We start from the raw sequence: 40470 nt of genomic DNA on the forward strand, positions 1-40470 counted from the left end.
TCGCCTGAACAGTTATCCTACTCTTTATTGTTTTCGATGTTTCTACAATTAAGAATAGTCCTCGTTGTCGCCTATGCTCCCGCATTACTTACTCGAGAACGTCTCGCACCGTATACGATTTCTCTCCAAAATACAGGTACCATTCCTGCTAATCATATACTTGTAACTGATACAATTCCTATCGGTACTTCGTTCATCCAAAATAGTGTAACAATTAACAACGTGCCGCAACCAACTGCAAATCCATCAGCAGGCATCCCAATTTCAACACTTGCTCCTTCTGAATCCGCAACGATTTCTTTCCGTGTCCTAGTTACTTCAATTCCACCAAGCGGAGAAATTCAAAACCAAGGTAACGTTTCCTTCCAGTACCAACCCGATCCTACTAAACCACCTGTATCCGTTACTACGCCTACACCTACTACAATTACTCCTGTAAACGTTGGGACTATTAACCCGATAAAAACCGCTGATAAATCCATCGTTTCAGTAGGTGATACGATTACATTTACTATCACATTCCAAAATGAAGGTACGATTCCTGTCACTGACATTTCTGTTACAGACTCACTTCCTGTCGGCACATCATTCGTTCCAAATAGTGTCACAATTAATAACATTCCCGTTCCAAACGCAAATCCATCCACAGGCATTCCAGTCGGAACTCTTAATCCAACAGAATCCGTAACTATTTCATTCAAAGTACAGGTTATTACACTTCCAGCTAATAGAATGATTACAAATATCGCATCCATTACGTATACTTCTCAACCCGACCCTACTAGACCACCTATCACAACAACGACTACAACACCACCAATTACGATAGAAGTAAACCCTAATGAGCCAAACACATTTATTAAGACCGCAAATGTAAATAGCGCCCATCTCGGTGATTTCATCACATATACACTTACCTTTACTAACAATGGCACCATCCCAGTAAATAACGTACTCATTACCGACCCACTTCCTCCTGAAGTTACTTTCTATCCAAATTCAGTAACAGTAAATGGAGTAGCACGTCCCGGAACTAGCCCAACTATCGGTATTCTTATCAATACTGTTAATCCAAGTGAATCCGTTGTTGTTCGTTTTATCGTTCAAGTAACAGCAGAGCCACGAAATGGTCTCATTCAAAATACCGCCCGCATTCGCTATACACTCAGACCAGATCCTACTAAACCACCGACTTTCGTTGATGAAACTTCAGAGCCAAACATTATTCCGTTTATCGGTCCGTTCGTCTCACCAAATTTAAATTGTTTCTTTAATGGGGAACGTTTTATCCGGCGCGGTTGGAATAGAAGATGTTAGCAATATAAAATAAAAAGACAGCGTCAAAAAACGCTGTCTTTTTATTTTATACATATACAGTTTTTAAGTTAATTTCATATCTTTTTCATTATAAAAACCATCTTCTTTTTCCATTTCCTTCTGTAATTTTGTAAAGGAACGGTACATGGCAATTCTCCATGACACAATCATCGCAAATGCCAGCAAGAAGAACATCCCACTAAGTTGTCCTAAATCAAGCGATTGGCTTAAATATGTTTTAAATACAATACGCACGACAAGTAATCCGATTAAAATAAAGACAAATGCTTTCGAACGCTTCAAATAAATCTCTTGTCCTCTAATTTCAAATTTAGATGTTTTAATAAGAAAAATAGAGAAAAACAAACCGACGCCAATTGCTTCTAACATTTCTGCTGGAGTTAATCGAAATTCAGGAAAAACATACATCAACGCTCCCGTACTCATAAAAAATGGTGGAAGTATAATTTTTTTCAATGTTGCAGGTTTCTTAGCTGCTTTTAAACGAATAAACATCGCACCAACAGCCATACAAACAGCAACGATACTGGATAAAACAACTATGTTCATATTTTCTCATCCTTTTTTGTGGCTATATGCAAAATATACTTTCATTATATGCTTTTCCGTTAGTATTTCCAACATTTTCACAGAATAATACTAAAAACCCGTAAAACCACCAAATAAACTTGAGAAATATACGATAATTTTTGTCATCCAGTTAAAGTATAAGAAGATACCCATGATAATCATAATGTATCCCCCGATTTTCATGAACTTCATACTATTTCTTTTAATCCAAGACATTTTCGTAATAAAGAATGATAGCACGAAGAACGGAATAGCGAATCCAAGTATGTATGCAATCATATAAATCATTGCTGATTCTGGATTTGTTGCTGCTAATCCGATTACAGACACTAAAATAGGTCCTGTACAAGGCGTCCACCCTGCAGCAAATGCCAACCCAATTAAAACAGATCCAAAATAACCACTCGGACGATTTTTAAACGTGAATTTACGATCTTGCATTAAAAACTTCGGCTTAAACACACCGACAATAATAAGACCGAACACGATGATAAATATACCACCTAACTGTCTAATTAAATCTTTATAATTTGTAAAGATGCCTCCAATAAAACTTGTACCAAATCCAATTGCAATAAATATAATTGAAAATCCAAGTAAGAAAAACGCTGTATGTATCATACTTCTTTTGCGAAGCATTGCATTTTCTTCTTTCAACTCAGAAACCGACATACCTGTTATGTACGATAAAAATGCCGGATAAAGCGGTAAGCAACATGGGGAAATAAATGATAAAAACCCAGCACCAAACGCTAAAAAAATACTAATATCTTGCATTATTCCACTCCTCTCCTTACATATTGTAGCAAAAACATATAAAAATACTATGAACAATTCGTGAAATCACTTTTCCAACGTGATAATAAGAAAAACTACCCTTTCACACTTTTTCTGAAAAAACGTTTTCATTTCCTTCTATTTATATAGAAAAATCTCAATTACACTACAAAACCTCTCTAATGTTATTAACATAACAAAGGTAATATAGTTTCTCAAATGATTAGCATGTTATTCGTACGTTTATATACATATTGATTAAAAAATATTTTTTTCAAATGCTGTCTTTATACAATACAAACTTGATTTTACAATACTTCTATTATTACTAATTTCAAGATTATGCATAAATATCATACTTTTATTATTATTCTATAAAATGTCACACTTTTCTTTTATTTGACCCTTCATTTTTAATTTTGTATACTTCCCTCTAGTTATATATGTCCGTTACGGAACAATTTCATATAGATGGGAGGAATATTTCATGCTTCGTTATTCTCTTTTAGTTTTATTAGGAGCGTGTAGTTATGGAATTTTAGCTATTTTCGTTAAACTTGCATATGCAGAAGGATTTTCACTTGGAGAGGTAATTGGCAGCCAATATTTGTTCGGTTGGATTATTTTGCTTGCTATTACACTTCTATTTTCTAGACATCGTGTTCCATTAAAACAAGCTTTAATTTTATTCGTTGCAGGTACATCTGCAAGTTTCACTGGAATTTTTTATTATGCTTCATTAAAAACTGTACCAGCATCTATCGCCATTATACTTTTATTCCAATTCGTTTGGGTCGGAATTATTATTGAAGCAGTCGCAACAAAAACTTTACCTTCAAGAGAAAAAGTTATTTCTGTTATTTTCTTACTTGCAGGTACATTTTTATCAAGTGGTTTACTAGAAAAATCAGCAGGTGATTTCGATACGACTGGAATTATATTAGGCCTATTATCTGCTGTTACATTTGCAACATACATTTTCGTGAGCGGAAAAGTTGCTGTTGAAGTACCTTCATTACCACGCGGTGTTCTTTTAATGGCTGGTGCTTTAACTTTAGTAATGATCGTATTCCCTCCAACATTTATTTTTAACGGTGCAATTTCTGAAGGACTTTGGAAATACGGTTTAGGTTTAGGAACATTCAGTATCGTCATTCCTTCTATCGCCTTTACAATTGGTATTCCAAAGATTGGTTCTGGCTTAGCGACTATTCTTGGCGCTGCGGAACTACCAGTTACAACAATTATGTCTGTATTCGTTTTAAAAGAAGCTGTACTATCTTCACAATGGTTCGGTGTATCACTTATTTTAATCGGGATTGCAATCCCGCAAATTGCTTATGCAATGCGTGGACGTTATCGTAAACATCATACACACAAAAAATTGGCAGCATAAACGAGAGGGGATTTTCATTTGAGAATCCTCTCTTTTAATATTGTATACTTAATGTAAATACTTTATTTAAGAAAGAAGGCATTATAAGTGGCAGCAAATCTAGAGCAATTAACTGAGACGCTAATTTCTATTCGTCGAAATTTACATGAGCATCCAGAACTATCATACGAAGAATTTGAAACGACGAAAGCTATAAAGAATTGGTTGGAAGAGAAAAACATTACGATTATAAATTCTAATTTAGAAACGGGCGTTATTGCTGAAATTTCGGGGAATCGTAACGGACCGCTTATAGCAATCCGTGCTGATATTGATGCCCTTCCTATTCAGGAAGAAACAAATTTATCCTACGCTTCAAAAATCCATGGAAAAATGCACGCTTGTGGGCATGATTTTCATACAGCTGCTATTATAGGGGCTGCTTATTTGCTAAAAGAAAAAGAATCTTCTCTTAGCGGAACTGTACGCTTTATATTCCAGCCAGCTGAAGAAAGTAGTAATGGTGCTTGCAACGTCATCGAAGCCGGGCATTTACGTGGTGTACAAGCTATTTTCGGTATGCATAATAAACCTGATTTACCAGTAGGTACAATCGGTATTAAAGATGGTCCACTGATGGCCGGAGTTGATCGATTTGAAATTGAAATTCACGGAGTTGGTACACATGCAGCTGTACCAGATGCTGGGGTAGACCCTATTGTCGCATCTTCTCAAATTGTGATGGCACTACAAACTATTGTAAGCCGAAATATAAGTTCTTCACATAATGCCGTCGTTAGTGTCACAAACATCCACTCAGGAAATACGTGGAACGTTATTCCTGAAAAAGCAATATTAGAAGGTACTGTTCGTACTTTCCAAGCTGAAACACGCGAAAAAATTCCAGCCTTAATGGAACGTATCATTAAGGGCGTTTCTGATGCACTAGGTGTAAAAACAGAATTCCATTTTCATTCAGGTCCTCCTGCTGTCCATAATGATGAAAGTCTTACTCATTTATGTACACAAACTGCACAGGAAATGTCACTAGACGTGATTACCCCTACTCCTTCCATGGCTGGCGAAGATTTCTCTTTTTATCAACAACACATACCAGGATCATTCGTCTTTATGGGAACGAGTGGTACACATGAATGGCATCATCCAAGCTTTACAGTAGATGAGCGAGCGTTACCTATAAGTGCAGAATACTTCGCTTTGTTAGCTGAAAGGGCACTTAAACATTTTTCCTAAAAAAGGAGCCGTTAAGAAATGCTTAACGGCTCCTTTTTTTAAGTTAAATCACGTTTTAAAAATACTGTATAGGAAATGATTAAAAATACAAATAAATACAGTAATAACATACATGATGCAAACGGGAACGTTACTCCATCAATAAAGCTTCCATTCTTTGCAATACTATATAAATCTGTGTTTGCTGGCAATAAATATTTCGCCCAATCATATCTAGTTGCTGCTAGTAATGCGATGTTTCCTGATAAAGCGAGAAATAGTGAAATACCAATCGCGCCTCCGCTAGATCTTGTTAGCACAGAAATCATAAATGCAAACGCTGCGTACACAATCGTCGGCAACCACGATAAAATATAATACTTACTAGCTTCTACAAAAATATTTTGTTTTATAATATTTCCATCTTGGAAAATAAACTCGCTCCATGCAGGCTGCTGGAATTTATAAATAACAAGCCCACATAAAATGGAAAAAATCATATTAAATATAAACAATAACGCTGCAAATATGACAATTGCTAAAAACTTAGCTGTCAAAATTTTAAAGCGACTCGCTGGTCGTATTGTTAAAAATTTATATGTTCCCCAGCTATATTCATTCGCAAAAATTGTACTTGCATACACGAGGATAAACGGAAGTAATATTGGAAATACGATAAAGCCTGTATCTCTCATGAAAGAAATTGGAGAACTACTTGCCGGTGCTGTATCTGTATCTAAATGCTTCATCTTAAGCTGATATTCCTTTACAAGCTCATCCCCAGATCGTTCCGCTAAAATTGCTCCTTTTTCCATGCCTAGCTTTTTCTCAATTTCTACAGTTCGTTCTGTATAATCAGCTTTCCATCCTTTTGTTTCCGGCTCCAAATACTTTACAGTAACCCATCCTAATCCGATTATTAATACTGCAATAACTGCAAATGGAATAATCGTTCGCTTTCGCTTAAATATTTTATACAATTCGTTATACACTAAATTAAACAATATCTTTTCCCCCTGTTAATTCTAAAAATTGCTCTTCTAACGTTTTTCTCTCTTCATATACACGATACACTTGAATGTTTTTCTCAAGCAATGTACGAATAACATTTGGGATTTCTTCATCTTTTACATGAATAAGTAAATCATTACCTTTTATTAAAACATCTTGGTCTAACATTTCTGCCGCTTTATTCGCATCATCTACGCGTATACGGATTGTCTCCATCTCTTCACTTTGATTATGCTGAATATTTTGCGTCGCGACATATTCTCCGTGCTGAATAATGATAACTCTATCACACATTAATTCAACTTCCGAAAGTAAGTGACTAGATACCAGTACCGCTTTTCCTTGTTCATGTGCAATTTTCTTTATGTACATTCTCATTTCATGTATTCCACTAGGGTCTAATCCATTCGTTGGTTCGTCTAATATTAATACATCTGGATCATGAATAAGCGCTTGGGCAATTCCTAAACGTTGTCTCATGCCGAGTGAATATGCTTTTACTTTGCGATCAATGACTTGTCCCATACCTAGCAGTTTCACTACTTCATCGATACGTTCTTCTGTAACGTTACCATTCATGCGTCCGAAATATGTTAAATTCTCATAGCCACTCAAAAACGGATAAAATTCCGGTGTCTCAATTACCGCTCCAATTTTCGAGGCAGTACTTTCAAATTGCTGTTTTACAGATTGACCATCAATCCAAACTTCGCCCTCTGTCATACGAATCATGCCGACCATCATTCTCATTAAAGTCGTTTTTCCAGCACCATTTGGTCCAAGCAAACCAACTACTTCACCTTTTTTAACTTCGAAACTAATATTTTCTACAAGTGTCTTTGAACCGATTCGCTTCGTTAACCGCTCAACCTTTACAATCGATTGTTCATTTGTCATGCTATACAACCTTTCCTTCCCATTCTTTGTCAGGTCTTTACACTGTAACATGATTATTTTTATGTGTAAAATGGAAAAAGGCATGATTTCTCATACCTTTTCTTTAAACTGAAATGAATTTTCATCTTGTAAACTTTGAACAAATCGAATACATTGCACCATCGATAATAGAAGAATAACAATCATAATTATACTCACTACTACTATTGCATATATTGTAATCGGTGCACTATTTATCCCTTGTATTCCTGTTATTTTCATAAAGATAATCGTAAATAATTTTAAAAATAACATCCCATTAACTAATCCAAAAACAAACGCTGCTCCATAAATAAATAATTGCTCCTGACATAATAAACATAGTACATCATTTCTCTTCCTATTCTCTGCTACATAAGATTTAATTTCTTCTTTCCTCGCTTGCAGAAGAGAATAAGTCATTTTATATGTAATAAACGTACATATGAAAATGACTACGATAAACAACGTGTAAAAACACATTTGAAATAAAAATGTAGTCCCTAATTCCCCAGCAACTACTTCATTAAATTGTAGCGATATCATAAAAAACAAAATCATAATACTCATAGCAATCCACATAAATTGCTTCATCCTTTTGGTAGCAAATGTTCTTATATTTTTTCTCGCTAACCGACATAAAGACATAAAATTCTTCCCCTACCTTATTACATACGCATTCTATACTACTAGTGTATAAAAATATGACATTTTAAACATCGCACTACAATCGGAATTTTCTCTAAGTCTTTAGTCCTAGAAAACAAAAATGAACATGTTTATCTCTTTCGTATAGAACTAAAAAAACACTAAAGCGGAAATGCAATTACATTTCCGCTTTAGTGTTTAACGAGGTGTATTTTTCAACAACTTAATTAATCTCATCCTCAACTTCTATTCTTTTCTTCTCTCTTGCAATTTTTAAAAACTCTAAAAGCTCTGGATTGCTATTCATTTTTTTGTAAGCGACTGACATTTCTGCAACAAAATTAGAATCATATAGCTCTTTATATACAACTTCCGTTTTATATAATTTATTTGCCGATACCGGTATTACTGTAATTCCAATCCCTGCTGCTACAAGTCCCATAACTGTTTGATATTCCGTCGCTTCTTGTACGATACGCGGACTAAACCCGACGTCGCGGCAAAGTGATAAAATTGTATCGTATAACGCTGGCCATACTGGTCTCGTAATAAATACAAACGGTTCATCCCGTAAATCTTCTATATGTATTTCATCTTTCTCTGCAAGTGGATGAGCCTTCGGTAAACATAAAGTACAAGATAGTTTTTGTATTGGCTCTAACTCTAATAATTGTGTTGGGATTGGTGGACGCAAAAATCCAATATCAATTCGATTATCATGAAGTGCATGCACTTGATCTGGAGTAGATAATTCATGTAATGCAACAGATACCCTCGGAAATTTCTTTCTATACTCCCTTACGATAGATGGTAAAATATCATATATCGCCGCACCTACAAAACCAATTGAAAGTGAGCCCACTTCTCCCCTTTGGGCACTTTGTGCAATTTCTACAGCTTTTTCAATTTGTTCAAACGCTTTTTTTACTTCTTTCAAAAACATTTCTCCAGCTTCTGTTAATTCAACCTTTCTCTTCGTTCTTGAAAATAACATAACTCCCATTTCTTTTTCTAATTGCTGAATTTGTTGACTAAGCGGTGGTTGTGTCATTTGTAAACGAGCAGCCGCTCGTCCAAAGTGTAACTCCTCTGCCACTACAACAAAATATTGCAAATGCCGTAATTCCATTTTGGACACCCTTTTCCATTTCAATTAATACGTCTAATATATTAATAACATATAATTTATATATTAGACAAATTTTTCGAATGAACGTATAGTAGAAATTGTTAATTCTTTTTTACAATTTTTATGTAAAAAAAGAAAGAGGTGGTTACTGTATGAAATGGTGGAAATTAAGCGGACAAATTTTACTATTATTTTGTTTCGCTTGGACAGGTGAATGGATTGCAAAACAGGCACACCTCCCAGTTCCAGGAAGTATTATCGGTATTTTTTTATTATTAATCTCATTAAAATTTAACCTAGTGAAAAAAGAGTGGATACAAGACGGTGCAGACTTTTTATTAAAAGAACTTATTTTATTTTTCATTCCTTCTGCAGTCGCTGTCATACGCTACAAAGATACACTATCACAATATGGAATCGATCTCATCTTAATTATTATGATTAGTACGCTTTGTGTCACTCTCGTTACAGGACTCTTAACAGAATTGCTACTAAAGCGGAAAGGATCCGTGCAATGATCGGCTTTCTTTGTTTACTATTAACACTATTCACATATTGGATATCGAAGAAAATGTATCAACGCTGGAATTGGAGCTTACTTTCTCCTCTTCTCGTATGTCCTATTATTTTAATCGCGTTATTACTCGGACTAGACACATCTTATGAAACGTATGAAACTGGAGGCCACTGGTTAACAGAATTATTAAAACCTGCAACAGTTGCTTTTGCATGGCCAATCTATAAATACTTTGATTTACTTAAGAAACATGGAATGGCTATTTTACTTAATGTCATTGTCGGTTCGTTTCTATCAGTTATTACTTCAGCACTACTAGCAAATTATTTTCAAATTGATTCATCGTTAGAACATAGTTTAGCACCTCATATTGTAACGACGCCAATTGCAATGGCCATTTCAGAAATGATTGGTGGTATGTCACAATTAACAGCAGTATTTGTTGTTTTAACTGCGTTAACAGGAGCATTGCTCGGACCTTCTCTCATTCGTATATGCCGTATTAAAACAGCAATTGCAAAAGGTATTATGTTAGGAACGAGCGCAAATGGAACTGGTACATCAAAAGCATTCGAAATCGGCCCTGTAGAAGGAACGATTGCAAGTTTATCTATGCTTTTAACTGCAGGAGCTAGTTTAGTTATCGTTCCGCTTTTCTTATCGTGGATACATTGAAAAAGCAAGTGTTTACACACTTGCTTTTTTATTTATGTATTTGTTTAAAATCTCATAATCCTCCGGGAAAGATAACGTTAATTCCTTCATTTCATCTATCCTCTTCCAAGCAATTTCATGTATTAACTCATCAGGATCTTGGATTTTCATACTACCGCCTATTCTTTTTACGACATAATAATGAACGTATACAGGAACCCCATATGTAATCGCTTCTTTTTCGTATATTTTACTTACAACTTCCACATTGTAGCCTGTTTCTTCCCAAACCTCTCGGATACAACATTCCTCTAATGTTTCTCCTTTTTCAAGTCCTCCACTTGGGACGGACCACCTTTTTTCTTCATCCTTTTGTCCTTGTAATACCATTAAAACTTCATTTCTTTCATTTACACATACTGCTGCGCAACCTATCCATCTTTCCATATACACCCCTCCCGTACTACTATTCGTCTCCTTTTGTATTTTCTCCTTGAAAAAAGAGGAAAAAAGGAAAACAATGACGAAATTTTACATCAACTTCATAGGCAGTTCCTTCTTAGAAATTAAAAACGGAAGGATGAAAGCATGATTTTTAAATATGTTGTGGAATGTGTCTTTTGTGAAGAAAATCGAAAACCTCGCCAAGCTATCGTCACAGTTCCTGCTACTACTCAGCTACTAGCCATTGAAAAAGTGCGTGCAGAATGTAAACGTCGTTTCGGAAAAGCTTTATTATTACAAACTGAAATTAAAGAAGAAATAGTTTTTGAACAAAAAGAAAGCTGACCATAAATTGGTCAGCTTTCATATCCGATCATATTTTCACATGAAGATTAGGGGCATCCTCTTTAAGGATCGGGATTTTCCCATTATGTACGTTCCATTATGTACGTTCCATAATGGTCATCGAACAATATATTTCTATACAATTAAATATTGAATAGAATAGGGCAAAACTTGTTCGCATTTTTAGAAAAGGGATAGGGATATAATTCAAGTAGTACTTCGAATACTCGAACTTTACACTCATTATATTAAAGCAAATCCTTTTATATGGGAAATATGAATTACTTACATAATTCATTCGTAAAACATATTAGTTTGCTATATTATTTTTATCCCATTAATAACATACATCCAGCGAAAACTGGTGTCATAATCATTGAAAACTTCAAAAGCATACGTGGTGCATAATTTGTAAACTTCGCACCGATATAAGCTCCTAGCATCGTCCCAATTAATACTTGCAATAATAATATATAATCTAGATACCCTTCTGAACTATACCCTAACCCACCCCCAATCGCAATGGGCAATATAACAAGCATTGTTGTTCCTACAGATTGCTGAATCGTCAATCCTAATAGAACCATTAATCCAAGTTGAATAAATGGTGCAGAACCAATCCCAAATGAACCAGCCATCATTCCAGTGACTAATCCAAGACATATACATTTCATTATGTTCTCTTTCGAAAAATCTTTAATCTCTGCTAAAAGTAACTCTTCCCTATTTTGAAACTTAATTAATTTAATAAACATAAAAATTGCAGATAAAAATAGCATCCCAGCTGTAAACCAATGAAGAAGATGTCCCGGTATAAGTGAACCAATTTTTGAACCGATATAAGAACCAAGCGCTCCACATCCCCCAACAATCCCGCCTATAGTAAGTACTACATTTCCTTCACGATAATGACTTATAACCCCAGATAATGTCGTAAATGCCATAGCAGTTAAAGACGTTGCAAGTGCAACGTGAATAGGAATATGGAATACTAAAGTGAGTATCGCGATAATAAACCCGGCTCCCCCAGCTCCAACAAACCCTAATAAAATCCCCATTACTAACATCGTTATAATAATTGCCACATACTCTCCCTCCAGTAAGGCAATTATCCACCATATTCTTTCTTCTACACAAATAAAAAGCATCCATCTAGGATACTTTTTATTTCAATACTATGTACTTAATCTTGATTAATCAAAATAACCGCGGGACCAGCGACTACTACTCCAGCTACTTCGATTTTTTCAAATTCCTTTACTGTAATAGATATAACGCCTTCTCTTTCCATCAATTCTTTACTCAGGACATCAGTCGGTATAGCTTTCACCGTCTTACCTCCTTTTCATTTATACAATATGCAAAAAACAACTTAACGCATCTATATATATGCATCACCTCCGCTTTCATTCCTTATTCCCTTCAAAACCCTTCTCTCCCTTCCATAACGTATTGAAAAATAAAAAAAGCACTCGCAATCGCGAATGCTTTTTCATTATTTACTTTCTATTACTTTTAACATTCTATTAATAAATGCTGCCGATTCTCCACGCGTTGCAGAACCTTTCGGCATAAATTCATTATTTTCATTTCCTTTTACAATACCTAATCCATAAACACGTTGTACAGCTTGTTTATCATATGCTAAATCTTGATCTGAAAATGGTAACGAGACTAAGTTACCTTTAATTTTTTTATATTGCAGTGCACGGTCAATCATGATAACAGCTTCATCTCGTTTAATCGTATCGTTTGGAGCAAATATACCATTTCCTCTACCACTTATTATCCCAGCACTTGCTGCACGATTAATACCATCTATTAGCGATGGATGTGCTGTATTTAAGTCATTAAAATTCGATGATCCTTCAGGTAGCTGCAATGATCTTGATATTAAATTTGCAAATTCACCACGTGTCACAAGGCGCTCTGGCCAATAAGAACCTTTTCCATCTCCAACCATAATACCGCGCTTATCTAATTCACGAATGTCTGCTTCATACCAACCACCCGATATATCATCTTTATGGTTCGCATCATAATAAACTTTCGTTCCTTGCAAGAATGGTTCCCACCCATTATTTTTAATCATAATGGCTGGACAAATCTTCCCACTCCAAAATTGATGTTTTTTCACATTTTCTAAAGGAATATTTAATTCTCCCATTAAATAAGCTGCTAGTTTACGAGCATTTTCAACAGCTTTATTATAATCACCATCTTCGTTTACAGCAATTTCAATCGCAATTGATTCTCGATTCCCAGTTCCTTCAGCTCCATCTCCAGCATGCCAAGCATTTTCATTTAGTGGGAGATGCTGATAAATCTCTTTATCATCTACCGTAAAGTGCCACGACGCTGAACGATCTTCCGTTCCCGTTGCTTGGTTATATAAATATATCGCATGGTTTCTAGCATTTGCCCCAACATTATAATTATCGGTCTCATGAATCGTAATATACTTCGGGTTCATCGCATAACCTGGACGAATATTTTCATTTCCTTTTGGTACAATCATTTCTTTTAAAGGTACACCATAAATATCCGTTGTTTTCTCTTCTATTGGCGCAGCATACATAGCTGCTGCACGTTTTGTACGTGTTGGTGCTGCATCTTGTATAAGTGAAGCTTTTGTTCCTTCAAATTTTGCTGAAGGTGAATGAATCCATTTCATCTCATTATTTATTTTTACTTGAAACCATTCTCCCGCCTGTCCAATTGCTTGAATAGTTTGCGGCTCCAGTACATTTTCTTCTTTGTATGAAGTAAATGGTTGAGAGTAAGTAGAGCTTTCTTCATTAATAACTAACTTTTCACTTAATAACGGGTGAATTTCTTTAACCTCTACATTTCCATCACTATTTTGTATCCATCCCGTTCCCGATGAAGTTTGAACATAGTAAGCGTTTCCTTTTCTCTTCTCAGCTTTTACGACTTGATTCGAAATACGAATCCCTGTCTCTTTTTGAAAATTACTAGAATCGTATAAAGGTACTTCTTTCACTATATGTACAAGAAACTCACCTTGCACTTCACTTCTTACTCCTTTATCTTCCCCCCGACCATCTTCATCTTTCATATGGTTTTCAATACTTTTTAAAGCTTGTTCTTCAGATGAAACTGTAACAGTTTTTCCAAGTTCATTAGCATAGGAATAATTTGGAATCGTTACCATACTAAATACAATTGATGCAGCTAAAACATTATGAAATCCTTTTTTCATCATACTACTTAACACGCATATCATTAAATTCGTGTTAAAATTCCCCTCCTCAACCAAAATATAGATTATCTACTAAACTATTAAGCAACATAACCATTTACAATATAACAGACTCATTCCAATTCGTATAGATAGGAATGACTACTATTTGCCTACATTTACTATATTGGAATATAAAAAAGAAGCTATAATATATAGCTTCTCTCTACGGTTCTTTAATCGGTATGCACCTTATATTCCAAAACTTTACCATCTCTATCAAATTGTAAAACAAGATGTTCACTATCTATGGGAATAAAGCCACGTTCAGTTCCAAGATAGTACGAAGTGATAACCCCGTTTTCTTCATTTCTCGTTTCAGTAGGCATTCCTAATAATTGTGTAATTTCTTCATTTGATTTTCCTGTTAATTTATATTTTTGCAATAGATCATCTACCATATGTACCCGTTTATCTTCAGCGTGTAACCACCGATCTTGGTTAAACTTGGAAGTGTACGTATTCATACTTAATTGTGCAGTACATACTACTAACGGAATAAGTGCTACTATTAATACTCCCGACATTTGCTTCTTTTCTTCATTACGATTTTTAGCAACATATAAGATCGACTTTTGAATCATAACTAATAAAACAAATGGCATGACTATTATAAAAATGCTCGTTACACTTAATGACGTATGAGCCATACCAATAATAAACATAAGAGCAAGATACATGAGTATATACAAACAAATATAAACATACAAAATACCCCTTAATATAGCACTCAGAAAGCCCACCTCTTTTTAATTCATTATATAATTCATTCGATTAATGGTTTCTCGAAGTTTTTCTAACTCTTGACCTGTATATATTACTTTCCCCGTTAAGAATTCATTTCTGAAAAACGATACAAGTTGCTCTCTATCTTTTAATCTCGCCGTTTTTTCTTCAGAAAGATCTAACACTTCTTTCCCATTCTCATTATAAAAATATACAATCGGATTTATGTTTTCCTTTACAATATCAACTTGCATTTCTTTCAAACAATTGTATAGAATATGAGATAGTTTCTTCGCTCTATATACTGGGTTCCCTTCATTTTTCACTTGTATCGTTAATGAATCTTCACCTGTAATATATTCAAACGTCTCTTCTTTCTCTATCTCTTGTTGATACTTGCCAATTTCATCAATCATAAATGAATATGTACTAGCATTTTCTTTCGTTAAGCCATGAATTAATTTCCCTGTCCATTCTTTCGTTTCAAGTACATACATACCCGTTTTACTTAAAACAAGATGATGAATTCGAAAATCATTTCTTCCATGCTGATTTCTCATAAAAACATTCGGCATAATATGAAATTCATTATCTAGTATTATGCCTTGCTCTACGAAGCCACGCTTCATATACTGTAATGTTTCGTGTGTACTCACTTCGGCTCCATTTTTCGTATACTCTCGCAAATCTGCAATTAACTTTTGAAACATATGTATTTCGTTACTATGTTTTTCTTGCATTTCACTGCGTTCTTTACTATGTTGCACAGCTAATTGATTTTTCATCATGCGCATATTTTCAAGTTCTCTCGCTGCACTTATTTGTAAATCATTATATTTTTTCTGTTCTATATTTTTTAATGTATTTTGCTGCTCTTTATGTTCTGTAACCGTAGCTGCAATTTCATTTTCGTACGTTTCAATTGCTTGTTTTTTTTCAAATTCCGCTTGCTGACTCTCTGATTCTAACTGTTTATTTTTATAAAACAGCACGAATACTGCAGCTAATAATAATAAAATTACACCTATTAACACGTAATCCATAATTCTTCTCCTTTATTTCATTTCCTGCTTTTTTCCATTCACATTTCTACTACATTATACTATGTAATTCCTATATTTTTTGTAAAAATTTCACACGCAGTCAAAAGACCTTGTAATTCTACAAGGCCTTTTGTAAACTTCCTTTATTTTGTAGTAAGTACATATTATAATACAATCCTTGTTCACTCAGTAATTCTTGATGTGTCCCTCTCTCTACTATCTCTCCATCGTGCATAACAAAAATTTGATCTGCATCTTGTATGGTAGATAATCTGTGTGCAATCGCTATCGTAGTCCGTCCTTTTCGCATTTGCTGTAACGCTGTTTGGATTGCATCTTCAGTTTCTGTATCAATATTTGCTGTTGCTTCATCTAATACTAACACTTTCGGATTCGTTGCTATCGTTCTAGCGAAAGCAATTAATTGTCGTTGACCACTAGAAAATGCAGCTCCTCTTTCTACTACTTCCGTTTCATACTGCTCTGGTAATTTTTCAATAAACGTATTCGCTTGCACAAATTGTGCCGCTTCTTTTACTTCTTCATCCGTAATTTCTTCATTATACATACGAATATTTTGCTTTACATTTCCCGCAAATAAAAATGCATCTTGCAATACAAGTCCTATTTTCTTTCTAATTTCTTGTTCTTCAAATTTCTCTAAATCTACACCGTCTATTACAATATTTCCGGAATTAATATTATAGAATCTCAGTAATAAATTCATAATGGTACTTTTCCCGCTACCAGTGTGCCCAACGAAAGCAACCGTTTGCCCTTGTTTCACGTGAAAAGATATATTTTTTAAAACATCACGTTTTCCATCGTACGAAAAAGTAACATTTTTAAATTCAATATCTCCATTAATAACTTGAGGATTTCCATCCCCTTTTTGAACTGGCGCTAAATCTTTCTCATCCATTAAATGAAATACACGTGATGATGAAACCAGTGCCTGTTGGAAAAACGATAATTTCATCATCATCTCATTTACAGGCTGGAAGAAACGATGGATATAGTTAACAAACGCATATAAAACGCCTACTTCAACAGGACTCTTCAAAGCATCAATTCCAAATAAACCAAGTACTAACGCAATAGCTACAATATGAACTAAATCAGTTGCTGGACGTAAAAGCAATGCATCTAACTTTAATGTACGTCGCCCTGCACTATAATGTTTATTATTCACTTCTTCAAATTCTTTTCTCATGCGCTTTTCTTGTCTGAACACTTGAACAATATTCATCCCTTGAATGGACTCGTTTAACTTTGCATTTAACACACTTAATTGATTACGGACTTCTAAATAAAAAGCTGCACTTTTCCGGCGATATAATACCATAATCGCAAACATGATCGGAATTAATACGAGAGAAAATAGCGCTAATTTTACATTTAATAAAAACATCGCTACTAAAATCCCTACTAAAAATACGATATTTTTAACAAATGTTGATAATACACTGACATAAAAGTCTTTAATTGCTTCTGTATCATTCGTTATGCGCGATACGAGCGTACCAATCGGCGTACGATCAAAGAAACTTAATGACAACTTTTGAACATGCTCATATACTTCAACACGCATATCTTGAACAATTTTAAAAGCGATATTTTGAAAATATAACAAGTCTAAATAAGTAAATAATACTTTTAATAAGTGAGCAACAATATACACTACAAATAGAGTAACAAGTGCTGATTGATCAAAGTTACGTGGTACTAAGTGTTCATCAAGGAATTGTTTAATTAAAAAAGGACCCATCATTTCTGTTACAGTTGCACCAACTAGAAATAAAAATGCTAATGCTAACAGTCCTTTATATGGCCTCATATAAGACAGTAATCTTCTTAAATCACTCTGTTTTTTCTCAGCCATCATACGCCTCCTTTCTCGACTAATGCTTCTAACTGCTGGCTCTCATACATTTCTTTATACCAACCATGTTCTTTCATTAGTTGTTCATGTGTACCTCGTTGTACAATTTTACCTTCATCCACAACAAGAATAAGATTGGCATGCTGAATTGCACTTAAACGATGGGCAGTAATAATTGTCGTTTTCCCTGCTCTCTCCCTCTTTAAAGCATTTAAAATCGTTTCTTCTGTTTTTGCATCTACCGCTGATAAACAATCATCTAAAATTAATATTTCAGCATCCGTTAATAAAGCACGCGCAATAGAAATTCTCTGTTTTTGACCTCCAGATAAAGAAACGCCTCTTTCCCCAACTACTGTTTCATACCCCTCTGAAAATTGAAGGATGTCATTGTGAATACAAGCAATCTCTGCAGCACGGGTAATTTCATTATATGTAGCATCCGCCTTTCCAAAGGCAATATTCTCCCCAATACTCGCTGAAAATAAAAAATGATCTTGCGGCACATATGAAATAGCAGAACGGACACCGTAAAGTGTTACATCGCGAATATCCCGCTCTCCAACTTTTAATTCACCATTAAAATGATCATACTCACGGATTAAACATTTTAATAAAGTCGTTTTCCCTGCACCTGTACGTCCTACAATCCCTAACGTTTCCCCTTTCTTCAAATCAAAATGAATATCTGTTAAATGTAACAGTTCATTTTTCTTATACGAAAACGAATCAACCGCAAATGAAACATCACCGCTCGCTATTGTATGCACAGCATTTTCTCTATTTACTACATCTGATTTTTGTGAGAGAATTTTTTCTACACGGTCATACGAAGCACGCCCACGCTCCATAATATTAAACAGCCATCCAAACGCTAACATCGGCCAAACGAGGGTACCTAAATACGTCGTAAATGTAACGAGATCACCTACTGTTAATTCATCTCTCACAACTAATACTGACCCGTAACATACTGCGATTAAAAATGAAAATCCTACGATAAGAGCGATTGTTGGATCAAATAACGAATCAATACGTGCAACTAACATATTTTTATGTACGACATCTTCTGATTTTTTTCGGAACGCTTGCAAATCTTCTTTTTCTTGTCCAAGCGATCGAATTACCTTCATCCCACTCATACTCTCTTGCACTTTATCATTGATTTCCGAAAATGATTGCTGTGCTTTATGAAACCTTTTATGTAATAAAGTGCCGTAATAATTTGTCGATATTGCTACAATCGGCATTGGAATTAAGCTTAACAATGTTAACTTCCAACTAATTGTAAAACCCATTGCTACGAGTACACATCCTCCAACAGCCAATGAATCAACAAGTGTTAAAACACCCGCCCCAGCAGTTTGCTGAATTGCTTGAATATCGTTGGTCGCGTGCGCCATTAAATCACCTGTGCGATTTGACTGATAGAAAGATGGACTCATCTTTGTAAAATGTTCATACAAATTTTTCCGTAATTGGCGAGCTAATTTTAATGAAGATCCGAAAATCATAATACGCCACACGTAACGTAATATGTACATCGTAATACCTACGAGTACTAAGAGTACAACCCATTTTAGTAACTTATCAGTCGTTAATGTTCCCTCATTAATTTCATCTACAACAATCCCAATCACTTTTGGTGCTACAAGTTCTAAAAGTGCAACGCCAAATAATAAAATAATTCCGGTTATGTACGCTCGTTTTTCTTGTTTAAAAAACCACGCTAAATTCATAAACACTTTCATATTTTTCCCCCTCTCTTAAAATGAGCGATGTTTTCAGTTTACCAAAAATACAGAATTTTTAAAAGTTTTAAACTCTGTCCATATCAAAAAGAAAAGACACTCTTAGCGAGTGTCTTTTAGCGCTTATTTCATTTGTTGCTTATTCATCGCGCTCATCATTTGATTGATTTTCTTTTGGGAAGGTTTTTGTCCCATTTGCATCATCATCATTTTTAACATTTGTTCGTTAATTGGTGGATTTTTTTGTAAGTAATTCATCATGTATTTGCGGGCAATGAAAAATCCTAACGCCACGCCTGCTACTAGTGCTACTACGCCCACTAGAATACCTAACCAAATTGGCATATATTTTCCTCCTTCATGTTGTCTACCTTACAGTGTACTAAAACCTTTTCAATAAGACAAGATACAATTCGACATTTTTACACATATGTTCGTACTTGTTTTAGAGGATTCAGCCATCCGTACTTTGTATTTTCATAATCCATAGCTAAAAATGTTAATTCACACTTCCGAAGCACCTCAAAGAAAGTCGTTTCCATAGAAACATTTCCAGAGGTATTCATGCGAATATAGTGTGGTTTCACCATTATTTCGCCATATTCCGCCCCTGTATAAAGTGTATGTGTATGATGTGTTCGATCATATTTACCAAGAACGCGCAAAGCTTGTTCTAATTTATGATGAATTTTCATTACTTGTAATGGCATCGTTATATACATCATTTGTTTATATAACACTTTTTTCTCCGAAAGGGACCCAGATTCTGAAAATCGAGCAAATAAATCAAAAAACAAATATTCACGACCAAAGTAAGCTTTCGCAATATCCTCTTGAATTAAATACAATTCATACGTTTTCATCTTTCGCCTCCCAATCTGGACAACCTTTTCTCTTCATTATATAGAAGAAATTTTGCAATGATTGTCTGACTGCGGAGAGAGAAAAAACTTTTTCTGTCGAAAAAACTCATTTACATAGAAAAACCTCTCCATGCCGGAGAGATTTTTCTAAAATCATTAAAGCATTTCTTTTACTTTACGAACAACGTTCTCTACAGTAAATCCATACTCTTCCATAATCTTCTCACCAGGAGCAGAAGCACCGAATGTATCGATACCTAACACATCTCCTTCAAGACCTACGTAACGGTGCCATCCGAATGTAGCACCCATTTCGATTGCGAAACGTTTTGTTACTGCTTTTGGTAATACAGATTCTTTGTACTCAGCAGTTTGAGCTTCAAAGCGATCCATAGATGGCATGCTGACAACAGATGCGTCAACACCGTCTACTGCTAATGCTTTTTGAGCTTCAACAGCTAGACTTACTTCTGATCCAGTTGCAAGTAAGATTACATCAGCTGTTTCTTTCTTGCTTGCAGAAACTACATATGCACCTTTTGCTACTTTTTCATACGTATCGTCTTTTGCACCTTCTAATGTTGGAAGATCTTGACGAGTTAATACTAAAGCAGTTGGTTTGTTTGTAGATTCAAGAGCTAGTCTCCAAGCTGCAACAGATTCGTTACCATCAGCTGGACGGATAACAGATACATTTGGCATCGCACGTAGCGCTGCTAATTGCTCGATTGGTTCATGTGTTGGACCATCTTCACCAACAGCGATACTGTCGTGTGTGAATACATATGTTACCGGCAATTGCATTAATGCTGCAAGACGGATTGCTGGACGTAAGTAGTCAGAGAATACGAAGAACGTACCACCGTAAGTTTTTAAACCACCATGTAGTGCAATACCGTTCATTGCTGCACCCATTGCGAACTCACGTACACCGTACCAGATGTTTTTACCGCTGTAATCATCTCTTGTAAAGTCTTTTTCGTTATTCATGTATGTTTTGTTAGAACCAGCAAGGTCAGCAGACCCACCGAAGAATGATGGCACAGACTCTGCAATTGCATTAATTACAGCACCTGAAGAATTACGAGTTGCTGCTTTTGATCCTAATTCATAAGTTGGTAAGTTTTGCTCCCAACCTTCTGGAAGAAGACCATTCATTGCCGCTTGCAGTTCGTTTGCTAATTCTGGGTATGCTTGTGCATATTCACCTAGCATCGTGTTCCACTCAGCTTGCGCAGTTTCACCAACATCTTGTACTGTTTTACGGAAGTTGTCATATACTTCTTCTGCTACATGGAAGTCTTGCTCAGCAGTCCAAGCGTATGCTTCTTTCGTTAACTTTGTTTCTTCTACACCAAGTGGAGAACCATGTGAAGCTGATTTTCCTGATTTGTTTGGAGAACCGAAACCAATTGTCGTTCTTACTTCAATTAGCGTTGGGCGTTTTTCGTCGGCTTTCGCTTCTTCGATTGCTTTCGCGATAGCTTCAATATCATTTCCATCCTCAACACGGATTACTTGCCATCCATATGCTTTGTAACGATCTTCTACACTTTCAGAGAATGAACGATTTAAATCGCCATCTAATGAAATATCGTTTGAATCGTAAAGCACAACAAGACGACCTAATTGTAAATGAGCAGCTAATGAAGATGCTTCAGCAGAAACGCCTTCCATTAAATCTCCATCACCACAAATAGCGTATGTATAATGATCTACTACATTATACGCATCACGGTTATATTTAGCAGCTAAATGTCTTTCTGCCATTGCCATACCTACAGCAGTTGCAATACCTTGTCCAAGTGGACCAGTCGTTGCATCTACACCAGCTGTATGACCGTACTCAGGATGTCCTGGAGTTTTGCTTCCCCATTGACGGAAGTTCTTTAAGTCATCCATTGTTACATCATAACCAGATAGGTGAAGTAGGCTGTATAATAACATTGAACCATGACCTGCAGATAATACGAAACGATCACGGTTAAACCACGTTGGGTTATTTGGATTGTGTTTCATAAATTGAGTCCATAATGTATAAGCCATTGGTGCTGCACCCATTGGCATTCCTGGGTGACCAGAGTTTGCTTTTTCAATCGCATCGATGGATAATGTGCGAATCGTGTTGATAGAAAGTTGTTCGATTGAATGTGACATGCTATTCTTCCCTTCGCTTATATTAGTAAACGTTTTATACATTTATATGATAGCTTCCCACGCAAGATTATACAACATGTATCGACAAATATGTTGATGTTTTTTTGATTTTTTATAAAAAAATCAATGTTTTCGGGAATGTATGGGTATTCAATATGACATACTTTTTCATTATTTTTATTTTGAAAAGAAAGGGAATTATCTGTATATTTATACAGATATACAAAATTCTTCAATACTAACTTTTTTTAACCCACTTGTGAACTACCCCCACTTAACATGATTATTATCTACTTTCATTGTTATACCAAACTTTACCTCTTATAAGACTGATTATATCAGGGGTCAAATAAATAGGAAAACCAAATGTTTGGCTACGCCAAACCGAAATTCGTCTTTCACACGCCCCAGGAAGGAGATTTCTTTCGGATAATGCGTTAAAAATACAAAAAAGCATCTAAATTCGATGCTTTTCAAATCAGTTAAACAATCCGTTTCCGAATCGAACTTGAAATAAAATCAATGATAATGACCATTAAAATGATGCCCAATAAAATAATTCCCACACGAGACCAATTACGTGAACTCAGTGCAAAAATTAGGGGCGTACCAATACCACCTGCTCCAATAACACCTAAAATGGCAGCGGATCGTACATTAATTTCGAACCTGTATAATGTATACGATAGAAAATCTGGTAATACTTGTGGCAATACTGCATACCAAAGTATTTGGAACCGGTTTGCGCCTGTAGCTATTAACGCCTCTGTCGGCCCCTTATCTATATTTTCAATTCCTTCTGAATATAATTTCCCTAACATTCCAATAGAGTGTAATCCTAAAGCTAGGACGCCGGCAAAAGAGCCTGGTCCAACAGCCTTTATAAATAAAAGGGCCATAACTAATTCAGGAAATGTACGAACAAAACTAAGTACAAATTTCCCAGTTCCTGAAGTTAGTTTTCCACTGCTCATATTCGTCGCTGCCCAAAAAGCAAATGGAACAGATAAAAAGGCAGAAATAAATGTACCTAATATTGCTATTGCCAACGTATCAATTAAACCATGTAATAAATCTTCACCATCTGGCAAAGATACATACGCCCAATCTGGATTCAATACACCTGTCATAATTGCTTTTGTAATTTCTCCTGCCGTATCCTTAATTCCTTCTAGCGGTACTCCTGAAAAAGCCCATACGTAAACAAATATAAGTGCTATAAAAATAAACAAGCGATACACACTCGGTTTCTTCGGTTTTGGTACGATTATCGTCGTTTTACTCATTATAATTTCTCCCGCAACAATGTACTTACATGATCAATTAACAATACAACAACAAGGGTATAGATAATAATAGATGCAGTTTGCTGATATTGTAAAAATCCAAGTGTACGATCATAGTATAATCCAATACCACCTGCTCCTACTAAACCTAAAACAGCTGCTGCACGTACGTTCACCTCAAATGTATACAGAACATAAGAGACAAAATGCGCTTTCACTTGCGGAATTACTCCATAAACAATCCATTGCACTTTATTTGCTCCTACTGCTGTCATCGCCTCTAAAGGACCTGGATCAATTGATTCAATTGACTCATACAACAATTTCGCCACGAGCCCAATCGAGAAAAAAGTAAGAGCCAGAATACCTGGAAGTGGCCCGATTCCAAAAATCGCTACGAAAATTGCCGCTAATAATAAATCTGGTATCGTTCGGATAAAATTTAAAATCAATCGAGCTGGACTGTACAAAAATGCACTAGTAAACACATTGCTTGCCGCAAATAGTGCCAGCGGAATAGCTAAAATCGCACCTAAAGTCGTCCCAATAATCGCCATACGTATTGTATCTAACATCGCTGTTGTAATAACTTGAAAATAACTCCAATCTGGCGGCACCATCTCTTTTAACAAATCCATCATATTAGGAAAACCAACTACTAGTTTTGACAATGATGCATCGACCTGTACACTACTTCCCCACAACAGTAAAATGACTAGAACAGCCGTTAACATATGTTTCAACTTACTCGGTGGCTTCGGTATCGATTTCGAATATATCGTCACGTCATTCATTTAACTGCCACCTCTAACAATTCACTTTTCTGTACTACGTCACCATAAATTTCAGCAAACTTTTCATCCGTTGCCTCTTCTACTAAGCCATCAAAAACAATTTCTCCTGCATGTAATCCAATAATGCGCGTCGCATATTGCCTAGCTAAATCAATAGAATGTAAGTTTACAATTGTTGTAATTCCAAAATCTTCATTAATTTTCTTCAAATCATCTAATACTTGCTTTGTTGTTAGCGGATCTAACGATGCAACAGGTTCATCTGCCAATATGATTTTTGCTTCTTGCGCCAACGCTCTAGCAATCGATACACGTTGCTGTTGTCCTCCTGATAATTCATCAGCACGCGCATATGCTTTTTCTAAAATATTTACTCTTTTTAACGATTGAAAAGCAAGCTCCAAATCTTCTTTCGGAAATAGACCTAACGTTGTACGCAACGTCGAATGATACCCAACACGGCCAGCTAATACGTTCTTTAATACTGTTGATCGCTTTACAAGGTTAAAACTTTGAAAAATCATACCAATATCCCGGCGCATGCGGCGTAATCCTTTTCCTTTCGCAGCCGTAATAGACTCACCTTCAATCATGATTTCTCCTTCTGTAATCTCATGAAGACGATTTACCGATCTTAGAAGTGTAGACTTTCCAGCTCCGGAAAGCCCTACCATTACAACAAACTCACCTTTTTGAATTTTCAAGTTTATATTATTCAATCCTTTTGTACCATTTGGATACACTTTGGAAACATTTCGAAACTCTATCACACATCTTACCTACCTTCTATGTATTCAAAACGGCAAACTAACTGAAAACATACCTTTCCAGCTAGTTGCCATTTCCATATGTATTATTGCGTTTTTACTTTCTTTCCATATTCACGAACGATATCAAATTTACTATCATCAGATTTAACATATCCTTCATGTGAATATACTTCTTTAATGATTTTGTGACCTTCCTCATTCTTTCCAATTTCAATGAAAGCATCCTGTAATTTCTTGCTCCACTCTTCATCTAAATCAGAACGTACCGAAATCGTATCGTTTGGAATTTTCTCCGTAAATTTCACTATTTTCGTTTGATCGAATATATTCGGATAATCTTTTTTTACAATATTACGAGCATCTTGGAATACAACAGCTGCATCTACGTCACCATTTAAAAGAGCAATAAGCGACTGATCGTGACCTTTTAATGTAACAGGTTTCACATCTTTTAACGGATCAACGCCCTCTTTTAATAGTACAGCCGCAGGCCACACATATCCCGCTGATGACGTTACATCTTGATAGCCAATTTTTTTACCTTTTAAATCTTTTACACTATTAATATTTGAATCTTTCTTAACAACAAACTCAGATTTATAAAAGTCTACTAAGTCCTTTGTAGGAGCTCCCGTTTCATCATCTACGCCAAAACGTTGCGCTTGTAAAATTACGTTTGCTGCCTTTTTCTCATGTGCTAACACATACGCTGTTGGGGGTAAAAATCCCACATCTACTTGCTTAGATGCCATCGCTTCTACAATTGTATTATAATTCGTTGAAATACTAACTTTTACTGGAATATTTAACTTATCACTTAATAGCTTCTCAAGTGGTTTTGCCTTCGCCTCTAACGTATCTGCATTTTGAGAAGGAACAAATTGAACATTTAAAGTCTTCGGTACATACCCTTTTTTCGTATCTTCATTTTTACTTGCGCTTGATTCCTTCGTTCCACAGCCACTTAACAAACCCGCTGCTAATACAACTGTTGTGCTCATTGCAAAAACTTTTTTCAACATGTTAATGCCTCCATTTTTCATTGTTATAAAATAACCTTTCATAAACATGAAGAAATATATCACACATTTTTACAAATAATTGATTATTTACAGAATCTTTACACATTCTATACACTCACATTAAAATTCTCTCCATATATTTGATATGCTTAATCAGTAGATAATAATAGAAAAGGTGAATGATATTGAATCAAAATCAAATTGTAACTTTAAACATCCTATTAACAAGTGATATACATGGTACTGTTTATCCAATTCACTACCAAGATAACTCTCCAGCAGAAATTGGTTTAGCTAAGATTTCTACTCTTATAAAAAAAGAACGGTCCCAAAATAAAAACGTTCTTTTAATTGATAACGGTGACTTCATACAAGGAACACCATTTACTTACCATTACGCTACATATGAAAAAGATAAGAAAAACCCAATGTCATTAATAGCAAACTATTTACGTTATGACGCTGCAGTGATTGGGAATCATGAATTTAATTATGGAATGGATGTATTAAACAATGCTATTTCTACTGCAAACTCCCCATATTTATCAGCAAATATTTTAGACAAAAGCAGTAAAAAACCTTATTTCGGGAAACCATATATAATAAAACATATTGAAGCAAATATAAAAATTGCTATTTTAGGGGTGACAACGCATTATATTCCAAATTGGGAACAACCCCATCACATTAAAGACTTGCAATTTGAAGATGCGTTAGAAACAACAAAAAATTGGGTTTCTTACATTCACGAACATGAGAAACCAGATTTACTAGTCGTAGCGTATCATGGGGGATTTGAACGCGATTTACAAACTGGAGAACCGACTGAAGTTTTAACAGGCGAAAACCAAGGGTATGCTATGTGTCATGAAATTGAGGGCATAGATATTTTATTAACAGGCCATCAGCACCGAGAAATGGCTCAAACAGTGGGTAATGATGTAACAATTTTACAGACTGGATGTAACGGACATTCAGTTGGAAAAGTAACTGTAACATTTGAAAAAATGAAACAAGAGTGGGTAAAAAAAGAGAGTTATTCCGAACTATTGACTGTGCAAGAAATCGAGGCAGATCCAGATGTTCTTTACTTGGTAACTGATTATGAAGAGAAAACACAAAAATGGCTTGATCAACCTATTGGAACCATCCACGGTGACATGCAAATTTCAGATGCTATGCAAACTCGTTTGCAAGACCATCCTTTTATTGAATTCATAAATAAAATACAGATGGATATGGCTAATGTTTCTATTTCTTGTACAAGCTTATTCCATAATACATCTCCAGGTTTCCCGACATATGTAACAATGCGTGACATCGTTTCTAATTATATTTATCCAAATACATTAAAAGTAATTAGAATAACTGGAGCTGATATAAAAGATGCTCTCGAACTCTCTGCTTCTTATTTCACATTAAAAGAAGATGGAACCATCATCGTAAACCCTAGCTACATAGAACCAAAACCGCAACACTATAATTACGATATGTGGGAAGGAATTTCGTACGCATTAAACATTTCCAAACCAATTGGCGACAGAGTAGAATCTTTACAGCATAAAGGCACTCCTCTTAATATGAGTGAAGAATATGATGTCGTTATGAATAATTATCGCGCGAGCGGCGGAGGGAACTTCTTTATGTTTCAAAATAAGCCCGTAATAAAAGATATACCAACAGATATGTCTGAACTTATCGCTAACTATATATTGAAGCATAAAAAGATAGAAGCAACAGTTAATAACAACTGGAAAGTTATTAAATAAATAAAAAAAGATGGGCTTCGCCCATCTTTTAGTTTAATTTTGCATTATCTTGCTTTTTTAAAGCTTTTAATTTCGCCGGTGTAACATCAGTACCTTGTTCGTTAACGACTTTAATTCCTTTTAGTTCGTTTAACATATTTTGACGAAATCCTTTTAAATATTGTTCACGTAGCGATTGACGCTCACGTTGTTCTTCTTCAGTTAAACCTTCAGCTTTTGCTTTTTTCGCTAAGAAGTTAATGCGTTCAACGAGTTCGTGACTAAGCATCTCGAATCCCCCTTCTACTCAAAACTGATTATTATCATACAATAGTTACTCTTCTTTATCAAGCAATTGCTTTGTATACTCTACATATCTACGATGTACCGTCGCTTTTGAAACATTATGACCAAAGCCACGTAGTGTTGCTGCAATTTCTTCGAAAGTAAGTTCACTCTTACGTAAACGTACAATTTCCTCAATTGGCACTTCTTTCTTCTCTCGTCCTACACTTAAATGACGATTCTTTAAATTATTTTCTGGACGATAGCCTTTTTCTACTGCTCGTTGCATACCACGTTTAATTTTTAAATTATGAATCTTTCTTTGATACTCTTCAACAATACCAATAATATCTAATACCATTGAATCAGAATCCGACAATTGCAATTCACCATTATGTGTATGCGTATATACTTTTATTCCTTCTTTATGTAAACAGTGCATTAACGCAATCTTTGCATTCCCCCTACCAAGGCGCGTTTCATCTTGTATAAGTAGCACATCAATTTGTTCATCTCGAATTGTATCTAGCACTTCTAATATGCCATCACGTTCAATTGTATAGCCACTAGCCTGCTCTTCAATCACCTTAGTAACATTCATTTGATAGCGCTCCGCTAAATGCAATAATTCATCTTTTTGACGTAATAATGATGTTTCTTGCGCTTCTTTTGTTGTACTCACACGCGCATAAATAATTGCATTCATTATGAACCCCTCTTTCTCACTATAATTTCCCTTTAGTGTAACATAAATTCGCCTTTTGTTCGAACTTATGTTTGTAGAATGTTTTTTCACATGTTATACTTATTAATAAGAAAAATGAAAGAAAACGAGGTGTTAGAAAACATGGAAAAGTTAACGAAACGCCAGCAAGACATTCTCGACTTTATTAAGCTAAAAGTACAAGAAAAAGGATATCCACCTTCCGTACGTGAAATTGGCCAAGCAGTCGGCCTCGCTTCTAGTTCTACAGTGCACGGACATTTATCAAGATTAGAAGAAAAAGGATACATTCGACGCGATCCAACAAAACCACGCGCAATTGAAATTTTAGGTGAAGACCGAATGGATACAGAAACACAATCTGTTATTCAAGTTCCAATTGTCGGGAAAGTTACTGCTGGATTACCAATTACAGCAGTCGAAAGCGTTGAGGAACACTTCCCTCTTCCAGCTAGCATTGTCGCAGGAGCAGATCAAGTGTTTATGTTACGTATTTCTGGAGATAGTATGATTGAAGCTGGTATTTTCGATGGAGATTTAGTTGTTGTTCGCCAACAACAGTCTGCATATAATGGTGAAATTGTAGTCGCTTTAACAGAAGATAATGAAGCAACTGTTAAACGTTTCTATAAAGAAAAAGACCATTTCCGTCTACAACCGGAAAACTCTTCATTAGAACCTATTATTTTAAAGCAAGTGTCAGTTATCGGTAAAGTAATTGGCGTATATCGTGATTTACATTAAGAATAAAAAAGAAGATAATTACCTTATTTATATAAGGTAATTATCTTCTTTTTTGTATTTTGATAGATTTTCACACATTCTATTTCTTACGAACGCGTTTCAATCGTCACATCGCCCGCAGCTGTTTTACCGCTAATCTTTTTACTCCCATTACCAATCGTTACGTCTTTATTTTCTTCATTAAAAATTGTTACATCCCCGGCAGCACTTTGCCCAGTAATTACCGCATCTTTTGGTTTTTCCGATAAAGTAATATTTACATCTCCCGCAGTTGAACTTGCTTCTAGATTGTACTTAGAATCATGATCTAGAATATTTATTTCCCCACTGGTCGTTTTTGCAGTCACTTTCCCTATTACTTTTTTAAAGTTTACTTCACCAGCTTTTGTAGATCCCTCCACATTCTTAGCCGTTACATGTTTCAAATCCACTTCTCCAGTAAGTGTTCTAGCACTTACACGGTCACTTTTCACATCACTTATTTCAATTTGTCCAGCAGATGAATTTACTTTTACATCTTGGTAAGAGCGTTCAGGCACAAGGAGAGTCAATGTAGACGTTTGAAACCTAAAATCGTAAAAAGAAAAATCAAATGAAGCACCTTTTTCTCTTTCCCCAATGATTTTTAATGTGTCACCATCTTCAGTAATATGAATCTCTTGTTTACGCGCATCTCCTAATTGCTTTACATAAAAAGAAGCGTCAGGAGATTTTTGGACAACAATATCCCCGACATCTAACTTAACTTCTATATTTTTTAGTGTTTCGTTTTTAATTATATCTTCTTTGTTTCCTTTTTCTGCAGTTTGCACTGCTTTTTCATATGTTTGTGAAATTCCTATTACTCCAATAATGATACAAGCGATCGCTACTAACAATATTTTTTTCATCATCTACTCCCCTTTTATCATTTTGAAGTTCCATATGACATAACGTACACATAACCTTTTAAACCACTTCGTACTATAATAAGCGATAATACATAACAACAAACCTATCCCAACAAATGTTATACTTACGAATACATCTAACCATATAAATGTACCCATAAATACTTTTCCAATAACGAAAAATGGTGTAACTACACTAACAATCCCACCGACCCAAAAAGAGAATATAAAAGCGATAATTGCAACTAACGGGCCTAATACAATAATGAAATTAAACAAACTAAGTCCAATCGCTGCCATGACAGCTCTTGTCACATTTGAAGTTGACGGATCTTTTTTCATTTCATCAAATCGATACATCGCAAGTAATTCTTTTGCAATTACTTTCGGAGAGCCAAGACCCTTTATTATTTCCGATTCAGTTTTCCCCTCTTCTATCCCAAACTGAAAATGCTCTTCATAATCAAATAAAATATCTTTCCTCTCTTCGTCCGGTAACTTTCTAAGATGACTTGATAATTCATTAAGAAACTGTTCTTTACTCATCCCATTCCACCCCTTCAATAATTTCTTGTACACCTTTCGCAAAATCACGCCACTCTGTTACTAACAAATTCAGTTGCGTTTCCCCTTGCTCAGTTAGTTGATAATATTTGCGAGGTGGTCCTTCCGTAGATTCTTTTAAATACGTTTGAAAATATCCTTCCTTCGTTAAACGGCGTAATAAAGGATATACTGACCCTTCCGATATTAAAAATTTATTTGAGATTTGCTGAACAAGTTCATAGCCGTAACAATCCTTACGTTTCACAAGTGCCAGTACACATAGTTCTAACACACCTTTTTTAAACTGAACGTTCAAGGACAATCCCCCTTTCTCATTTCAGTACTGTTCAATACACAGTACCTTCCTTATCCATAATATACCACTTAGTATTGTTTATTGCAAGGTACTATATTTTTAAACACTCGAACTTTAGTATGAAACATATCCAATACCGAACACAACATATCATTCAATTTTTTATATCCATAGATATTACGCATGTTACTTTTACTTATCCACCCTTTTGGAACACAAAACAATTCGAATTTCACCACGTTACATTAAAGATATGGAATAGAAATTTAAATACCGTCATAATTTTTTCAGACATCTATTCAATTCATTTCAACTAACACCTATATTGCCAACAAATAAAAAAGCCCTGATACCGTAGTATCAGGGCTCCTCACCTCTTAGTAAAGAGACATATATTGATCGCGTTCCCATTGGTGAACTTGCGTACGGAAGATATCCCACTCAATTTCTTTCGCTTCGATGAAGTGCTCAAGTAAGTGATCTCCTAATGCGTTACTAATTACTTCGTTAGATTGTAATGTAACTAAAGCTTGCGCTAATGTTGCTGGTAAGTCAACGATACCTGCTTCTTCGCGCTCTTCTTTTGTCATTACGTAGATGTTACGATCTACTGCAGCTGGTGGAGTTAATTTGTTTTTAATTCCATCAAGACCTGCTGCTAATAATGTAGCCATTACTAAATATGGGTTTGCAGCTGGGTCAACACTACGTACTTCTACGCGTGTACTAATACCACGAGATGCAGGGATACGTACTAATGGACTACGGTTTTGTGCAGACCATGCTACGTAACAAGGAGCTTCGTATCCAGGTACTAAACGCTTGTAAGAGTTTACAGTTGGGTTTGCCACCGCTGTAAATGCTGGTGCGTGTTTTAAAATACCTGCGATGAAGTGACGAGCATCATCACTTAATTGTAAGTCACCGTTTTGATCATAGAATACGTTCTCACCATTTTTGAATAGTGATAAGTTACAGTGCATACCTGAACCGTTCACACCGTATAATGGTTTTGGCATAAATGTTGCGTGTAAACCGTGTTTACGAGCAATTGTTTTTACAACAAGTTTGAATGTTTGAATGTCATCACATGAACGAATTGCATTTGCATATTTGAAGTCAATTTCGTGCTGCCCTGGAGCAACCTCATGGTGAGACGCTTCAATTTCAAAGCCCATTTCTTCAAGTTCAAGAACGATATCACGACGACAGTTTTCCCCTAGATCCATCGGCGCAAGGTCGAAGTATCCACCGTTATCGTTTAATTCTAATGTTGGATTTCCTTTTTCATCTACTTTGAATAGGAAGAATTCTGGCTCTGGTCCAAGATTGAAATCTGAGAATCCTAAAGCTTCCATTTCTTTTAATACACGTTTTAAATTGTTACGTGGATCCCCTTCAAATGGAGTGCCATCTGCATTGTAAATATCACAGATCAATCGAGCTACTTTACCTTTTTCAGCTGTCCAAGGGAAAATCACCCAAGTATCTAAGTCTGGATATAAGTACATATCAGATTCTTCAATACGTACGAAACCTTCAATAGAAGATCCATCAAACATCATTTTGTTATCAAGAGCTTTTGTTAATTGGCTCACTGGAATTTCTACGTTTTTAATTACTCCTAAAAGGTCCGTAAATTGTAAACGTATATACTTTACATTCTCTTCTTTCGCCAAACGGAAAATATCTTCTTTTGTGTACCTAGCCATTATAAATTCCTCCTTAGTCCCTCTAAACACCTTCAGAATCAGTTCTCTTTAGTGAAAAAACCTTGAAATATCACCTTGTCGCAATGAAGTTCGATTAAATCTACCTGTATGTTGTAGTTCGTCTCGAAGTATTTTGCGAAGCTCAGTTTTTGAAATTTCTTTCGTTTCTTCTTTTACTTTCACTGCTTCTGTTTGATTTTCTTTCATTAGTAACACTTGTTTAATACCAGCCATATTCAAGCCTTGATCTAATAAATCTTTAATCTCTAACAACTTATCTACATCGTTAAATGAAAATAATCTACGATTCCCCTTTGTACGGGTTGGAGAAACAAGATTATGCTCTTCATAGTAGCGAATTTGACGTGCAGATAATTGTGTTAAATCCATAACAATACCAATAGGAAACAGCGGGGCAGAACGTCTATCTTCTTTCATCGTTTCAGTTCCTCCTTCGCCTTAACTGCTTCTCATTTTATACCATGTTATGTTTGATGTCAATAGATGTTAGCTTTTCTTACATGATTTTTTTTAAAAGTTTTTTCATTCTTTTTTCTAATGAAATAAATCATTACTTTCACGCGAAAAAAGCTGTCGAAATCGACAGCTTCCCTTTAAGAAATTGTTAATAATTCTTTTTCAATTAATGCATCAATTGCAGAACAAATCGCAATCTTCACATGCGAATAAGTTAGCCCACCTTGTACGTAAGCAACATAAGGCGGACGAATTGGACCATCAGCCGACAATTCAATACTTGCACCTTGAATAAACGTTCCCGCAGCCATAATTACATCATCTTCATACCCCGGCATATAGTTGGCATATGGAGTGAAGTGAGAGTTAATCGGGGATGCATATTGAATTGCTTGGCAGAATGCAATCATGCGATCTTTGTCATCAAATTGAACAGATTGAATTAAATCTGTTCTTGGTGCATTCCACGCTGGTGATGTATTCATTCCTAACTTTTCTAAAAATGCAGCTGTAAAAATCGCACCTTTTAGCGCTTGCCCTGCTACATGCGGCGCTAAGAAGAAACCTTGATACATTTCTTGCAGACTGTATAAAGATGCCCCTGCTTCCGCACCGATTCCTGGAGATGTTAAACGATATGCACACGCTTCAACATACTGTTCTTTACCAACAATGTAACCACCAGTTTTAACAATTCCCCCACCCGGGTTTTTAATAAGCGAACCTGCCATTAAATCTGCACCAACATGACATGGCTCTTGCTCTTCAATAAACTCACCATAACAGTTATCTACAAACACGACAACATCCGGTTTAATTTCTTTAACAAACGCTATCATTTCTTTAATTTGAGAAATAGTAAACGACGGACGAGTAGCATAACCTTTTGAGCGCTGAATACCGATCATTTTCGTATTACTATGAATGGCAGCCGCAACAGCTCCAAAATCAACAAGCCCCTCTTCAGTAAGCGGAACTGCATTATAACCAATATTATATTCTTTGAATGACCCTACACCTTTTCCGCGTACACCAACAATTTCCTCTAACGTATCATACGGCTTACCAGTGATGTACAATAACTCATCTCCCGGACGTAAAATACCGAATAGCGCTGTTGAAATTGCGTGAGTACCTGAAATAATTTGCGGACGAACAAGACCAGCTTCCGCTCCAAATACATCTGCATACACTTTTTCTAACGTATCACGACCAATATCGTCATAACCGTAACCTGTCGTTGGAATAAAATGTGAATCGCTAATTTTATGTTTACGAAAACTTTCTAACACACGAAACTGATTACTTTCAATTACTTCATCCGCACGTTTATGTACTTCTGTAATTTGGCTCTCTACTTCTTTTACGATTGGAGCAATTTTTTCTCCATTTTTCAAACGATCAAACATTTTTATTTTCTCCTTCTTCCACTAAAAATCTCTTTAATTGTACATTAAGCGATGAATGAGCAAAAATATACCCCGCGCAATCATATACAAATTTATCTTCCAAAAACTCCATTTTTGTTAATAGCGTCTCCGTCTTTAATAGAGTTAATAACTTACCTTCACTCGGAGGAATCTCCACTTGATAACGATTCATTTCTTCCTTCATTTTCGTTTCTATCGCTTCTTTTATATGTAATAGATCCTTTTCTTCAAAAGCACTAGTCATTAAGAAGTCATTTTTCGGAAACGGAATAAAGTTTTGATGTAATTCATCTTTTTTATTATATAACGTAATAATAGGAATATGATTTATTTCGAGTTCTGATAATAATTGTTTTACTGTTTTCTCATGCCCTACATAATTAGGATCTGCAGAATCCACAACATGCAAAATAACATCCGCTTCACCAGCTTCTTCTAACGTCGAACGGAATGCAGCAATTAATGACGTAGGTAAATCTTGTATAAAACCAACTGTATCAGTTAGTAATACTGTATAACCAGAAGGTAGCGGCATCTTCCTTGTTGTCGGGTCTAGTGTTGCAAACAACAAGTTTTCTTCAAACGTATCAGCTTCCGTTAATCTATTAAACAGTGTAGATTTTCCCGCATTCGTATATCCTATTAACGAAACTTGAAATACTTTATTATCTTTTCTTCTCTCACGATATCTTTTTCGATGTTCCACAACAACTGCAAGTTGCTTCTTTATTTCATCAACGCGCGCTCGAATATGACGACGATCAGTCTCAAGTTTCGTTTCACCTGGCCCTCTCGTTCCAATACCACCACCAAGACGTGATAAAGACAATCCTTGCCCCATAAGACGCGGCATTGTATATTGCAACTGAGCTAATTCTACTTGAAGCTTCCCTTCTCTCGACTTCGCACGTTGCGCAAAAATATCTAATATGAGTTGCGTTCGATCAATTACCCTCGCATCTAATACTGCGGATAAATTCCGAATTTGACTCGGTGTTAATTCGTTATTAAATACGATAACATCCGGTTCTAGTTCTTCAGTTAACATTGTAAGCTCTTCTAATTTACCTTTACCTATATAAGTCGCCGGATGAAACTTCGGTCGTTTTTGCGTTGTAGACACTAACAATTCTGCTCGTGCAGTTTTCGCTAATGATGCAAGTTCTTTCATGGAATGCATAAATTTTTCATCATCATCTTGCGGCAATTGACAGCCCACTAATATGACTTTCTCTTTTTCTTCCATCAAATATGTTCACTCATCCTTTTCGAAATTTAAACCTTCTAATATAATAGCAGAGGAAGCACATTTCATCTAGTTAGCGGGGGAGAAAATTCATGGCATGGGAGATTTTTAGCATCATAGGCACAATTGCTTTCGCATTAAGCGGGGCTATTGTTGCAATGGAAGAGGATTATGATATTTTCGGGGTGTATATTTTAGGAATGGCAACCGCATTTGGGGGAGGTGCCCTTCGTAATTTATTAATTGGTTATCCGATTGTCGCATTTTGGCAACAAGACATGTTATTCCAAATCGCACTTTTATCAATGACGATTATTTTTCTTTTTCCAAATAAATTAATTAGACACTGGAAAAAGTGGGAAAACATCACTGATGCTATCGGCTTATCAGCATTTGCCGTACAAGGGGCATTATACGCTCAAAAATTAAATTTACCAATTAGCGCTACAATCGTAGCAGCCGTTTTAACTGGCATTGGAGGCGGTATTATCCGCGATCTTTTAGCCCGTAGAAAACCTCTCGTTCTTCGAGCTGATGTATATGCTTTTTGGACGATTCTGGCAGGTTTCTTAATCGGCGCTCAAATTATTGTTAGCGATTGGGCTCTATACACCTTATTCATTTTAATTGTTTGCTTCCGCATGGTTTCTATTCATTACAAATGGCATTTACCGCATAGACGCATCGACACAAACGAACGTTCAATGCATAAATAGCAATCCAACCTCTTTACAGATCGTAAAGAGGTTTTTCTTTTCTAACGAGTTTTTCCTTACATAATGTTTATACTAATTCTCAAAGCGAGGTGAACACAAATGACAAACCATGTGAATAAAGGGGCTCAAAAAAGCTCAGTAGGTCAAATTGGACATGATCCTAATTCTGCACACGAAAAAAGCGCTAAAATGGAACGTTTCCATAAATCTTATCAAGAAAAAGCAAAAAAATAGTAGAGCACTTATATAAAAAAACAGACGCACAGTTTACGTACTGTGCGTCTCCTCTTCAAGCATCAAATCACTACTTGATATTCCAATCAAATCATATTTATCATACGCATCCTCTTGTAACAACCGCATAGCTTGTGTACGAATTGATTTTTCAACAATATTCCGAACATATCGTCCATTACTAAAGGATGTAATTTGCGATGAGTACTTTACAGCATGTAAATGATCTCTAAATTTCCATTCAGCCTCTTTCGATAACTGATATTCACGTTCTTCATACATCCTCTTCCCTATTTCTAACAGCTGATTTACTGAGTAATCCGCAAACTCAATTATAAACGGAAAACGAGATTGCAGTCCTGGATTCAATGAAAGAAAGTGATTCATCTCTCTGGAATATCCAGCTAAAATCAATACAAAACCGTGTTGTTTATCTTCCATATGTTTTACGAGCGTATCAATTGCTTCTTTTCCAAAATCTTTTTCTCCCCCTCGTGCTAATGAATAAGCCTCATCAATAAACAAAATTCCCCCCATTGCTTTTTTTATTAAATCTCTTGTTTTTTGAGCCGTATGACCGATGTACTCTCCTACAAGATCTGCACGTTCAGCTTCAACTAAGTGCCCTTTTGATAGAATATTCATCTCAAATAACAATTTTCCTATCATTCTAGCAACAGTTGTCTTGCCTGTACCCGGATTGCCTTTAAACAACATATGGAGTACTTGCTTCTCAGACTTCAATCCTATTTCTTGTCTTTTTTTATTCACATAAATCCAAGCATATATTTCTTTTATTATCTTTTTTATATCATCCATCCCAACGAGTTTTCCCATCTCTTCTTCAATTCTTTGCAGCATCTCATGTTTCGTAGTAGTTTCATTTGAAATTACTGTTTTATTTTCTGCAGCCGGTAAAGAAATTTTCTTTCGATGATTTAACACAATGTTAATTTGATTATTATTTTTCTTTCGCATCGATTGTTCCATACAATCACCTCATTTTATCCACTCACCAAATATTATTATTCTTGTCTCCTTTGCAAATGACTATTTTCAGAAAAGTTTGCTATAATAAAAGAAATAATGAAGGTGGTGGGACTATGGAGACAACGGAATTCCATGATACAATACAAGCCTTTTCTATTTTTTTATTGAATAAAGGCCGAAAACCTTCAACCATTAAACGTTATGTTTATGACATTGAAGATTTCGGACATTGGTTAGAAAAAAACAAAAAGCTCCCTTCCAGTAATATATGGGCTACACTTTGTACAAAAGACTACGAAGATTACTTTTCCGACTTAAAAAAGAATCGACATTACTCAGAGAAAACGATGCACCGTGTATTCATTGTATTAAATCGAATGCATCACTTTCTAAATATTCCCAACCCATTAAAGAACATGGAAATTTCTATTCAACCAGACCGCACACTCCGCAATGAAGATTTCATTTCATCTGATGAAGAAAAAAGATTAAAACATATAGTCACTTCATTAGAAGGACTTTCAGAAAAACAACGTCCTGTACGCCCTTTATTGATGGATCGTAATATCGCTATTTTAAATTTATTAATTGACTATGGATTATCCTTACAGGAACTTACAGCATTAACTATGCATCACGTCCACTTTGAAACTAACACATTATCTATACCTGCAACCGCAGGAGTAGAAAGAACAATTACTTTAACTAGCGAAGACAAAAAACAACTATATACTTATTACAAAAGCATCCCCGAACCCGTTCGTCCAAAATATCATAGTAATGACCCATTATTTGTCGCATTCGATTTTAATCGCGGAACATATAGATGGGTATACGAAAATGATGCACCGAAGGGATTAACAGAAATCGCTATCCAAAAAATGATTCGCCTTGAAGTATCCAGAGCTAATTTACGCAAAGGAATCTCAGGACAACACTTTCGTAACACCTATATTTTAAACTTAATAAAAAAAGAAACTCCGGAGTCAGAAATTATAAAGCTAGCTGGCTTCAAATCAAAGATTTCACTAAAACGATATTATCAATACGCAGAAAATAGAAAAAACGCCTTATTATAAGGCGTTTTTTCTATTTTTTCTTCAAACAAACGATTTTACTATGACCATTTAACTAATTTTTGCATCTACTATGATGAGTTTCGTTCATATCCTCATTAGAAAGGAGAGATTTAATGTCTCATTATAACGACAGTCAGAACAAATTCTCCAAACCATGCTTTCCAAGTAGCGCTGGACGAATTCCAAATACTCCATCAATCCCAGTTACTAAGGCACAACTTAGAACATTCCGCGCAATCATTATCGATTTAACAAAAATAATCCCAAAACTTTTCGCAAATCCATCTCCCCAAAATATTGAAGATCTAATTGATACATTGAACCTACTAAGTAAATTTATTTGTTCACTAGATGCTACTTCCTCCCTGAAAGCACAAGGGTTAGCTATTATTAAAAACTTAATAACTATATTAAAAAATCCAACTTTCGTAGCAAGCGCTGTATTTATCGAGCTTCAAAATCTAATTAATTATTTACTATCCATTACAAAACTATTCCGAATTGACCCTTGCACACTTCAAGAGCTTCTTAAATTAATCGCAGCATTACAAACCGCTCTAGTTAATTCTGCTTCATTCATTCAAGGACCTACTGGACCTACTGGGCCAGCAGGGGCTACCGGTGCTACTGGCGCTACCGGACCTCGGGGTAATACGGGGGCTACTGGTGCTACTGGACCTCAAGGTAATACGGGGGCTACTGGTGCTACTGGACCTCGAGGTAACACGGGCGCTACTGGCGCCACTGGACCTCAAGGTAACACGGGCGCTACTGGCGCCACTGGACCTCAAGGTAACACAGGCGCTACTGGTGCTACCGGA

The 40470-nt window shown here is 35.6% G+C and carries 43 protein-coding genes and 1 pseudogene; 12 read left to right on the plus strand and 32 right to left on the minus strand.

The window, feature by feature from the left end:
- A partial coding sequence (locus PDQ40_RS27075) for a hypothetical protein (protein WP_270691752.1) occupies window positions 1-1317 on the plus strand: 1317 nt, incomplete at its 5' end.
- A 63-nt stretch (window positions 1318-1380) separates the two neighbouring features.
- Here PDQ40_RS27075 and PDQ40_RS27080 read toward each other — a convergent pair.
- The 3 genes and pseudogenes from PDQ40_RS27080 to PDQ40_RS28160 all read right to left on the minus strand — a co-directional run bounded on the left by PDQ40_RS27080 (window position 1381) and on the right by PDQ40_RS28160 (window position 2846).
- Complete coding sequence (locus tag PDQ40_RS27080; RefSeq protein ID WP_001028639.1) at window positions 1381-1887, minus strand: CcdC family protein; 507 nt, start codon at window positions 1885-1887, stop codon at window positions 1381-1383.
- Window positions 1888-1977: 90 nt separating this feature from the next.
- Window positions 1978-2685 (minus strand): cytochrome c-type biogenesis protein CcdA, encoded by a 708-nt coding sequence (ccdA, locus tag PDQ40_RS27085; protein WP_001152681.1) that lies wholly within the window; start codon window positions 2683-2685, stop codon window positions 1978-1980.
- Between the two features lie 16 nt (window positions 2686-2701).
- Window positions 2702-2846 (minus strand): annotated as a pseudogene (locus tag PDQ40_RS28160) (peptidase T).
- A 326-nt stretch (window positions 2847-3172) separates the two neighbouring features.
- On the opposite strand from PDQ40_RS28160, the gene PDQ40_RS27090 reads away from it, so the two are divergent.
- Window positions 3173-4081, plus strand: a complete 909-nt coding sequence (locus PDQ40_RS27090) for an EamA family transporter (protein ID WP_000947030.1) — start codon at window positions 3173-3175, stop codon at window positions 4079-4081.
- Between the two features lie 87 nt (window positions 4082-4168).
- Window positions 4169-5314, plus strand: coding sequence for a M20 peptidase aminoacylase family protein (locus PDQ40_RS27095; protein ID WP_000729800.1), 1146 nt, complete (start codon window positions 4169-4171; stop codon window positions 5312-5314).
- Between the two features lie 38 nt (window positions 5315-5352).
- On the opposite strand, the gene PDQ40_RS27100 is transcribed toward PDQ40_RS27095, so the two are convergent.
- The 4 genes from PDQ40_RS27100 to alsR form a co-directional block, all read right to left on the minus strand.
- On the minus strand, window positions 5353-6297 hold the full coding sequence (locus PDQ40_RS27100; protein WP_000482767.1) for an ABC transporter permease: 945 nt from the start codon (window positions 6295-6297) through the stop codon (window positions 5353-5355).
- A complete protein-coding gene (locus tag PDQ40_RS27105; RefSeq protein WP_000180642.1) occupies window positions 6290-7201 on the minus strand; it encodes an ABC transporter ATP-binding protein in 912 nt (303 codons plus the stop codon). Before PDQ40_RS27105 ends, PDQ40_RS27100 begins: the two co-directional genes overlap by 8 nt.
- Window positions 7202-7291: 90 nt before the next feature.
- A complete protein-coding gene (locus PDQ40_RS27110) occupies window positions 7292-7867 on the minus strand; it encodes an FtsX-like permease family protein (protein ID WP_270691754.1) in 576 nt (191 codons plus the stop codon).
- A gap of 223 nt (window positions 7868-8090) precedes the next feature.
- Entirely contained in the window at window positions 8091-8996 is a 906-nt protein-coding gene (gene alsR / locus PDQ40_RS27115; RefSeq protein ID WP_000423223.1) for an acetoin biosynthesis transcriptional regulator AlsR, read from the minus strand.
- A 152-nt stretch (window positions 8997-9148) separates the two neighbouring features.
- Here alsR and PDQ40_RS27120 point away from each other — a divergent pair, with 152 nt between their 5' ends.
- Together PDQ40_RS27120 and PDQ40_RS27125 are read left to right on the plus strand one after the other, a co-directional pair.
- Complete coding sequence (locus PDQ40_RS27120; RefSeq protein WP_000872364.1) at window positions 9149-9514, plus strand: CidA/LrgA family holin-like protein; 366 nt, start codon at window positions 9149-9151, stop codon at window positions 9512-9514.
- Window positions 9511-10188: an LrgB family protein gene (locus PDQ40_RS27125; protein ID WP_000578958.1), complete on the plus strand. Its 678-nt coding sequence runs from the start codon at window positions 9511-9513 to the stop codon at window positions 10186-10188. Before PDQ40_RS27120 ends, PDQ40_RS27125 begins: the two co-directional genes overlap by 4 nt.
- A gap of 12 nt (window positions 10189-10200) precedes the next feature.
- Here PDQ40_RS27125 and PDQ40_RS27130 read toward each other — a convergent pair whose 3' ends face one another.
- Window positions 10201-10614, minus strand: a complete 414-nt coding sequence (locus PDQ40_RS27130; RefSeq protein WP_000442963.1) for an NUDIX hydrolase — start codon at window positions 10612-10614, stop codon at window positions 10201-10203.
- Between the two features lie 141 nt (window positions 10615-10755).
- On the opposite strand from PDQ40_RS27130, the gene PDQ40_RS27135 reads away from it, so the two are divergent.
- Entirely contained in the window at window positions 10756-10956 is a 201-nt protein-coding gene (locus PDQ40_RS27135) for a DUF3903 domain-containing protein (RefSeq protein ID WP_000576449.1), read from the plus strand.
- Window positions 10957-11285: 329 nt separating this feature from the next.
- On the opposite strand, the gene PDQ40_RS27140 is transcribed toward PDQ40_RS27135, so the two are convergent.
- The 14 genes from PDQ40_RS27140 to PDQ40_RS27205 form a co-directional block, all read right to left on the minus strand.
- Window positions 11286-12041: a sulfite exporter TauE/SafE family protein gene (locus PDQ40_RS27140; RefSeq protein ID WP_000974648.1), complete on the minus strand. Its 756-nt coding sequence runs from the start codon at window positions 12039-12041 to the stop codon at window positions 11286-11288.
- Between the two features lie 98 nt (window positions 12042-12139).
- Complete coding sequence (locus tag PDQ40_RS27145) at window positions 12140-12286, minus strand: BC1881 family protein (protein ID WP_000644411.1); 147 nt, start codon at window positions 12284-12286, stop codon at window positions 12140-12142.
- 165 nt (window positions 12287-12451) lie between these two features.
- Complete coding sequence (locus PDQ40_RS27150) at window positions 12452-14179, minus strand: S-layer homology domain-containing protein (protein WP_002170177.1); 1728 nt, start codon at window positions 14177-14179, stop codon at window positions 12452-12454.
- A 215-nt stretch (window positions 14180-14394) separates the two neighbouring features.
- Complete coding sequence (locus PDQ40_RS27155) at window positions 14395-14961, minus strand: hypothetical protein (protein ID WP_014297940.1); 567 nt, start codon at window positions 14959-14961, stop codon at window positions 14395-14397.
- Between the two features lie 6 nt (window positions 14962-14967).
- A complete protein-coding gene (locus tag PDQ40_RS27160) occupies window positions 14968-15987 on the minus strand; it encodes a nuclease-related domain-containing protein (protein ID WP_000386799.1) in 1020 nt (339 codons plus the stop codon).
- Window positions 15988-16105: 118 nt separating this feature from the next.
- Window positions 16106-17869, minus strand: coding sequence for an ABC transporter ATP-binding protein (locus PDQ40_RS27165; protein WP_000818388.1), 1764 nt, complete (start codon window positions 17867-17869; stop codon window positions 16106-16108).
- Entirely contained in the window at window positions 17869-19620 is a 1752-nt protein-coding gene (locus PDQ40_RS27170) for an ABC transporter transmembrane domain-containing protein (RefSeq protein ID WP_000862468.1), read from the minus strand. The genes PDQ40_RS27165 and PDQ40_RS27170 overlap by 1 nt, the downstream gene beginning before the upstream one ends.
- A gap of 123 nt (window positions 19621-19743) precedes the next feature.
- On the minus strand, window positions 19744-19965 hold the full coding sequence (locus PDQ40_RS27175) for a YneF family protein (protein ID WP_001123317.1): 222 nt from the start codon (window positions 19963-19965) through the stop codon (window positions 19744-19746).
- Window positions 19966-20042: 77 nt separating this feature from the next.
- Entirely contained in the window at window positions 20043-20483 is a 441-nt protein-coding gene (gene sirA / locus PDQ40_RS27180; RefSeq protein ID WP_000860645.1) for a sporulation inhibitor of replication protein SirA, read from the minus strand.
- Between the two features lie 156 nt (window positions 20484-20639).
- Complete coding sequence (gene tkt / locus PDQ40_RS27185) at window positions 20640-22640, minus strand: transketolase (RefSeq protein ID WP_000019770.1); 2001 nt, start codon at window positions 22638-22640, stop codon at window positions 20640-20642.
- Window positions 22641-23122: 482 nt separating this feature from the next.
- A complete protein-coding gene (phnE, locus tag PDQ40_RS27190; protein ID WP_000047888.1) occupies window positions 23123-23926 on the minus strand; it encodes a phosphonate ABC transporter, permease protein PhnE in 804 nt (267 codons plus the stop codon).
- Window positions 23926-24720: a phosphonate ABC transporter, permease protein PhnE gene (gene phnE / locus PDQ40_RS27195; protein WP_001000755.1), complete on the minus strand. Its 795-nt coding sequence runs from the start codon at window positions 24718-24720 to the stop codon at window positions 23926-23928. The genes phnE (PDQ40_RS27190) and phnE (PDQ40_RS27195) overlap by 1 nt, the downstream gene beginning before the upstream one ends.
- Entirely contained in the window at window positions 24717-25490 is a 774-nt protein-coding gene (gene phnC, locus PDQ40_RS27200) for a phosphonate ABC transporter ATP-binding protein (protein WP_000569254.1), read from the minus strand. The genes phnE (PDQ40_RS27195) and phnC overlap by 4 nt, the downstream gene beginning before the upstream one ends.
- A gap of 83 nt (window positions 25491-25573) precedes the next feature.
- Window positions 25574-26512 (minus strand): phosphate/phosphite/phosphonate ABC transporter substrate-binding protein, encoded by a 939-nt coding sequence (locus PDQ40_RS27205; protein ID WP_000915052.1) that lies wholly within the window; start codon window positions 26510-26512, stop codon window positions 25574-25576.
- A gap of 185 nt (window positions 26513-26697) precedes the next feature.
- On the opposite strand from PDQ40_RS27205, the gene PDQ40_RS27210 reads away from it, so the two are divergent.
- Window positions 26698-28281, plus strand: a complete 1584-nt coding sequence (locus tag PDQ40_RS27210; RefSeq protein WP_001075244.1) for a bifunctional metallophosphatase/5'-nucleotidase — start codon at window positions 26698-26700, stop codon at window positions 28279-28281.
- A 28-nt stretch (window positions 28282-28309) separates the two neighbouring features.
- On the opposite strand, the gene PDQ40_RS27215 is transcribed toward PDQ40_RS27210, so the two are convergent.
- Complete coding sequence (locus tag PDQ40_RS27215) at window positions 28310-28549, minus strand: DUF896 domain-containing protein (protein WP_000948565.1); 240 nt, start codon at window positions 28547-28549, stop codon at window positions 28310-28312.
- 45 nt (window positions 28550-28594) lie between these two features.
- Window positions 28595-29251, minus strand: a complete 657-nt coding sequence (locus PDQ40_RS27220) for a YneB family resolvase-like protein (protein WP_000991471.1) — start codon at window positions 29249-29251, stop codon at window positions 28595-28597.
- 141 nt (window positions 29252-29392) lie between these two features.
- Between PDQ40_RS27220 and lexA the strand changes: the two genes are divergently transcribed.
- Window positions 29393-30013: a transcriptional repressor LexA gene (gene lexA, locus PDQ40_RS27225; RefSeq protein ID WP_000413738.1), complete on the plus strand. Its 621-nt coding sequence runs from the start codon at window positions 29393-29395 to the stop codon at window positions 30011-30013.
- A gap of 86 nt (window positions 30014-30099) precedes the next feature.
- On the opposite strand, the gene PDQ40_RS27230 is transcribed toward lexA, so the two are convergent.
- The 7 genes from PDQ40_RS27230 to hflX all read right to left on the minus strand — a co-directional run bounded on the left by PDQ40_RS27230 (window position 30100) and on the right by hflX (window position 36630).
- Window positions 30100-30906: a DUF4097 family beta strand repeat-containing protein gene (locus PDQ40_RS27230; RefSeq protein WP_000976123.1), complete on the minus strand. Its 807-nt coding sequence runs from the start codon at window positions 30904-30906 to the stop codon at window positions 30100-30102.
- Complete coding sequence (locus PDQ40_RS27235) at window positions 30907-31449, minus strand: DUF1700 domain-containing protein (RefSeq protein ID WP_000032410.1); 543 nt, start codon at window positions 31447-31449, stop codon at window positions 30907-30909. It lies immediately after the preceding gene.
- Window positions 31442-31765 (minus strand): PadR family transcriptional regulator, encoded by a 324-nt coding sequence (locus tag PDQ40_RS27240; RefSeq protein ID WP_001102620.1) that lies wholly within the window; start codon window positions 31763-31765, stop codon window positions 31442-31444. Before PDQ40_RS27240 ends, PDQ40_RS27235 begins: the two co-directional genes overlap by 8 nt.
- 377 nt (window positions 31766-32142) lie before the next feature.
- A complete protein-coding gene (gene glnA, locus PDQ40_RS27245; RefSeq protein WP_000135330.1) occupies window positions 32143-33477 on the minus strand; it encodes a type I glutamate--ammonia ligase in 1335 nt (444 codons plus the stop codon).
- Window positions 33478-33525: 48 nt separating this feature from the next.
- Window positions 33526-33915 carry a transcriptional repressor GlnR gene (glnR, locus tag PDQ40_RS27250; protein ID WP_000656783.1) on the minus strand — a complete coding sequence of 130 codons (390 nt, stop codon included), beginning with the start codon at window positions 33913-33915 and terminating at the stop codon, window positions 33526-33528.
- Window positions 33916-34091: 176 nt separating this feature from the next.
- A complete protein-coding gene (locus tag PDQ40_RS27255) occupies window positions 34092-35363 on the minus strand; it encodes a methionine gamma-lyase family protein (protein ID WP_000460296.1) in 1272 nt (423 codons plus the stop codon).
- Window positions 35356-36630, minus strand: a complete 1275-nt coding sequence (gene hflX, locus PDQ40_RS27260) for a GTPase HflX (RefSeq protein ID WP_000391389.1) — start codon at window positions 36628-36630, stop codon at window positions 35356-35358. The genes PDQ40_RS27255 and hflX overlap by 8 nt, the downstream gene beginning before the upstream one ends.
- A gap of 92 nt (window positions 36631-36722) precedes the next feature.
- Here hflX and PDQ40_RS27265 point away from each other — a divergent pair, with 92 nt between their 5' ends.
- Both PDQ40_RS27265 and PDQ40_RS27270 read left to right on the plus strand, forming a co-directional pair.
- Entirely contained in the window at window positions 36723-37346 is a 624-nt protein-coding gene (locus PDQ40_RS27265) for a trimeric intracellular cation channel family protein (RefSeq protein ID WP_000312265.1), read from the plus strand.
- 99 nt (window positions 37347-37445) lie between these two features.
- The gene (locus PDQ40_RS27270; protein WP_000181496.1) at window positions 37446-37580 is read left to right on the plus strand and encodes a hypothetical protein; all 135 of its coding nucleotides are present in this window, start codon (window positions 37446-37448) and stop codon (window positions 37578-37580) included.
- A 33-nt stretch (window positions 37581-37613) separates the two neighbouring features.
- On the opposite strand, the gene spoVK is transcribed toward PDQ40_RS27270, so the two are convergent.
- A complete protein-coding gene (gene spoVK, locus PDQ40_RS27275) occupies window positions 37614-38570 on the minus strand; it encodes a stage V sporulation protein K (protein ID WP_000438181.1) in 957 nt (318 codons plus the stop codon).
- 113 nt (window positions 38571-38683) lie between these two features.
- Here spoVK and PDQ40_RS27280 point away from each other — a divergent pair, with 113 nt between their 5' ends.
- Complete coding sequence (locus tag PDQ40_RS27280) at window positions 38684-39649, plus strand: tyrosine-type recombinase/integrase (RefSeq protein ID WP_000450313.1); 966 nt, start codon at window positions 38684-38686, stop codon at window positions 39647-39649.
- 113 nt (window positions 39650-39762) lie between these two features.
- The coding region (locus PDQ40_RS27285) for a collagen-like protein (RefSeq protein WP_242302594.1) at window positions 39763-40470 on the plus strand (708 nt) is incomplete at its 3' end.

Source organism: Bacillus cereus group sp. Bc061 (assembly GCF_027715825.1).
Taxonomy (GTDB): domain Bacteria; phylum Bacillota; class Bacilli; order Bacillales; family Bacillaceae_G; genus Bacillus_A; species Bacillus_A paranthracis.

Bases quoted from the DNA above. Each gene is read 5' to 3' on its own strand.
- tkt (WP_000019770.1), bottom strand. From the start codon at position 22,640: ATGTCACATTCAATCGAACAACTTTCTATCAACACGATTCGCACATTA.
- PDQ40_RS27105 (WP_000180642.1), bottom strand. From the start codon at position 7,201: ATGACAAATGAACAATCGATTGTAAAGGTTGAGCGGTTAACGAAGCGA.
- PDQ40_RS27270 (WP_000181496.1), top strand. From the start codon at position 37,446: ATGACAAACCATGTGAATAAAGGGGCTCAAAAAAGCTCAGTAGGTCAA.
- spoVK (WP_000438181.1), bottom strand. From the start codon at position 38,570: ATGGAACAATCGATGCGAAAGAAAAATAATAATCAAATTAACATTGTG.
- PDQ40_RS27255 (WP_000460296.1), bottom strand. From the start codon at position 35,363: ATGTTTGATCGTTTGAAAAATGGAGAAAAAATTGCTCCAATCGTAAAA.
- PDQ40_RS27170 (WP_000862468.1), bottom strand. From the start codon at position 19,620: ATGAAAGTGTTTATGAATTTAGCGTGGTTTTTTAAACAAGAAAAACGA.
- PDQ40_RS27160 (WP_000386799.1), bottom strand. From the start codon at position 15,987: ATGGATTACGTGTTAATAGGTGTAATTTTATTATTATTAGCTGCAGTA.
- PDQ40_RS27175 (WP_001123317.1), bottom strand. From the start codon at position 19,965: ATGCCAATTTGGTTAGGTATTCTAGTGGGCGTAGTAGCACTAGTAGCA.
- phnE (WP_001000755.1), bottom strand. From the start codon at position 24,720: ATGAATGACGTGACGATATATTCGAAATCGATACCGAAGCCACCGAGT.
- sirA (WP_000860645.1), bottom strand. From the start codon at position 20,483: ATGAAAACGTATGAATTGTATTTAATTCAAGAGGATATTGCGAAAGCT.
- ccdA (WP_001152681.1), bottom strand. From the start codon at position 2,685: ATGCAAGATATTAGTATTTTTTTAGCGTTTGGTGCTGGGTTTTTATCA.
- phnE (WP_000047888.1), bottom strand. From the start codon at position 23,926: ATGAGTAAAACGACGATAATCGTACCAAAACCGAAGAAACCGAGTGTG.
- alsR (WP_000423223.1), bottom strand. From the start codon at position 8,996: ATGGAATTACGGCATTTGCAATATTTTGTTGTAGTGGCAGAGGAGTTA.
- PDQ40_RS27265 (WP_000312265.1), top strand. From the start codon at position 36,723: ATGGCATGGGAGATTTTTAGCATCATAGGCACAATTGCTTTCGCATTA.
- PDQ40_RS27165 (WP_000818388.1), bottom strand. From the start codon at position 17,869: ATGGCTGAGAAAAAACAGAGTGATTTAAGAAGATTACTGTCTTATATG.
- glnR (WP_000656783.1), bottom strand. From the start codon at position 33,915: ATGAAAGAAGATAGACGTTCTGCCCCGCTGTTTCCTATTGGTATTGTT.
- PDQ40_RS27205 (WP_000915052.1), bottom strand. From the start codon at position 26,512: ATGTTGAAAAAAGTTTTTGCAATGAGCACAACAGTTGTATTAGCAGCG.
- PDQ40_RS27130 (WP_000442963.1), bottom strand. From the start codon at position 10,614: ATGGAAAGATGGATAGGTTGCGCAGCAGTATGTGTAAATGAAAGAAAT.
- PDQ40_RS27230 (WP_000976123.1), bottom strand. From the start codon at position 30,906: ATGATGAAAAAAATATTGTTAGTAGCGATCGCTTGTATCATTATTGGA.
- PDQ40_RS27215 (WP_000948565.1), bottom strand. From the start codon at position 28,549: ATGCTTAGTCACGAACTCGTTGAACGCATTAACTTCTTAGCGAAAAAA.
- PDQ40_RS27125 (WP_000578958.1), top strand. From the start codon at position 9,511: ATGATCGGCTTTCTTTGTTTACTATTAACACTATTCACATATTGGATA.
- PDQ40_RS27080 (WP_001028639.1), bottom strand. From the start codon at position 1,887: ATGAACATAGTTGTTTTATCCAGTATCGTTGCTGTTTGTATGGCTGTT.
- PDQ40_RS27120 (WP_000872364.1), top strand. From the start codon at position 9,149: ATGAAATGGTGGAAATTAAGCGGACAAATTTTACTATTATTTTGTTTC.
- PDQ40_RS27135 (WP_000576449.1), top strand. From the start codon at position 10,756: ATGATTTTTAAATATGTTGTGGAATGTGTCTTTTGTGAAGAAAATCGA.
- lexA (WP_000413738.1), top strand. From the start codon at position 29,393: ATGGAAAAGTTAACGAAACGCCAGCAAGACATTCTCGACTTTATTAAG.
- PDQ40_RS27150 (WP_002170177.1), bottom strand. From the start codon at position 14,179: ATGAAAAAAGGATTTCATAATGTTTTAGCTGCATCAATTGTATTTAGT.
- PDQ40_RS27235 (WP_000032410.1), bottom strand. From the start codon at position 31,449: ATGAGTAAAGAACAGTTTCTTAATGAATTATCAAGTCATCTTAGAAAG.
- PDQ40_RS27280 (WP_000450313.1), top strand. From the start codon at position 38,684: ATGGAGACAACGGAATTCCATGATACAATACAAGCCTTTTCTATTTTT.
- PDQ40_RS27220 (WP_000991471.1), bottom strand. From the start codon at position 29,251: ATGAATGCAATTATTTATGCGCGTGTGAGTACAACAAAAGAAGCGCAA.
- PDQ40_RS27090 (WP_000947030.1), top strand. From the start codon at position 3,173: ATGCTTCGTTATTCTCTTTTAGTTTTATTAGGAGCGTGTAGTTATGGA.
- hflX (WP_000391389.1), bottom strand. From the start codon at position 36,630: ATGGAAGAAAAAGAGAAAGTCATATTAGTGGGCTGTCAATTGCCGCAA.
- PDQ40_RS27110 (WP_270691754.1), bottom strand. From the start codon at position 7,867: ATGTCTTTATGTCGGTTAGCGAGAAAAAATATAAGAACATTTGCTACC.
- glnA (WP_000135330.1), bottom strand. From the start codon at position 33,477: ATGGCTAGGTACACAAAAGAAGATATTTTCCGTTTGGCGAAAGAAGAG.